General features: G+C 68.8%; 55 protein-coding genes (1 of these 55 running past the window's edge). 23 read left to right on the forward strand and 32 right to left on the reverse strand.

Features of this window, described 5'->3' with window-relative positions; translation table 11 throughout:
* The 4 genes from H0X90_RS29815 to H0X90_RS35865 all read right to left on the reverse strand — a co-directional run.
* Positions 1-326, reverse strand: a 326-nt coding sequence (locus tag H0X90_RS29815) for an aminotransferase class III-fold pyridoxal phosphate-dependent enzyme (protein WP_196438318.1), incomplete at its 3' end; no start/stop codon positions are given.
* Between the two features lie 34 nt (positions 327-360).
* Positions 361-1,698: a glutamine synthetase family protein gene (locus H0X90_RS29820; RefSeq protein WP_006485614.1), complete on the reverse strand. Its 1,338-nt coding sequence runs from the start codon at positions 1,696-1,698 to the stop codon at positions 361-363.
* Positions 1,699-1,726: 28 nt separating this feature from the next.
* Complete coding sequence (locus tag H0X90_RS29825) at positions 1,727-2,512, reverse strand: gamma-glutamyl-gamma-aminobutyrate hydrolase family protein (RefSeq protein WP_012492361.1); 786 nt, start codon at positions 2,510-2,512, stop codon at positions 1,727-1,729.
* 283 nt (positions 2,513-2,795) lie between these two features.
* A complete protein-coding gene (locus H0X90_RS35865; RefSeq protein WP_006488040.1) occupies positions 2,796-2,978 on the reverse strand; it encodes a hypothetical protein in 183 nt (60 codons plus the stop codon).
* Positions 2,979-3,433: 455 nt separating this feature from the next.
* Between H0X90_RS35865 and H0X90_RS29830 the strand changes: the two genes are divergently transcribed.
* Together H0X90_RS29830 and H0X90_RS29835 are read left to right on the forward strand one after the other, a co-directional pair.
* Entirely contained in the window at positions 3,434-3,985 is a 552-nt protein-coding gene (locus H0X90_RS29830; protein ID WP_077189602.1) for a cupin domain-containing protein, read from the forward strand.
* 88 nt (positions 3,986-4,073) lie between these two features.
* Positions 4,074-5,564 carry an aldehyde dehydrogenase gene (locus H0X90_RS29835; protein WP_006488053.1) on the forward strand — a complete coding sequence of 497 codons (1,491 nt, stop codon included), beginning with the start codon at positions 4,074-4,076 and terminating at the stop codon, positions 5,562-5,564.
* A gap of 58 nt (positions 5,565-5,622) precedes the next feature.
* Here the strand turns inward: H0X90_RS29835 and H0X90_RS29840 are convergent, their stop codons facing one another.
* Positions 5,623-5,823 carry a heavy-metal-associated domain-containing protein gene (locus H0X90_RS29840; RefSeq protein WP_006477591.1) on the reverse strand — a complete coding sequence of 67 codons (201 nt, stop codon included), beginning with the start codon at positions 5,821-5,823 and terminating at the stop codon, positions 5,623-5,625.
* A gap of 330 nt (positions 5,824-6,153) precedes the next feature.
* Here H0X90_RS29840 and H0X90_RS29845 point away from each other — a divergent pair, with 330 nt between their 5' ends.
* Positions 6,154-6,486, forward strand: coding sequence for a cupredoxin domain-containing protein (locus H0X90_RS29845; protein ID WP_048984829.1), 333 nt, complete (start codon positions 6,154-6,156; stop codon positions 6,484-6,486).
* 12 nt (positions 6,487-6,498) lie between these two features.
* A complete protein-coding gene (locus H0X90_RS29850; RefSeq protein WP_077189591.1) occupies positions 6,499-7,335 on the forward strand; it encodes an FTR1 family protein in 837 nt (278 codons plus the stop codon).
* A 125-nt stretch (positions 7,336-7,460) separates the two neighbouring features.
* Here the strand turns inward: H0X90_RS29850 and H0X90_RS29855 are convergent, their stop codons facing one another.
* The 9 genes from H0X90_RS29855 to H0X90_RS29895 form a co-directional block, all read right to left on the reverse strand.
* Positions 7,461-7,679, reverse strand: coding sequence for a hypothetical protein (locus H0X90_RS29855; RefSeq protein ID WP_006477594.1), 219 nt, complete (start codon positions 7,677-7,679; stop codon positions 7,461-7,463).
* The gene (locus H0X90_RS29860) at positions 7,679-8,179 is read right to left on the reverse strand and encodes a hypothetical protein (protein ID WP_077189590.1); all 501 of its coding nucleotides are present in this window, start codon (positions 8,177-8,179) and stop codon (positions 7,679-7,681) included. Before H0X90_RS29860 ends, H0X90_RS29855 begins: the two co-directional genes overlap by 1 nt.
* Before the next feature lie 70 nt (positions 8,180-8,249).
* Positions 8,250-8,570 (reverse strand): DNA-binding transcriptional regulator, encoded by a 321-nt coding sequence (locus H0X90_RS29865; RefSeq protein ID WP_006477596.1) that lies wholly within the window; start codon positions 8,568-8,570, stop codon positions 8,250-8,252.
* Positions 8,563-8,928: a type II toxin-antitoxin system RelE/ParE family toxin gene (locus tag H0X90_RS29870; RefSeq protein ID WP_077189589.1), complete on the reverse strand. Its 366-nt coding sequence runs from the start codon at positions 8,926-8,928 to the stop codon at positions 8,563-8,565. Before H0X90_RS29870 ends, H0X90_RS29865 begins: the two co-directional genes overlap by 8 nt.
* Positions 8,929-9,058: 130 nt before the next feature.
* Complete coding sequence (glmS, locus tag H0X90_RS29875; protein ID WP_059721724.1) at positions 9,059-10,876, reverse strand: glutamine--fructose-6-phosphate transaminase (isomerizing); 1,818 nt, start codon at positions 10,874-10,876, stop codon at positions 9,059-9,061.
* A gap of 53 nt (positions 10,877-10,929) precedes the next feature.
* Positions 10,930-12,291: a bifunctional UDP-N-acetylglucosamine diphosphorylase/glucosamine-1-phosphate N-acetyltransferase GlmU gene (glmU, locus tag H0X90_RS29880; RefSeq protein ID WP_048984835.1), complete on the reverse strand. Its 1,362-nt coding sequence runs from the start codon at positions 12,289-12,291 to the stop codon at positions 10,930-10,932.
* 135 nt (positions 12,292-12,426) lie between these two features.
* Positions 12,427-13,407 carry a tRNA 2-thiocytidine(32) synthetase TtcA gene (gene ttcA, locus H0X90_RS29885; RefSeq protein WP_077189588.1) on the reverse strand — a complete coding sequence of 327 codons (981 nt, stop codon included), beginning with the start codon at positions 13,405-13,407 and terminating at the stop codon, positions 12,427-12,429.
* Positions 13,404-13,808 carry a dihydroneopterin aldolase gene (locus H0X90_RS29890; protein WP_006488695.1) on the reverse strand — a complete coding sequence of 135 codons (405 nt, stop codon included), beginning with the start codon at positions 13,806-13,808 and terminating at the stop codon, positions 13,404-13,406. The genes ttcA and H0X90_RS29890 overlap by 4 nt, the downstream gene beginning before the upstream one ends.
* A gap of 75 nt (positions 13,809-13,883) precedes the next feature.
* Positions 13,884-14,627, reverse strand: coding sequence for an SDR family oxidoreductase (locus H0X90_RS29895; RefSeq protein ID WP_006495477.1), 744 nt, complete (start codon positions 14,625-14,627; stop codon positions 13,884-13,886).
* A gap of 13 nt (positions 14,628-14,640) precedes the next feature.
* Here H0X90_RS29895 and H0X90_RS29900 point away from each other — a divergent pair, with 13 nt between their 5' ends.
* On the forward strand, positions 14,641-15,831 hold the full coding sequence (locus H0X90_RS29900) for a class I SAM-dependent methyltransferase (protein WP_058901868.1): 1,191 nt from the start codon (positions 14,641-14,643) through the stop codon (positions 15,829-15,831).
* 13 nt (positions 15,832-15,844) lie between these two features.
* On the forward strand, positions 15,845-16,039 hold the full coding sequence (locus H0X90_RS29905; protein ID WP_069353162.1) for a DUF2905 domain-containing protein: 195 nt from the start codon (positions 15,845-15,847) through the stop codon (positions 16,037-16,039).
* Between the two features lie 54 nt (positions 16,040-16,093).
* Here the strand turns inward: H0X90_RS29905 and H0X90_RS29910 are convergent, their stop codons facing one another.
* The 6 genes from H0X90_RS29910 to H0X90_RS29935 all read right to left on the reverse strand — a co-directional run bounded on the left by H0X90_RS29910 (position 16,094) and on the right by H0X90_RS29935 (position 23,107).
* Complete coding sequence (locus H0X90_RS29910) at positions 16,094-16,315, reverse strand: hypothetical protein (protein WP_006484657.1); 222 nt, start codon at positions 16,313-16,315, stop codon at positions 16,094-16,096.
* 109 nt (positions 16,316-16,424) lie between these two features.
* Complete coding sequence (locus H0X90_RS29915) at positions 16,425-17,333, reverse strand: carbohydrate kinase (RefSeq protein ID WP_006495474.1); 909 nt, start codon at positions 17,331-17,333, stop codon at positions 16,425-16,427.
* On the reverse strand, positions 17,330-18,610 hold the full coding sequence (locus tag H0X90_RS29920) for an AGE family epimerase/isomerase (protein WP_034201266.1): 1,281 nt from the start codon (positions 18,608-18,610) through the stop codon (positions 17,330-17,332). The genes H0X90_RS29915 and H0X90_RS29920 overlap by 4 nt, the downstream gene beginning before the upstream one ends.
* Positions 18,607-19,626, reverse strand: a complete 1,020-nt coding sequence (locus H0X90_RS29925; RefSeq protein ID WP_006482178.1) for a LacI family DNA-binding transcriptional regulator — start codon at positions 19,624-19,626, stop codon at positions 18,607-18,609. Before H0X90_RS29925 ends, H0X90_RS29920 begins: the two co-directional genes overlap by 4 nt.
* A 382-nt stretch (positions 19,627-20,008) precedes the next feature.
* On the reverse strand, positions 20,009-21,853 hold the full coding sequence (locus tag H0X90_RS29930; RefSeq protein WP_077189587.1) for a phosphodiesterase: 1,845 nt from the start codon (positions 21,851-21,853) through the stop codon (positions 20,009-20,011).
* 222 nt (positions 21,854-22,075) lie between these two features.
* On the reverse strand, positions 22,076-23,107 hold the full coding sequence (locus tag H0X90_RS29935) for a bile acid:sodium symporter family protein (protein WP_077189586.1): 1,032 nt from the start codon (positions 23,105-23,107) through the stop codon (positions 22,076-22,078).
* Positions 23,108-23,462: 355 nt separating this feature from the next.
* Between H0X90_RS29935 and H0X90_RS29940 the strand changes: the two genes are divergently transcribed.
* From H0X90_RS29940 to H0X90_RS29950, 3 genes are all read left to right on the forward strand, one after another.
* Complete coding sequence (locus H0X90_RS29940; protein ID WP_034201267.1) at positions 23,463-23,945, forward strand: hypothetical protein; 483 nt, start codon at positions 23,463-23,465, stop codon at positions 23,943-23,945.
* Positions 23,946-24,290: 345 nt separating this feature from the next.
* Positions 24,291-25,364 carry a porin gene (locus H0X90_RS29945; RefSeq protein WP_077189585.1) on the forward strand — a complete coding sequence of 358 codons (1,074 nt, stop codon included), beginning with the start codon at positions 24,291-24,293 and terminating at the stop codon, positions 25,362-25,364.
* A 183-nt stretch (positions 25,365-25,547) separates the two neighbouring features.
* Positions 25,548-26,510 carry a LysR family transcriptional regulator gene (locus H0X90_RS29950; RefSeq protein ID WP_077189584.1) on the forward strand — a complete coding sequence of 321 codons (963 nt, stop codon included), beginning with the start codon at positions 25,548-25,550 and terminating at the stop codon, positions 26,508-26,510.
* Positions 26,511-26,625: 115 nt separating this feature from the next.
* On the opposite strand, the gene H0X90_RS29955 is transcribed toward H0X90_RS29950, so the two are convergent.
* A complete protein-coding gene (locus tag H0X90_RS29955) occupies positions 26,626-27,585 on the reverse strand; it encodes a nitronate monooxygenase family protein (RefSeq protein ID WP_006488640.1) in 960 nt (319 codons plus the stop codon).
* 239 nt (positions 27,586-27,824) lie between these two features.
* Here H0X90_RS29955 and H0X90_RS29960 point away from each other — a divergent pair, with 239 nt between their 5' ends.
* Positions 27,825-28,721: an alpha/beta fold hydrolase gene (locus H0X90_RS29960; protein ID WP_006495468.1), complete on the forward strand. Its 897-nt coding sequence runs from the start codon at positions 27,825-27,827 to the stop codon at positions 28,719-28,721.
* A gap of 61 nt (positions 28,722-28,782) precedes the next feature.
* Here the strand turns inward: H0X90_RS29960 and H0X90_RS29965 are convergent, their stop codons facing one another.
* A complete protein-coding gene (locus tag H0X90_RS29965) occupies positions 28,783-29,274 on the reverse strand; it encodes an Lrp/AsnC family transcriptional regulator (RefSeq protein WP_077189583.1) in 492 nt (163 codons plus the stop codon).
* Positions 29,275-29,386: 112 nt separating this feature from the next.
* Between H0X90_RS29965 and H0X90_RS29970 the strand changes: the two genes are divergently transcribed.
* The gene (locus tag H0X90_RS29970; protein WP_006488637.1) at positions 29,387-30,289 is read left to right on the forward strand and encodes a DMT family transporter; all 903 of its coding nucleotides are present in this window, start codon (positions 29,387-29,389) and stop codon (positions 30,287-30,289) included.
* Between the two features lie 252 nt (positions 30,290-30,541).
* Here the strand turns inward: H0X90_RS29970 and H0X90_RS29975 are convergent, their stop codons facing one another.
* The 4 genes from H0X90_RS29975 to H0X90_RS29990 are packed head-to-tail and all read right to left on the reverse strand — an operon-like array spanning position 30,542 to position 33,184.
* Positions 30,542-30,748, reverse strand: a complete 207-nt coding sequence (locus tag H0X90_RS29975; protein ID WP_006488644.1) for a DUF1289 domain-containing protein — start codon at positions 30,746-30,748, stop codon at positions 30,542-30,544.
* Positions 30,745-31,251, reverse strand: a complete 507-nt coding sequence (locus tag H0X90_RS29980) for a YbaK/EbsC family protein (RefSeq protein ID WP_006488642.1) — start codon at positions 31,249-31,251, stop codon at positions 30,745-30,747. Before H0X90_RS29980 ends, H0X90_RS29975 begins: the two co-directional genes overlap by 4 nt.
* A gap of 26 nt (positions 31,252-31,277) precedes the next feature.
* Positions 31,278-32,210, reverse strand: coding sequence for a hydroxymethylglutaryl-CoA lyase (locus H0X90_RS29985; protein WP_077189582.1), 933 nt, complete (start codon positions 32,208-32,210; stop codon positions 31,278-31,280).
* Between the two features lie 32 nt (positions 32,211-32,242).
* Positions 32,243-33,184, reverse strand: a complete 942-nt coding sequence (locus H0X90_RS29990) for a glyoxylate/hydroxypyruvate reductase A (RefSeq protein WP_006495464.1) — start codon at positions 33,182-33,184, stop codon at positions 32,243-32,245.
* A gap of 345 nt (positions 33,185-33,529) precedes the next feature.
* Here H0X90_RS29990 and H0X90_RS29995 point away from each other — a divergent pair, with 345 nt between their 5' ends.
* On the forward strand, positions 33,530-34,153 hold the full coding sequence (locus H0X90_RS29995; RefSeq protein WP_077189581.1) for an alpha/beta hydrolase: 624 nt from the start codon (positions 33,530-33,532) through the stop codon (positions 34,151-34,153).
* A gap of 248 nt (positions 34,154-34,401) precedes the next feature.
* Here H0X90_RS29995 and H0X90_RS30000 read toward each other — a convergent pair whose 3' ends face one another.
* Positions 34,402-34,686, reverse strand: a complete 285-nt coding sequence (locus H0X90_RS30000) for a hypothetical protein (RefSeq protein ID WP_006493376.1) — start codon at positions 34,684-34,686, stop codon at positions 34,402-34,404.
* 556 nt (positions 34,687-35,242) lie between these two features.
* On the opposite strand from H0X90_RS30000, the gene H0X90_RS30005 reads away from it, so the two are divergent.
* From H0X90_RS30005 to H0X90_RS30015, 3 genes are read left to right on the forward strand one after another with little or no spacing between them, the layout of a single operon-like run.
* Entirely contained in the window at positions 35,243-35,998 is a 756-nt protein-coding gene (locus H0X90_RS30005) for a (2Fe-2S)-binding protein (RefSeq protein ID WP_077189579.1), read from the forward strand.
* Positions 35,999-36,016: 18 nt separating this feature from the next.
* The gene (locus H0X90_RS30010; RefSeq protein WP_006495461.1) at positions 36,017-37,018 is read left to right on the forward strand and encodes a xanthine dehydrogenase family protein subunit M; all 1,002 of its coding nucleotides are present in this window, start codon (positions 36,017-36,019) and stop codon (positions 37,016-37,018) included.
* Entirely contained in the window at positions 37,015-39,240 is a 2,226-nt protein-coding gene (locus tag H0X90_RS30015) for a xanthine dehydrogenase family protein molybdopterin-binding subunit (protein WP_077189578.1), read from the forward strand. Before H0X90_RS30010 ends, H0X90_RS30015 begins: the two co-directional genes overlap by 4 nt.
* 9 nt (positions 39,241-39,249) lie before the next feature.
* On the opposite strand, the gene H0X90_RS30020 is transcribed toward H0X90_RS30015, so the two are convergent.
* Entirely contained in the window at positions 39,250-40,170 is a 921-nt protein-coding gene (locus H0X90_RS30020; RefSeq protein WP_058901861.1) for a LysR substrate-binding domain-containing protein, read from the reverse strand.
* Positions 40,171-40,282: 112 nt separating this feature from the next.
* On the opposite strand from H0X90_RS30020, the gene H0X90_RS30025 reads away from it, so the two are divergent.
* Positions 40,283-40,921, forward strand: coding sequence for a glutathione S-transferase family protein (locus H0X90_RS30025; protein ID WP_006493377.1), 639 nt, complete (start codon positions 40,283-40,285; stop codon positions 40,919-40,921).
* A 56-nt stretch (positions 40,922-40,977) separates the two neighbouring features.
* Here H0X90_RS30025 and H0X90_RS30030 read toward each other — a convergent pair whose 3' ends face one another.
* Positions 40,978-42,249 (reverse strand): MFS transporter, encoded by a 1,272-nt coding sequence (locus H0X90_RS30030; protein ID WP_077189577.1) that lies wholly within the window; start codon positions 42,247-42,249, stop codon positions 40,978-40,980.
* A gap of 106 nt (positions 42,250-42,355) precedes the next feature.
* On the opposite strand from H0X90_RS30030, the gene H0X90_RS30035 reads away from it, so the two are divergent.
* The 3 genes from H0X90_RS30035 (at position 42,356) to H0X90_RS30045 (ending at position 44,112) form a co-directional block, all read left to right on the forward strand.
* The gene (locus tag H0X90_RS30035) at positions 42,356-43,408 is read left to right on the forward strand and encodes a LysR substrate-binding domain-containing protein (RefSeq protein WP_077189576.1); all 1,053 of its coding nucleotides are present in this window, start codon (positions 42,356-42,358) and stop codon (positions 43,406-43,408) included.
* A gap of 114 nt (positions 43,409-43,522) precedes the next feature.
* A complete protein-coding gene (locus H0X90_RS30040) occupies positions 43,523-43,732 on the forward strand; it encodes a hypothetical protein (RefSeq protein WP_077189575.1) in 210 nt (69 codons plus the stop codon).
* The gene (locus H0X90_RS30045; protein ID WP_006484069.1) at positions 43,732-44,112 is read left to right on the forward strand and encodes a type II toxin-antitoxin system VapC family toxin; all 381 of its coding nucleotides are present in this window, start codon (positions 43,732-43,734) and stop codon (positions 44,110-44,112) included. The genes H0X90_RS30040 and H0X90_RS30045 overlap by 1 nt, the downstream gene beginning before the upstream one ends.
* 56 nt (positions 44,113-44,168) lie before the next feature.
* On the opposite strand, the gene dapA is transcribed toward H0X90_RS30045, so the two are convergent.
* Complete coding sequence (dapA, locus tag H0X90_RS30050) at positions 44,169-45,062, reverse strand: 4-hydroxy-tetrahydrodipicolinate synthase (protein ID WP_006495455.1); 894 nt, start codon at positions 45,060-45,062, stop codon at positions 44,169-44,171.
* Positions 45,063-45,513: 451 nt separating this feature from the next.
* Between dapA and H0X90_RS30055 the strand changes: the two genes are divergently transcribed.
* Both H0X90_RS30055 and H0X90_RS30060 read left to right on the forward strand, forming a co-directional pair.
* On the forward strand, positions 45,514-46,533 hold the full coding sequence (locus tag H0X90_RS30055; RefSeq protein ID WP_077189574.1) for a sulfate ABC transporter substrate-binding protein: 1,020 nt from the start codon (positions 45,514-45,516) through the stop codon (positions 46,531-46,533).
* A 165-nt stretch (positions 46,534-46,698) separates the two neighbouring features.
* Positions 46,699-47,667 (forward strand): ion channel, encoded by a 969-nt coding sequence (locus H0X90_RS30060; protein WP_077189573.1) that lies wholly within the window; start codon positions 46,699-46,701, stop codon positions 47,665-47,667.
* 32 nt (positions 47,668-47,699) lie between these two features.
* On the opposite strand, the gene H0X90_RS30065 is transcribed toward H0X90_RS30060, so the two are convergent.
* Positions 47,700-48,314: a glutathione S-transferase family protein gene (locus H0X90_RS30065; RefSeq protein WP_006484065.1), complete on the reverse strand. Its 615-nt coding sequence runs from the start codon at positions 48,312-48,314 to the stop codon at positions 47,700-47,702.
* Positions 48,315-48,675: 361 nt separating this feature from the next.
* Between H0X90_RS30065 and H0X90_RS30070 the strand changes: the two genes are divergently transcribed.
* A complete protein-coding gene (locus H0X90_RS30070; protein WP_077189572.1) occupies positions 48,676-49,233 on the forward strand; it encodes a DapH/DapD/GlmU-related protein in 558 nt (185 codons plus the stop codon).
* Positions 49,234-50,959: 1,726 nt separating this feature from the next.
* The gene (locus tag H0X90_RS30075; protein WP_077189571.1) at positions 50,960-54,532 is read left to right on the forward strand and encodes an indolepyruvate ferredoxin oxidoreductase family protein; all 3,573 of its coding nucleotides are present in this window, start codon (positions 50,960-50,962) and stop codon (positions 54,530-54,532) included.
* A gap of 92 nt (positions 54,533-54,624) precedes the next feature.
* Here the strand turns inward: H0X90_RS30075 and H0X90_RS30080 are convergent, their stop codons facing one another.
* Positions 54,625-54,632 carry the final stretch of a Na+/H+ antiporter gene (locus tag H0X90_RS30080; RefSeq protein ID WP_077189570.1) on the reverse strand. 1,660 nt of this gene lie beyond the right edge of the window, so 8 of the gene's 1,668 nt are visible here — the last part of the coding sequence; its start codon lies beyond the right edge, outside the window — the gene reads right to left on this strand; its stop codon occupies positions 54,625-54,627.

A 54,632-nucleotide genomic window follows, 5' to 3' on the forward strand; every position in this document is an offset into this window, starting at 1 on the left:
TTGTAGAACGGCAGTTCCTGGATCTGGCGATACGCGGCGTCGGCGAGTTCCTTGCGGCCGTAGCCGACGTTCACGCACCACAGGCCGGCCATCCCGTCGATCACCTTGTTGCCGTCCGAGTCCCACAAGTAGACGCCGTCGGCCTTCACGATCACGCGGCTGCCGGCACGATTGAGCGCGCCCATGTCCGAGAACGGATGGATGTGGTGCGCGGCGTCGAGCGCGCGGTATTCGGCGGTCGAGCGTGCCTGCGTCGCGCGCGGCGCGGCGGCCGTGGCGGTCGGTGCGGCCGGCTGGATCCAGGCAGATTCGTTGCGGTAAGTCATGTTTCCTCCGTGATTCCGTATGCGGTTGGCACGCTTACACGTGCAGCAGCAGATGGCGGCGTTCCCACGAGCTGATCACGCGGAAGAACGCTTCGTATTCGGTTTCCTTCAGCGCGAAATACGCCTTCAGGAACTTGTGCCCGAGGATCTCGCCGAGCGGCTCGCACGCGGCCATCAGCGTCAGCCCTTCCTCGAGGTTGCGCGGCAGCTGGTACGGCAGGCTGTAGCCGTCGCTCACCAGCGGCTCGGTCGGCTCCAGGCGCTGCGTCATGCCGAGATAGCCGGCCGCGAGCGTCGCCGCGAGCGCGAGGTACGGATTGCAGTCGACACCGGGGATGCGGTTTTCGATGCGGCGCGCGGCCGGACCCGAATGCGGAATGCGGAACCCCACCGTGCGGTTGTCGTAGCCCCACTGCACGTTGATCGGCGCGGCCATGAAGCGCGACAGGCGGCGGTACGAGTTGATGTACGGCGCGAAGATCGGCATCAGCGCCGGCGTGTACTTCTGCAGCCCCGCGAGGTAGTTGTAGAACATCGACGTCGCGCCGCCGGTTTCCTGCGACGTGAACAGGTTCTGGCCCGTTTCCTCGTCGACGATGCTCTGGTGCACGTGCATCGCCGAGCCCGGTTCGTCTTCCATCGGCTTGGCCATGAACGTCGCGTACATGTTGTGGCGCAGCGCGGCCTCGCGCACCGTGCGCTTGAACAGGAACACCTGGTCGGCCAGCGACAGCGCGTCGCCGTGCATGAAGTTGATCTCCATCTGCGCGGCGCCGACTTCGTGGATCAGCGTGTCGATGTCGAGGTTCTGCGATTCGCAGTACTCGTAGATGTCCTCGAACAGCGGATCGAACTCGTTGACGGCCTCGATCGAGTACGACTGGCGGCCCGTTTCGGGGCGGCCCGTGCGGCCGACCGGCGGACGCAGCGGCAGGTCGGGGTCCTTGTTCATGTCGACCAGGTAGAACTCGAGTTCCGGCGCGACGACCGGCTTCCAGCCCTTCGCCTTGTACAGGTCGAGCACGCGGCGCAGCACGTAGCGCGGCGAGATCTCGACCGGCGAGCCGTCGAAGTGCACGCAGTCGTGGATCACCTGCGCGGTCGGGTCGACGGCCCACGGAATCAGGCGGATCGTCGATGTGTCGGGCACGCACACCATGTCGGGGTCGGTCACGCCGGTCAGCGAGCCGTCTTCCGGATATTCGCCGGTGACGGTCTGCACCATCACGGCTTGCGGCAGGCGCATCGATTCGCCGGACGTGAACTTGTTGCGCGGCGTGATCTTGCCGCGCGCGATGCCGGCCATGTCGGGAATGATCGCTTCGATCTCGGTGATCCGATGCTGCTTCAGAAAGTCTTCGATGTCTTGCATGTCTGTTCTCGTTGTCTGGTGGGCGCGCTCAGGCGAGCGCGGCGGCGGCCGTGGCGCGCGTGCGGGCGGCGCGGCGCGCGCGGCACGCGTCGCCGAACGCGCGGAAGATCGCGCTCGACAGCGGGTCCTGCGCATGTCGCCATTCCGGATGCCACTGCACGGCGAGCGCGAACGCCGGTGCGTCGACGACGCTCACGGCCTCGATCAGGCCATCCGGCGCGACGGCCTCGACCGCGAGACCGGAGCCGAGTTGCGCGACGCCCTGCTTGTGCAGCGAGTTCACCTGCACTTCGTCGCGGCCGCCGGCGAGCGCATGCAGCTGGCCGCCGGGCGTCAGGCGCACGACGTGCGCGGGGCCGTATTGCGTATCCATCGGCGCGTCGTCGTCCTCGCGGTGGTCGGCGAAGCCGGGCACGTCGTGCACGCGCTGATGCAGCGTGCCGCCGCACACGACGTTCAGCTCCTGGAAGCCGCGGCACACGGCGAGCACGGGCACGCCCGCGACGATGGCCGCGCGCAGCAGCGGCAGCGTCGTCGCGTCGCGCGCCGGGTCGTGCTTCGTGCCCGGTGCGCTCGGTTCGCCGCCATACAGATGCGGCTCGACGTTCGAGTAGCTGCCGGTAAACAGCAGCCCGTCGACCGCGTCGAGCACGTCGGCGGTCGACTGGCGCTCGCCGAGGGCGGGCAGCACCATCGCGAGCGCCTGCGCGCCGTCGACGATCGCGGCGACGTATTTGTCGCCGACCGTATGCGACGCGTGGGCGCCGATCTGGGTGAGGTCGGCGGTGATGCCGACGAGAGGTTTCCTTTCCATGACGTCAATCAGTAATCCGTAGGGACGTGACGTGCATCGAGCCGGATGCGGCAAAACGCAGGCGCGACACGACCCCGCAGCCGGGCGCGAGGCGCACGGCCGCTGGTGAATGGGCGCAACGGGATGGCGTGGCGATCCGCGCTGCGCGCGACGATCAGGCCGTCGTTCGTTTCCTCGCGATACGCGACGCGGCAACGTATGCGCGAACGCGTTCCGTCACCGCACGGAAGATGCGGTTGGCGAATCGGCACATGAAACGAACGACGTGAAGAAAGGAGAGGCGCTACGGCAGCAGCGACGCCACTTCGTCGGTATCGACGGCGACGAATGCGCGTGCGGAAACGGCGTTGTGACGCCGAACGGAACGACGGGACAGGATGGTGTAGATCGACAGGTGAAGCAGGCGAGGACTATGCCAGCCGCAACTGCCGTCGGAAGCGGGAACGGCGCTGCGCAAACTTCGCACATCGCCTCGATCCCACCTCACCAGAGGGCCACGGACTCTCACGATTACACTCGACTGGTTTGTTGAAAGTATTGAACACCTGATCGTTTCGACGCACGGGGCGTTTAAAATAATCGAGGCGCCGGTCCTGCGTCATTTACATTGACGGGCATCAATTGTTGCGTTGCGATAACGCTTTTCGATGCCTATGAAAGCCTGATGACGCCGACCTGAGAGCCAGCATATACGAGCCAATAACGGCGTCAAATGTTTTTTAATGGTCCTGCATCAGGGCTTTCCCGAGCAGTGCGAACAAAAGATTCGCAAAAGGAATAATCGGCATGCCGTTCATTATTTCGAACGGCTTTCAGGGTTTTCCCCGCTGATGTGCGGCATAAAGTGATTAGAATATTCAACGGCTGTCCCATGCGTCGTTTCACTTTGTCATCGCACTTATCGTGTCCGAAACCGAATCGATGTCCACCGAAGTCGCCGAGCGCCTGCGTTTCGTGCGCAACAAGCATGGCCTGTCGCAGCGCGAGCTCGCGAAACGCGCCGGCGTCACCAACGGCACGATCTCGCTGATCGAACAGGGCCGCGTGAGCCCGTCGGTCGGCTCGCTGAAGAAACTGCTCGAATGCATCCCGATGAGTCTCGCGGCGTTCTTCACGTTCGAGCTCGTCGAATCGCGCGCGGTCGTGTCGCGCCGCGACGAGATGCCGAACCTCGGCAACGAGTCGCTCGCGTTTCAGCTCGTCGGCGCGAACGTGAAGGATCGCAACATGTGCATCCTGCGCGAGACCTACCAGCCGCTGGCCGACACGGGGCCCGAGATGCTGGTGCACGCGGGACACGAGGGCGGCGTCGTCGTGTCGGGCCGGCTCGAGTTGACCGTCGACGGCGCGACGTGGCTGCTCGACCCCGGAGACGGCTACTACTTCGAAAGCCGTTTGCCGCATCGTTTTCGCAATCCCAGCGCGGAACTGATCTGCGAGGTCGTGTCGGCCAATTCGCCGGCGACCTTCTGACCGCGCGTCACCGCATTCGCTGCAGGCCGGCCGCATGCCTCGCGCGCGGCGCGCCGCATCGCGAATGCCACAACATTGAGGCATCCTGATGAACAAGTTGACTTTGGCTGACTGGCAACACAAGGCGGCGTCGCTCGAGATCGAAGGGCGCGCATTCATCGATGGCGCGTCGCGCGACGCACATGGCGGCAGGACGTTCGACTGCGTGAGCCCAATCGACGGCCGCGTGCTGGCGAAGGTCGCCGATTGCGGCGAAGCGGACGTGAACGCGGCCGTCGCGGCAGCCCGCCGCGCATTCGACGCAGGCGTATGGGCCGGCCTGAACCCGCGCGCACGCAAGGCCGTGCTGCTGCGCTGGGCCGCGCTGATGCGCGAGCATCTCGACGAACTGTCGCTGCTCGAGACGCTCGACGCGGGCAAGCCGATCGGCGACACGACGACGGTCGACGTGCCGGGCGCCGCGTACTGCGTCGAATGGTTCGCCGAGGCGATCGACAAGGTCGGCGGCGAGGTCGCGCCGGCCGATCATCATCTCGTCGGCCTCGTCACGCGCGAGCCGGTCGGCGTGGTGGCCGCCGTCGTGCCGTGGAACTTCCCGATCCTGATGGCCGCATGGAAATTCGGCCCCGCGCTCGCGGCCGGCAACAGCGTCGTGCTGAAACCGTCGGAGAAGTCGCCGCTGACCGCGATCCGCGTCGCGCAGCTCGCGTTCGAAGCCGGCATCCCGGCCGGCGTATTCAACGTCGTGCCGGGCGCGGGCGAACCGGGCAAGCTGCTCGCGTTGCATCGCGACGTCGACTGCATCGCGTTCACGGGCTCGACGGCGGTCGGCAAGCTGATCATGCAGTATGCGGCGCAGTCGAACCTGAAGCGCGCGTGGCTCGAACTCGGCGGCAAGTCACCGAACATCGTGCTGCCCGACTGTCCCGATCTCGACCGCGCGGCGCAGACGGCGGCCGGCGCGATCTTCTACAACATGGGCGAGATGTGCACGGCCGGCTCGCGGCTGCTCGTGCATCGCGACATCAAGGACGCGTTCATCGAGAAGCTCGTCGCGGCCGCCCGCGCATACGTGCCCGGCAATCCGCTCGATCCGTCGGTGTCGATGGGCGCGATCGTCGACGGCATCCAGCTCGAACGCGTGCTCGGCTATATCGAAGCGGGGCGCGGCGAGGGCAGGCTCGTCACGGGCGGTGCGCGCGTGAACGCGGAAACGGGCGGCTTCTATGTCGAGCCGACGGTGTTCGAGGTGAAGCCCGACGCGAAGATCGCGCGCGAGGAAATCTTCGGGCCCGTGCTGTCGGTGATCGTGTTCGACGACGTCGACGAGGCCGTGCGGATCGCGAACGACACCGAATACGGGCTGGCCGCGGCCGTGTGGACGTCGAACCTGACGACCGCGCACGACGTGTCGCGCCGGCTGCGGGCGGGCACCGTGTGGGTGAACTGCTATGACGAGGGCGGCGACATGAACTTCCCGTTCGGCGGCTACAAGCAGTCGGGCAACGGCCGCGACAAGTCGCTGCACGCGCTCGAGAAGTACACCGAACTGAAGTCGACGCTGATCCGGCTGCGCTGACGCGCGGCCGGGCGCGGGCGTGTCGCCGTCCGGCGACGCGCCCAGCCTTCGGTGCGCGTTACGCGGTGCGCAGCGCGGGATGGAAGCCGGCGGCTTCGATGATCGACTGCACGCGCTCGGCGCCTTGCGCCGAGTCGACCTTGACGATCTTCGCCGCGACGTCGATGTCGAGCTTCGCGGCGGGGTCGGCGGCCGTCACCGCGCGCGTGATTGCGTTGGCGCAGCCGCCGCAGGTCATGTCCTGGACTTCGAATTCCATCGTGTTCTCCCGGATGGATGGTTGACGAATACGTGCAGCATGAAGCTTGCCATGGTGGGAAGGTCAAGCGCCGCACGCAACGAGGTGTACGGCATCAGCCATTTGTAATGCTGAAGTCTGACGAATCGCGATTCGTGTGCGCGCGTCAGTCCGAATTTTTCCCGATTGACGGCCATCCATTGTCGACGAAATCTGGCGGAGCCTTGCGCGGCAACGGGCGTGTCACGTCGATCGCGTACGATCTCCATGTTCGGAGTAAGGGTACTCCGAGGTGAAAATGCGAATCGATCTTAGTATCGATTCCCTTCGATATTTCCGTTCATTACGCACATGACCCGTTTCGCTATCGGTTTCGCACTGGCCCTGCTGGGCGCCTTGGCCACGTCCGCCTTCGCGGCCGACGACGTCGTCAACCTGACGCTGAAGGACCACAAGTTTTCGCCCGATGGCGTGACGATCCCCGCCGGCAAGAAAGTGAAATTCGTCGTGAAGAACCTCGACGCGACGCCGGCGGAATTCGAGAGCGACGACTTCAAGGCGGAGAAGGTCGTGCCGGCCGGCAAGTCGGTCGAGATCCTGGTCGGGCCGCTGAAGGCCGGGACCTACGAGTTCCACGACGAGTATCACGAAGCGCAGTCGAAGACGCACCTGACCGTCAAGTAAGCCGATACCGACATGCTGTCTACTGCCCTGATCGTCTTTCGTGAAGTGCTCGAGGCCGCGCTGGTGGTCTCGATCGTGATGGCTGCCACGAAGGGCGTGCCGCGGCGCGGCTGGTGGGTGGGCGGCGGGCTGGTCGGCGGCGTGGTCGGCGCCGGCCTGATCGCGGCGTTCGCCGACGTGATCTCGCAATGGGCGTCCGGCATGGGCCAGGAAGTCTTCAACGCGGGCGTGATGTTCGTCGCGACGCTGATGCTCGCGTGGCACTGCATCTGGATGAGCCGGCACGGTCGCGAAATGGCGCTGCACATGGGCGAGGTCGGCCGCGCGGTCGCGGCCGGCAGCCGGCCGCTGACGGGGCTCGCGATCGTGGTCGGCGTCGCGGTGCTGCGCGAGGGCTCCGAGGCCGTGCTGTTCCTGTACGGGATCGCCGCGGGCGATCCGGGCCAGACGCCGCAGATGATCGCCGGCGGGCTGCTCGGCGTGCTCGGCGGTGCGGGGCTCGGCTATGCGATATACGCGGGCCTGCTGCAGATTCCGTTGAAGCGCCTGTTCTCCGTCACCAACGGGCTGATCGTGCTGCTCGCCGCGGGCATGGCGAGCCAGTGCGTCGGCTTCCTGCTGGCGGCCGGGCTCGTGCCGTCGTGGGGCGATGCGGTCTGGGACACGTCGTGGCTGCTCAAGGAAACGAGCATCGTCGGCAAGGCGCTGCATACGCTGATCGGCTATACCGCGCGCCCGGCGGGGATCCAGATCGCCGCGTACGTCGCGACGCTGGTGGCGATCCTCGTGCTGGCACGGTTCGTCGGCCGGCCGCAGGAGACGGTGAGGCCGCCGCGCGCCGCGGCGTGAGTGTTTCCGGGTTTCCCGGTTCGAATGAAACAAGGGGCGTCATGGACGCCCCTTGTTCATGTGCGGTGCGCGATGCACCTGCGCGGCCTTGCTGACGGCGGCCGCGGATGCGCGCGTTGCGTGCGTCAGCTGTGGTTGTCGATCCACGCGCGCGCCCATTCGAGCCCGGCATCGCGCGCATCGTCTTCGGTGTCGAACACGCCGAGCACGCCCGACGCCTCGACGAGCCGATTGTTCTGCGTGATCGTGCCGCTTGCCGCGAAGCGCTCGGGCTGCATGATCTCGTCCTGCTGCAGGATCGCGTGGCCCCAGATCTGGTAGCCGTGGTAGGTCTGCGCTTCCATTATCGAGTCACCTCCGCCGCGCGGCCGTGCGTGCCGACCTGCAGCACGTTGCCGTCCGGCGTGTATTGACGCGGGATGTTGGAGAAGGTGGGCGCGTGCGTCGCATCCGGTGCGGCGGGCTGCATCACCGTGAGACGCCCGGGTGCCGGCTGCGCAACCGGGCGCGGCGCGGCCGGCGTGTCGGTCGCGGCGGCGGCCGGGCGGTGCGGGCCGGCCTTCACGGCCTGCGCGACGCGGCGCTTGTGCGGTTTCGCCGCGGCTTTCGGCGTGGCGGCGCTCGCGTGCTTCTCCGCGCTCTTGCCGGTGCGTGCGTCGGCGCTTGTGTGGGCGGCCGGCATACGGGCATCCGGCATACGGGCATCCGGCGTACGGGCATCCGGCGTACGGGCAGCAGGCTGCCGCGCCTCGGGCGGGTTCCAGACCTCGACATAGTGCTCGGCGGCCCAGCCCGTCGACGCGAACGTCAGCGCCAGCAATCCGCATCCAAACAGTCTTACCATTGTCTCTCCGTCATATTCGTTGCGGCGCGCGTCCGGCCGGGGCCGTGCCTCTGCACTCGGGGAAGCCGGCTCAGGAGAACACCTCGAGCCCGTGTTTCTCGACGATCTGGAGCATGCGCGCGGCGATGCCGCTGGGCCGCTTGTCGCCCTGTTCCCATTGGCGGATCGTCGAGGTCGTCGTGTTCAGGTAGAGCGCGAACACGCTCTGGCTGACGTTGACGGACTTGCGAATGCGGGCGATCGCTTCCGGATCGAACTGCGGGGCGGCTTCGATGCAGAGATCGTCGTATTCCCGCATCGTCTTCTTGTCGATCAGTTGCGCACGATAAAGGCCGGACGCGGCGCTGTGGATCGCCTCCGTTGCGTCGCTCTTGAATCGACTCTTAGCCATTGCACATCTCCACCCACTCTTTCAGGGTAACCAGCGTCGTGATGTCGCTGTCGGTGTGTCGGCCGACATCCGCGGCGAGCTTTCTGAAGGCGCGCAGTTCGCGTGCGTCGATGTTCTCGCGGTCGCATTTCGCGAACAGGAACACGAACACCCACGTGTGCCCGACCTTGCCCAGCACGATCCCGCGCTGCCGATTGCCGCCGAGGCGCTTCTTCCACACGTTGCCGCCGAGATCGACGCCCTGGCCGCGGGCCAGATCCCGCACCGCGCGGCAGAGTTCGTCATCGGCGATTCCCGCTTTCCCGGCTGCCGTGTGAAACCACTTCGTCTTGAACACGCGTCGTACGGAGGCAGACATGTCGAGCCGGTCGAGTTAGCACAGGATTATATACCACTACGTGGTACATATTTCGACCTGGCCGAATGGCCGACCTCGCATCCGCATACGGTCGGGACGGCCCGGCGAGGGGCCATCCCGACGTCCGGCCTTACTCCACCGTCACCGATTTCGCGAGGTTGCGCGGCTTGTCGACGTCGGTGCCGCGTGCACACGCGGTGTGATACGCGAGCAGCTGCAGCGGCACGACGTGCAGGATCGGCGACAGTTGGCCGTAGTGCTCCGGCATCCGGATCACGTGCAGGCCGTCGTCGTTGACGATCTGCGTATCGGCATCGGCGAACACGTACAGCTCGCCGCCGCGCGCGCGCACTTCCTGCATGTTCGACTTCAGCTTCTCGAGCAGCGTGTCGTTCGGCGCAACCGTGACGACCGGCATCGCTTCCGTGACGAGCGCGAGCGGCCCATGCTTCAGTTCACCGGCCGGATAGGCCTCGGCGTGGATGTACGAGATTTCCTTCAGCTTCAGCGCGCCTTCGAGCGCGATCGGGTAGTGCAGCCCGCGGCCGAGGAACAGCGCGTTTTCCTTGCGTGCGAATTCCTCCGACCACGCGATGATCTGCGGCTCGAGCACGAGCACGCTGTTCAGCGCGGCCGGCAGGTGGCGCAGCTCCTTCAGGAATTGCGCTTCCTGCGCGGCGTCGACGTGCCCGCGCAGCTTGCCGAGCGTCGCGGCCAGCACGAACAGCGCGACGAGCTGCGTCGTGAACGCCTTCGTCGACGCGACGCCGATCTCGGTGCCCGCGTGCGTGAGGAACTGCATTTCGGTCAGGCGCACCATCGCGCTCGTCGCGACGTTGCACACCGCGAGCGTATGCGTGTGGCCGAGCGACTGCGCATGCTTGAGCGCCGCGAGCGTATCGGCCGTCTCGCCCGACTGCGAGATCACGAGCACGAGCTGGCGCGGGTTCGGCACCGACTCGCGGTAGCGGTATTCGCTGGCGATCTCGACCTGGGTCGGGATCTTCGCGATCGATTCGAGCCAGTATTTCGCGGTGAGGCCCGAGTAGTAGCTCGTGCCGCACGCGAGGATCAGCAGGCTGTCGATCTCCGCGAACGCGGCGGGGGCCGCATCGCCGAACAGCGTCGCGTCGAAGGCGTCCGTCTGCGGCACGGTGTCGCCGATCGCGCGCGGCTGCTCGAAGATTTCCTTCTGCATGAAGTGGCGATAGGGTCCAAGCTCGACCGCGCCGCCGTACGCGCTGACGACGCGGATTTCGCGCTGCACGGTGGCGCCGTGACGGTCGACGATCGTCACGCCGTCGAGCGACAGCTCGCACACGTCGCCTTCCTCGAGGAACGTGAAGCGGTCGGTGCTGCCGGCGAGCGCGAGCGCATCGGATGCGAGGAAGTTCTCGCCGTCGCCGTGACCGACGACGAGCGGCGAACCCTGGCGCGCGCCGACGACGGTGTGCGGCTGGTCCTTGTGGATCACGGCGATCGCGTAGGCACCGTGCAGCTGCTGCACGGCCTCGCGCACCGCGTCGAACAGGTTGCCGCGATACAGGCTGTGCACGAGGTGCGCGATCACTTCGGTGTCGGTCTGCGACACGAATTCGTAGCCCTTCGCGCGCAGCGTTTCGCGCAGCGGCTCGAAGTTCTCGATGATGCCGTTGTGCACGAGCGCGAGCGCGTTCGACGAGAAGATCGGGTGCGCGTTGTGCGTGACGGGCGCGCCGTGCGTGGCCCAGCGCGTGTGCGCGACTCCCGTCGTGCCTTCGAGGTGCGTCTCGCGCACCTGCGTGTCGAGATCGGCGACGCGTGCGACGCTGCGCGCGCGCTTCGGGGCGCCCGGCTCGAGCACGGCGACGCCGCACGAGTCGTAGCCGCGGTATTCGAGGCGCCGCAGACCTTCGATCAGCACCGGAACGATATTACGTTGCGCAACTGCGCCGACAATGCCGCACATGAATGGTCAATCCTGTAAGTCGACGCGGGCGCCGCGGGGCGCCCGCAAAAGGTTCAGCTCTTCTTCTTGACCGGCCGGACGTAGCCGCTCTTCGCGGTCTGCGTCTTCTCGTTCAACGCGAGGACGCCTTCGGCCACGTCCTTCCAGATCGTCGTGCCGGCGGCGATCGTCACGCCGCGGCCGACCCGCACGGGGGCAACCAGCTGCGTGTCGGAGCCGACGAACACGTCGTCCTCGATCACGGTGCGGAACTTGTTCGCGCCGTCGTAGTTGCAGGTGATCGTGCCAGCGCCGATGTTCACGCGCGCGCCGATGTCGGCGTCGCCGATGTACGTGAGGTGGTTCGCTTTCGAACCGTGACCGATCACCGCGTTCTTCACCTCGACGAAGTTGCCGACGTGCGCTTCGTCCGCGAGCTGCGCGCCGGGGCGCAGCCGCGCGTACGGGCCGATCACGGTGTTCGCGCCGAGCGCGGCGCCGTCGATGTGCGTGAACGCGTCGATGCGCGTGCCGGCGCCGACCGACGCATTGCGGATCACGCAGTTCGCGCCGATCGTCACGTTGTCATCGAGCGTCACGTTGCCTTCGAACACGCAGTTCACGTCGATCGACACGTCGCGCCCGCAGCGCAGCGTGCCGCGCACGTCGATGCGCGCCGGATCGGCGAGCGTGACGCCGTCGACGAGCAGCGCGTCCGCCACGTTGCGCTGGTGAATGCGTTCGAGCTCCGCGAGTTGCGCCTTGCTGTTCACGCCGAGCGTTTCCCATTCCTCGTCGGGCTGCGACGTGACGACCTCGAAGCCGGCCTCGATCGCGAGTTCGACGACGTCGGTCAGGTAGTACTCGCCCTGCGCGTTTTCGTTCTTCAGCGCGCCGAGCCACATCGACAGCTGCGCCGTCGGCGTGACGATGATGCCGGTGTTGATCTCGGCGATCTTCAGCTCTTCCGGCGACGCATCCTTCTGCTCGACGATGCGCGTGACGAAGCCGGACGCGTCGCGCACGATGCGGCCGTAGCCGGTCGGGTCGTCGAGCGTGACGGTCAGGATCCCGTAGCGGCCCTCGCGTGCGGCATCGACGAGACGCTGCAGCGTCGACGCGCGCGTGAGCGGCACGTCGCCGTACAGCACGAGCGTCGGTTGCGCGGGATCGAGCAGCGGCAGCGCCTGGCGGACCGCATGGCCGGTGCCGAGCTGCTCGGCCTGCACCGCGAACTGGACGTCGGGCGCGGCGACCGCGGCCTGGACCTGCTCGGCGCCGTGGCCGACGACGACGACGAGCCGGGACGGCTGCAGTGTGCGCGCGGTGTCGATGACGTGGGAGAGGAGCGGCCTGCCGGCCAGGGGGTGAAGCACTTTCGGCAGCGCGGAACGCATGCGCTTGCCGGTGCCTGCCGCCAAAATCACGATATTCATGGCGCCAGCTTGTCAGAGGAGTTCGAAGCCGTCCATTTTAGCATGCGGCCCCTGCCGTTCCGGGGCTGCCGCGGCGGGCGCGCGACGCCGGAAAGGGCGGCCGGCGCCCGGTTCCGGCGGGTGTTCCGGCCCTGCTTACAGGTCGTCGAACTGGACGATCGAGATCGGTTTGGACGCGCCCGGCGTCGCGGTGTCGTCGCCCGATGCGCACGGTTCCTCGTCGAACGCGATGTCGCCCTGCGGGTCGGCTTCGCCCGTCGCGCGCAGCGACTGGAACGGGTACAGCGTCGTGTCCATCAGGTGCGACGGCACGACCTTCGCGAGCGCGTTGAACATGTTGTCGACGCGGCCCGGGAAGCGCTTGTCCCAGTCGCGGATCAGCGCCTTCATTTCCGCGCGCTTCAGGTTCGGCTGGCTGCCGCACAGGTTGCACGGGATGATCGGGAATTCGCGCAGCTCCGCGTATTTCTCGAGATCGGTTTCCTTCACGTACGCGAGCGGGCGGATCACGATGTTCTTGCCGTCGTCCGACTGCAGCTTCGGCGGCATTCCCTTCAGCTTGCCGCCGTAGAACATGTTCAGCAGCAGCGTCTGCACGATGTCGTCGCGGTGATGGCCGAGCGCGATCTTGGTCGCGCCGAGCTCGCCGGCCACGCGGTACAGGATCCCGCGGCGCAGCCGCGAGCACAGCGAGCAGGTCGTCTTGCCTTCGGGGACGAGCCGCTTGACGATGCTGTAGGTGTCCTGGTTCTCGATGTGGAACGGCACGCCGACCTGCTCCAGGTATTCGGGCAGCACGTGCTCGGGGAAGCCCGGCTGCTTCTGGTCGAGGTTCACCGCGACGATGTCGAAGTCGATCGGCGCGCGTTCGCGCAGGCGCAGCAGCACGTCGAGCATCGCGTAGCTGTCCTTGCCGCCCGACAGGCACACCATCACCTTGTCGCCCTGCTCGATCATGTTGTAGTCGCCGATCGCCTGGCCGACCTGGCGCACGATCCGCTTGAACAGCTTGTTGTTCTCGTACGCTTCCTTCTGCTCGCGGCGCGTCAGCGCGGGGCGGCCGGTTTCGGCGGTCGTGGCGTCGGCCGCCGTGTCGTTCATGTGGGGGGCGTTCATGCGCGCTCCTCGTCCTTGATGCGAAAGACTTCGACGCCGACGGCGTCGCAGTCCGGATAGGCGTCCGGTTTCTCGGTACGGACGCGTACCGCGCGCACGGCATCGTGCGCCAGCAGGTGCGCGGCGATCGAGTCGCACAGCGTCTCCTGCAGGTGGATGTGGCCGCGCGCCACGCATTGCGCGACGCTCTGCTTCATCAGATCGTAGTCGACGACTTCGTGCAGCCGGTCGTCGACCGGGGTGGACAGCGCGAGCGGCACGAACAGGTCGACGTTGATGACGACGCGCTGCTCGCCGCGCTTCTCGTGTTCGAAGGCCCCGATGTTGATGTGCACCTCGTAGTCGCGCAGGTAGAGCCTGCGGCAATCCGCGAGGCGGGGGTGCAGGAGAGCGGAAAACATGGTCGTCCCAGTCAAATTGGCGTGCGCGCACGCAAAGCGGCGCGGGCGGCGGCGGTCAGGCCGCGCCCGCGCGGTTCATTCATTCGGGCCGGCGGCCGGCGGCACCAGGTGCTCGCCGCCGTCGACGGTCAGCGTCGCGCCCGTGACGCCGGGCGCGCTCGCGAGATAGCACGCGGCCGCCGCGATGTCGTCCGCGTGCGGCGCGTGGCCGCGCACGAGCGCCGCGACCCGCACCTTCGGTGCGAGCGCCAGCGCGAGCGCCGACGTCGCGCGGTTCAACGCGGCCTGCATCAGCGCGTGCGACAGCTGCGCCGGTGCGGGGTGAAACAGCGCCTGATCCAGTACGTGGATCGCGCACGCGCGCAGCGCTTCGTGCTCGCGCGCGGCGTCGGGCGTCGCATCGGCGAGTGCGCGGGCCAGCGCGAGCGGCGCGGTCACGTTGCGCGCGAGCGCGGCGGCGAGCGACGCGCCGTCCACCGTGTGCGCGTCGTCGGCGCCTGCGCTGGCGCTGACGAACACCGCGCATGCGGGCCGGCCGAGCGCTTCGCCGCACGCGGCGACGAGGGCCGCGGCATTGGCCTCCAGGGCCAGATCGGCGTCGAGCACGGCCGCGCGGCGGCCGTGCGCCGCGACTTCGGCGACGAGCGCGTCGGCGGCCGCGCGCGGCGCGCCGTGGCTGCGCTGCAGCGCGACGTCCCAGCCGCGGCGGGCGAAGCCCGTCGCGAGCGCACGGCCGATCGACGCGGCGTCGGCCGCGCTGCCCAGGGCGCCCGTGACGAGCACCACGCGTGGGGTCGACGTATCGGCTGAAACGGTCATTTACAATGCCGGGATGAACCCGAAAGCTCACGAACCCGCTAGTTTACCTGCTCCCGGCCCTGACGCGCTCGCGCAGTCCGAAACCCTTGCCGCGCAACTGCGCGACGCGATCGCGGCGGCCGGCGGCTGGCTGCCGTTCGACCGTTTCATGGAGCGCGCGCTGTATGCGCCGGGCCTCGGTTACTACAGCGGCGGCGCGCGCAAGTTCGGGCGCCGCGCCGACGACGGCAGCGACTTCGTCACCGCCCCCGAACTGTCGCCGCTGTTCGCGCAGACGCTCGCGCAACCGGTGGCCGAGGCGCTCGCGGCGAGCGGCACGCGCCGCGTGATGGAATTCGGCGCCGGCACGGGCAAGCTCGCGGCCGGGCTGCTCGCGGCGCTCGACGCGCCGGGCGTCGAGCTCGACGAATACCTGATCGTCGACCTGTCCGGCGAGCTGCGCGAACGGCAGCGCGACACGATCGAAGCCGCGGTGCCGGCGCTGGCCGCCAAGGTGCGCTGGCTCGACGCGCTGCCCGAGCGGTTCGACGGCGTCGTGGTCGGCAACGAGGTGCTCGATGCGATGCCGGTGCGGCTGTTCGCGAAGGCGGATGGCGCATGGCGCGAGCGCGGCGTCGCGCTCGACGCGCGGCACGCGTTCGTGTTCGACGACCGGCCGGTCGGCGCGGCCGGCCTGCCGGCGGTGCTCGCGGCGCTCGACGTCGGCGACGGCTACGTGACCGAAACGCACGAGGCGGCGCTCGCGTTCACGCGCACCGTCTGCACGATGCTCGGCCGCGGCGCGGTGCTGCTGGTCGACTACGGTTTCCCCGCGCACGAGTACTACCACCCGCAGCGCGACCGCGGCACGCTGATGTGCCACTACCGCCATCACGCGCACGACGACCCGTTCGTGTACCCGGGCCTGCAGGACATCACCGCGCACGTCGAATTCACCGGCATCTACGAGGCCGCGATCGCCACCGGCGCCGAGCTGCTCGGCTATACGTCTCAGGCGCGCTTCCTGTTGAACGCGGGCATCACCGACGCGCTGGCCGCGATCGATCCGTCCGACATCCACGCCTTCCTGCCGGCCGCGAACGCGGTGCAGAAGCTGATCTCGGAAGCCGAGATGGGCGAGTTGTTCAAGGTGATCGCGTTTTCGCGCGGGATCGACGGCACGCTCGACGCGTTCGCGCGCGGCGACCGCTCGCACGCGCTCTGACGAGGCATCCCTCATGTTGCGCTGGCTGATGGCGTCGTTTGTCGCGGTGATGATCCTGATGCGCTGCTGGCCGTGGCTCGGCAAGCTCGGCATCGGCCGGATGCCGGGCGACGTCACGCTGACGCTCGGCGGGCGGCGCTACCCGTTCCCGTTCATGTCGACGCTGGTGCTGACGATGCTGGTATCGATGGTGGCGCGGCTGCTCTGAGCCGCAGGCGGCGCGTCGCGGCCGGGCCGCGACGCGCGCATGACGGCTCGCGCCTTACAGTTCGATTTCGCCGAGAATCCGGTGCGCGAGCGCCTTCGCTTCCTCGAACGCTTCTTCCTCGCTCGAACTCGTCGTGTGAACGTCGTAGCGCATGTTCTCCGTCTCGTCGCCGTCGTCCCGCGCGAGGATCACGTAGCCCTGAAACTCGCCGTTGTCCGCGCGGTGCGTATGCGCCTTGGCCGTATAGATGCCTTTGGTGAACGTGTTCGTGTCCATCGTGCCTCTCCCGCAATAGGACGCTTCATCGTAGCACTGCGGCGCAGCATGGTGAGTGCGGTTTATCAGTGACCGATCAGCGACCGGTCACCGTTCCTTCAACGTCCCTTCAACCTTCGAGCAGCGCGACGACCTCGTCGAGCGTCGGCGCGTGCGCGCCCGTGTGCCGGCACGCGGCGGCGCCGGCCGCCAGTGCGAACGCGAGATGCTCGCGCCAGCCGCGCTGCGGCGCGGCCATCAGGCTGAACAGCAGCCCGCCGATCGACGCGTCGCCCGCGCCGACCGTGTCGGCCACCTCGACGCGCGGCGGGCTGGCTTCGTGCACGTCGCCGTCCGCGTAGAGCGTCGCCGCCTGCGCGCCGCGCGTGACCAGCACGGCCGCCCGCGGATTCAGCGCGCGCACCGCCGCGATCGCGTCGGGGCCGTCGCCGCCGAACAGGTGCCGCAGGTCCTCGTCGGACACCTTGATCAGGTCGGCGAGGGCGGCCATCTTCTCGAGCGTCGGCCGGTACGCGGCCGTCATCAGGTTCCGGCAGTTCGGATCGAAGCTGATCTTCACGCCGCGCGCGTGCAGGTCGGCCGCGAGCGCGGCCAGCGTGCCCGCGAGCGGTTCGCGCACGAGGCTGATGCAGCCGAAATGCGCCCATTTCACGTGTTCGGTCCAGCCGGCCGGCAGCCGGGCGGGATCGAATGCGAGGTCGGCGCTCGCTTCGCCGATGAAGAAGTACGCGGGCGGGCGCGTCTCGTGGACGATCGCGAGCAGCGGCGGCCGCGCGACGCGCTGCAGGAAGCGCAGGTCGAGCCCGGCCGCTTCGCTCGTGTGCCACAGCACGTCGGAGAAGCAGTCTTCGCCGATCGCGCCGGCGAGCGCGCTCGGCACGCCGAGCCGCGCGACCGCGCGCGCGACGTTCCAGCCGGCGCCGCCCGGCACCGACGTCCACTGCGCATCGCCCGCGCGCACCATGTCGGTCAGGATGTCGCCCGCCGACACGAAAGCCGGAAACGTGCCGCCGCTCATTGCGTCGGCTCGCTGCGTTGCGCGCGCGCGAGGGTCGCGAGCACGTCGTAGCAGGCGCCCATCGTGTGATAGTCGGTCTTGCCGGCCGGGCTTTTCTCGTCGCTGTACTTGCGGTTGTCGCAGGTGAGGATTCGATACCACGCGCCGTAGCGGTGATCGACGAAATGCGCCCAGCTGTAGCGCCAGATCTCGTCGTACCAGTCCCAGAAGCGCTCGCTGCCGGTGCGCGCGCCGAGCATCGCGGCCGCCGCGAAGGTTTCCGCCTGCACCCAGAAATACTTGTTGTGGTCGCAGATCGTGAAGTCGGGGCCGAAGCCGTAGTACAGGCCGCCGTGATCGGCGTCCCACGCGTGCGTGAGCGCCGCGTCGAACAGCTCGGCCGCGCGCGGCGCGAGCCAGTCGAGCGGGCGGTGCCGCTCGAGGATCAGCAGCAGCTTCGCCCATTCGGTCTGGTGTCCGGGCTGGAAGCCCCACGGACGGAAGATGTTCGAGCTGTCTTCCTTGTTGTAGTCCCAGTCGATCGACCAGTCCGCATGGTAGTGCTCCCACACGAGGCCGCCCGACAGCGCGGCCTGGCGCTGCGTGATGTGGGTGGCGAGCTTTTCCGCGCGATCGAGGTACGTGAGGTGGCCGGTCGCCTCGTACGCGGCGAGCAGCGCTTCCGTCATGTGCATGTTCGCGTTCTGGCCGCGATACGACGACACGTTCCAGTTCGCCGTCGCGTCGTCCGCATACAGGCCCGCGGCCGCATCCCAGAAGCGGTGCTCGGCGAGTTCGTAGGTGGCGGCGATCAGCGGGCGCGCTTCGTCGATGCCGGCCATCGTCGCGTGCGCGGCCGCGAGCAGCACGAACGCGAGCCCGTAGCAGTGGCGCGTGCCGTCGAGCGTCGCGCGCTTCGCGCCGTCGCGCCAGTCGAGTTCCCAGTCGTAGCCCTGCAGCGTGTCGTCCCAGTGCGCGTCGCGCAGGAAGCGCAGCCCGTGGCGCGCGTAGTCGAGGTGACGCGGATCACCGAAATGGCGGTACGCCATCGCGTAGTTGAAGACGAACCGGCAACTGCTGACGAGGTGGCGCGACGTGCGGTTGTAGATGCTGCCGTCGTCGCGGAAGTAATGGTAGAAGCCGCCCGTCGGGTCGAAGGCGTGGGTCGCGTAGAAGCGCAGCGTGTCTTCGATGTGCGACAGCAGGAACGACGGATCGCGAAAGCTCGCGACGAACGGTGCGGCTTGCGTGTGGGCGGCCGGCGCGGCCGTGCAGGGTTGGACCGGAGGCATGTTCATGATTCGGTGGCCGTTACGGTATCGAGTGCCGGGGAGCCGGCGGGCTGGCTGCTGGCCCGCACGATCAGCTCGACGGGCAGGGAAATCTCGGTGCGCTCGGGCGCTTCGGCGAGCAGCAGCTCGACGCCGCGGCGGCCGAGCGCTTCCTTGTCGACCGCGAGCGTCGTGAGCGGCGGGCTCGCGTGCGCGGCGGCCGGGATGTTGTCGAAGCCGACGATCGCGATGTCGTCCGGAATCCGCAGGCCGCGCGCGGTGCACACGCGCTGCGCGGCCAGCGCGGCCGCGTCGTTGTACGCGAACACGGCTTCGGGGCGCGGGCCCGGCGCGTCGAGCAGTTGCTCCATCGCGCGCGCGGCGCCCGTGTCCGGGTCGAGCCCCGCGTCGATCGTCACTTCGTAGGCGGGATCGAACAGCCGCCCGGCTTCGAAGAACGCGCGCCGGTAGCCGATCGCGCGCTGCGCGATGCTGTAGTGCGCGGGCGAGCCGCCGATGAAGGCGATCCGCGAGCGGCCGGTGGCGAGCAGGTGGCGCATCGCGAGCGCCGCGCCCGTCGCGTTGTCGATGTTGACCGAGCGCAACCCGGGCGCCCACAGGTCGATCAGCACGAGCGGCCGGCCCGTGGCGGCGAGCGCCTCGATCGTCTCGGGCTCGATGAAGCCGGCCACCGCGATCGCGTCGGGCGCGTGCGGACGCATCTGGCGCAGCACGTCGTCGTTCGGGCCGACCGTGAGCAGCGTCGGCACGATGCCGCGCTCGCGGCAGGCGTCCTCGACGCCGTGCAGCACGTGCGAGAAGAACGGGCTGGCCGGAAAGCGGTTGTGCTGGCGGTGCAGCAGGAAGGTGAGCCGGCGGATGCGCGGCCGCAACTGCGCGGGATCGTAGCCGAGCTGCTGCGCGATCTCGACGATGCGCGCACGCGTCGCTTCGGACAGGCCCGGCTGGTTTTTCAGCGCGCGGGAGACGGTGCCGATCGAGACCTCTGCCGCCCGCGCCACATCGCGAATGGTCGTACCCATCGTTCGGGGTCCGGTTTGTTTAGGGTGAAAGCGATTGTATAGTAAAACGCATCGCCGAATTCGGGCCGGATAACCGGGGAATACCCGAAAATAGCGGGTTTTTAAGCGCTAATCTGCGAAAACTCCGTTACTAAAAATACTAAACAAAACGCGAAAAAGGCAAGGTGCGTGTGAGGGCGTCGGGCGGCATCGACGGTGCCGCGGGAAACAGCTTAAGGAGCGCGAGCCGGCGGCGCGCATGAAGGCGTGCTGCCCCGTGGACTTCGCGCGCGACGATGAGGGCCGGCGGCGCAACCGCCGAACCTTGCGTCGCACCGGCATCGGTTTCTTCGCACGGTGCGCAGGCGTCTAGCTGTTCCGTGCGTCCGCGGCGGCGCGCGGTTCAGCCTGCCGCCCCCGCCACGGCCGGCGGTTCGCCGCGATGGCGCAGCGCGGCGCGGCCGGCATCGAGATCGACGACCGCGAGCCCGTCCGGCTGCTGCTTCGCCCGCCGCTTCGCGAGCGCCGCGACCGACGCGATCTCGTCGCTGCCGTAGCGTTTGGCGCCGTGCGCGCCGGCCGGCACGCCGACCGCGCCGATCGCCATCGTCACGAAGCCGAAGAACGCCGGGTTGCCGTGGCGATCCTCGCCGCGCAGCCCGCCCGCCTGCCGGTCGGCCTGCGTGTAGAAGAGCTGCGCGCCGTCGTTGAAGCGCGCGATCGCGTCGGCGGCCCGCTCGCGCCAGTCGTCGCGCTGGAACAGCACGAGGAAATCGTCGCCGCCGACGTGGCCGAGAAAGTCGCGCTGCGGGTCGCACACGCCGGCCAGCACCGTCGCGGCGAATTTCAGCACTTCGTCGCCCTGCCAGTAGCCGTACTGGTCGTTGAACGGCTTGAACTGGTTCAGGTCGACGTAGCACGCATGAAAGCCGGCGTCGCGTTGGAGCAGGCGGTCGATGTGCGCGCTGATCGGGATGTTGCCGGGCAGGAACGTCAGCGGATTCGCGTAGCGCGCGGCCTCGATGCGCATCTCGGTCACCGCGCGCACGAGGCTCTCGCCGGTGCCGAGCCCGACATAGCGGCCGTGGTCGGTGATCACGAAGCCGTCCGCGAGATAGCGCTGGTCGTGGCTCGCGAGCAGCAGCGCGAGCTGCTCGAAGGTCGTCGCGACGTCGATCATCAGCGGCGCATCGTTCGCGAACTGCAGGCACGGTTTCTTGCCGAACACCTCGCGGTGATACGGCAGCGCGAAACGGTCGATGAAGCCGCGGCGATTCACGAGCGCGACGGGCCGCCCGCGCTCGACGAGCGCGACCGCGTGCAGGTCGGGCATCCGGTTGAACAGCTCGAGCACGTCGTTGCTGGTCGCGTCGCGCGGCAGCGCCGGGGCGGGTACGAGCATCTTCCCGGCGATCGTGCCGGCCGGCCGCACCGCGCGCGTCACGCCGGGAAACACCGCGATGTGCGGCGCGCGGATCGCGTCGCGCGCGGCCGGCGCGACCACCCGCGACGGCTGCGCGTTCGGCCGGCCGAGCAGGAAGCCCTGCACGCAGCAGATGCCCATGTCGCGCACGACGATCAGGTCGCATTCGTTCTCGATGCCTTCCGCGATCAGCTGCGCGCCGCTCGCCAGCGCGAAGTGCTGCATCGCCTTCACCGCTTCGAACTTGAGCGGGTCGCGCGCGATGTCGTGGATGAAGAAACGGTCGATCTTCACGACGTCCGGATGCAGGCGCAGCCACAGGTTCATGCTCGCGTTCGCGGTGCCGTAGTCGTCGAGCGCGAACTGGATGCCGGCGTCGCGCAGCGACGCGACCGCCGGCCCGATGTGCGCGACGTCGGGAATCGCGTTCTGCTCGGTGAGCTCGATCACGATGCGCTCGGCGCCGACGCGCGCACGGCCGAGAAACTGGCGGGTGCGCTCGCGTTCGCTGGCGAGCGTGAGGATCGTGCCCGCGCTGAAATTGAGGAACAGCTTGCCGTCGCAGCCGAGCGCCGCGAACGCGTCGAGGCAGGTGAGTGCGGCGGCCCGTTCGAGCGCGATGGTTTCGCCTTCGCGCGCGGCCTGCGCGAACAGCGCGGCGGGTGGTTCGAGGTCGGTGCCGCGCGGGCCGCGGATCAGCCCCTCGTAACCGACGACCGTCCCCGACCCGAGGTCGACGATCGGCTGGAACACGGCGGCGAGCGCGCGATCCGCGATCAGGCGCGTGGTGCGGGCGACAGCGGAATCGGAGGGAAGCGCGGGCATGGGCGAGGGCAGCCGAATCGACGGGACGCCCGACTTAACGGCACCGCTCGCGGAGAATTGAATGAAGATTTCGTGACACGAGGGGGCGTTGCCGGTGCACCGCGCCGGGCCCGCGCGGGCGCGTGGTGCGAAGGGGGCGGACGGGAGGGTGCGTGCGAAAGGTGGAGGGCCGGGTGCGGAAGGCGGAAGGCCGCCACCGGCGGCCATCGCGCCCCCGACGCGTCAGCGCTTGCCCGTGCTCAGCGCCCCCGACGCGGCAGCCGCATCGCCCTCGTCGTGCTCGCCGCTCGTGTCGCGTGCGCCCCAGCGCTGCGCGAGCGCCGCGCACGCCATCAGCTGGATCTGGTGGAACAGCATCAGCGGCAGCACGATCGCGCCGACCGCGTTCGCCGAGAAGATCACCTTCGCCATCGGCACACCGGCCGCGAGGCTCTTCTTCGAGCCGCAGAAGATGATCGTGATCTGGTCCGCGCGGTTGAAGCCGAGCCGCTTGCTGACGAACGCGGTCAGCAGCAGCGCGATCGCGAGCAGCACGAGGTTGACGACGAGCAGGCCGCCGAGCGCGTGCGGCGGAATCTGGTGCCACAACCCTTCGTTGACGGCCTCGCTGAACGCGACGTAGACGACCAGCAGGATCGAGCCCTGGTCGACGAAGCGCAGCACGCCGCGATTGCGGTCGATCCAGCCGCCGATTACCGGCCGCAGCAACTGGCCGGCGATGAACGGCACGAGCAGCTGCATCACGATGCTGCCGACGGTGCTCCACGGCGACGCCGCGGCGGCCGACTGCGACGTGATCATCAGCCCGACGAGCGCCGGCGTGACGAAGATCCCGAGCAGGCTCGACGCGGATGCCGCGCACACGGCGGCCGGCACGTTGCCCTTCGCGATCGACGTGAACGCGATCGACGACTGGACCGTCGACGGCAGCGTGCACAGGAACAGCACGCCCGCATACAGCGTCGGCGTGACGAGCGGCTGCAGCACGGGCTTCAGCGCGAGGCCGAGCAGCGGGAACAGCGCGAACGTGCTGAGCAGCACGACCGCGTGCAGCCGCCAGTGGGTCGCGCCGGCGACGACGGCTTCGCGCGACAGTTTCGCGCCGTGCAGGAAAAACAGCAGGCCGACCGCGATGTTGGTCGCCCAGTTGAACGCATGGGCGGCCGGGCCGCGGCAGGGCAGCAGGCTCGCGAGCACGACGGTGCCGACCAGCGCGAGCGTGAAGTTGTCGGGAAGAAAACGGGGACGGGCCATCGGGAACTCGATTCGGAAACAGCACGGGCGGCAAAGGCGCGCGTCGCGCGCGCGGATGGCGTCATTGTCGCGGTTGGCGATTCACTACACAAATTCATTGTGAGAATCGATTGATGAATCTGTTGCATGCAATGGCGTCCGCCACACCTGTCCGGCCTCACGCAAAACAGCAGAAGAATGTTCTGTCGCGATCGCGCCCCGAAGTGAAAAAACCTAGCAGTAACATGGTGTTACACCGATGCCGGCGACATAACACTTTTTGGCTCGACACACTTTCCGCCCGCTCATAAATTACTGCTGAAAGCCTTGGGTCGGCCGAAAGGAGCCGACGGCGGGCGTCGATGGGCACGGAACGATGACGGAACGGGTGAAACGGAAGATCGGACGATGGGTGGCAGGCGTGCTCGGCACGCTGCTGATGCCGCTCGCGCTCGCCCAGCCGCCCCATGGCGGTCACGGGTTCGGCGGCCACGGCTTCGGTGGCGGCGACATGCGCGCGTACGGTCAGGCGGCCGCCGGCGGTCCCGTCTGGCGCCGCGCCGCGCCGCCTGCCGGCGTACGTCCCGGCGGCGTCAGCGGCTCCGGCTCCCGCTGGGGGCTGCGCCCGACGCCGTCGTACGGCCATTACGCCGCGCAAAGCCCGTATCGGCCGATCAGCGCCGAGGTCCGCCAGATGCCGCGCCCACCGGGCGGCGGCAACGTCCCGCTGCGCGCCGGTTCGATCCGCGCCGACGTCGCCCGCTACAACGAGGAGCGCGGCGGTCGTCCGATGCCGCCGCCCCGCTCGCAGGAAGAGCCTGCGCACTCGCCGTTTTTCTCCCCGTTCTACCGAAACTGAGCGCCCCGGCGCGCGTCCCCCCGCCGGCTGATGCGAATTCGCCACAGTCGCGCGCAGATTTCCGCTGATTTTCCCGCCGCATTGCGCTATCTTTCGCGCCCGGCACGCGCATGCCACGCCGCCGCCCGCCCGTGCGACCGCGTTCGCGCCGGGCCGCCGCCGTGCATCCGGCCATGGATACGTTCCGCGAAGTTAAGGCTGGCGCTATACCAGCAATAAGTGTGCGCAATTTTGACCGGACGAATGATCCGTAAAGATGGCTGCGCCCCATACGACGCAAGCACTCGGCTCCAAAAAACAACGCTCGCGCCACTTATCGACTATTCGACAAAACCTGGAGATCCCATGAAAGCATTCGCTCGCCGTGCGTCGCGCACGTCCGTCAAGCTGATCGCCGCAGCCGCCTGCGTGGCGGCCGCCCCCGTCCATGCGCAGTCGAGCGTCTCGCTCTACGGTCAGGTCGACGAATGGGTCGGCGCCACCAAGTTCCCGGGCGGCAATCGTGCGTGGAACGTGTCGGGCGGCGGCATGTCGACGTCGTACTGGGGCCTGCACGGCGCGGAGGACCTCGGCGGCGGCTACAAGGCGATCTTCACGATGGAGAGCTTCTTCCGCGCGCAGAACGGCCAGTACGGCCGCTTCCAGGGCGACACGTTCTTCGCGCGCAACGCGTACGTCGGCATCAGCTCGCCGTACGGCACGGTGACGGCAGGCCGCCTGACGACGCACCTGTTCCTGTCGACGATCCTGTTCAACCCGTTCTACGACTCGTACACCTTCTCGCCGATGGTGTACCACGTGTTCCTCGGCCTCGGCACGTTCCCGACCTATCCGAGCGACCAGGGCGCGGTCGGCGATTCGGGCTGGAACAACGCGCTGTCGTACACGTCGCCTTCGTTCGGTGGCCTGAATTTCGGCGCGATGTACGCACTCGGCAACCAGGCCGGCGACAACCGTTCGAAGAAGTGGAGCGCGCAGTTCAACTATGCGAACGGCCCGTTCGCGGCGACCGCCGTCTATCAGTACGTGAACTTCAACAACGGCCCGCAGGATCTGAGCGCGCTCGTGACCGGCATGAAGAGCCAGGGCATCGCGCTGGTCGGCGCGACCTACGACCTGAAGCTCGTGAAGCTGTTCGGCCAGTACATGTACACGAAGAACGACCAGGTCGCGGGCAGCTGGCACGTGAACACCGCGCAGGGCGGCGTGTCGGTGCCGCTCGGCGTGGGCAACGCGATGGCGTCGTATGCGTACTCGCGCGACGCGGGCGGCCTCGACCAGACGCGCCAGACCTGGGCCGTCGGCTACGACTATCCGCTGTCCAAGCGCACCGACGTCTACGCGGCCTACATGAACGACCACATCAGCGGCCTGTCGACCGGCAACACGTTCGGCGCAGGCATCCGCGCGAAGTTCTGACGCGCACGCGCGATCGGCGCGCCGGCCGCGCGCGTCAATCGCGCGTTTTGGCTGCATGTTTTCCCGCCCGAAACGGCGCCGCCACCCGCGGCGCCGTTTTGCCTTTCTTGACCTTTCTGTTTCCTCGCCTTTGTTACCCTATCTCGTAATTGGTTGATTCCCCCGGGATTGCGAGCTAGTTCGATGGATACCCTCGTCAGCATGAATGTGTTTCGCTACGTCGTCGAAGTGGGCAGCTTCGTCGGCGCGGCGGAGCGCATGCAGATGTCGGCGGCGATGGCGAGCAAGCACGTGATGCACCTCGAGCAGCAGCTCGGCGCGCGGCTGCTGCATCGCACGACACGACGCGTCGCGCCCACCGAGGCCGGACGTGAATACTATGAGCGCCTCGTGCAGGCGCTGTCCGAACTCGACGAAGCCGGTCAGGCCGTCGGCGCCGCGAGCGTGGTGCCGCAGGGCCGGCTGCGCGTGACGTCGCTGTCCGCGTTCGGGCTGCGGCACGTGATGCAGGCCGTCACCGATTACGCGGGTCGGTTCCCGGACGTGACGGTCGACATGACGCTCTCCGATCGCGTGGTCGACCTGATCGAGGAAGGCTACGACGTCGCGGTGCGCGCGGCGCCGAACGGCCTGAAATCGTCGTCGCTGGTCGCGCGCCAGATCGCGACCGCGCACATCCTGCTGGTCGCGTCGCCCGAGTATCTCGAGAAGCGTGGCACGCCGCAGACGATCGCCGATCTCGCGAACCACAACTACCTGCGGCGCGATTCGAATTCGACGATGCTCGATTCGCTGGTGATCGACGCGGCCGCCGCGTCGCGCGTGAGCCTGAACGGCAACCTGATCGTGAACCATCTCGAAGGGCTGCGCGCGGCCGTGCTCGCCGGCGCGGGCATCGCGCTGCTCGGCACCGAAGTGGTCGGCGACGACATCGAGTCGGGCCGGCTCGTGCCGGTGCTGCTCGATTCGGTGCCGCCGCACGAGGCGCCGATCTACGCGGTGTACGCGAGCCGTCGTCACGTGTCCGCGAAGGTGCGCTCGTTCGTCGACTTCCTGGCTGCGCGCTTCGAAGGGCAGTCGTTGTGCCCGTCCATCGAAGCGCGTCTGCGCGTGCTGCCGATCACGCGGATGAAGCACGCGGTCTGACCCGCATCGTCCGCCGCGGCGGGGCAATAAAAAAAGCGCGAACCGCTGCGGTTCGCGCTTTTTGCTTGGCTCGACGATTTCGCGTCGATGGCGGCCGCGATGGCCGCCGCCTCCGTCAGCGCGGGATGCCGAGCCGCGCCTTCGCGTCGTCGTATTCGCGCTTGAGCCGCTCGACGAGCGCACCCACGCTCGGCAGGTCGTCCATCAGGCCGACGCCCTGGCCCGCACCCCAGATGTCCTTCCACGCCTTCGTTTTGTCGCTGCCGAAATTCATCTTGGTCTTGTCGGATTCCGGCAGCGCGTCCGGATCGAGGCCGGCCTTCTCGATGCTCTCGCGGATGTAGTTGCCGTGCACGCCCGTGAAGAGGTTCGTGTAGATGATGTCCGACGATTTCGCGTTCAGGATCGCGTGCTTGTAGTCGTCGATCGCGTGCGCTTCCTGCGTCGCGATGAAACGCGTGCCCATGTACGCGAAGTCGGCGCCCATCGCTTGCGCGGCGAGGATCGAGCCGCCGTTCGCGATCGAGCCGGACAGCACGATCGGACCGTCGAAGATCTTGCGGACTTCGCCGACCAGCGCGAACGGCGACGTCGTGCCCGCGTGGCCGCCGGCGCCGGCCGCGACGAGGATCAGCCCGTCGACGCCCGCTTCGAGCGCCTTCTGCGCGTGGCGCAGGTTGATCACGTCGTGCAGCACGATGCCGCCGTAGCTGTGCACCGCATCGACGATCTCGCGCGCCGGTGCGCGCAGGCTCGTGATGAAGATCGGCACCTTGTGCTCGACGCACACGCGCACGTCGTGTTCGAGCCGCGCGTTCGACTGGTGGACGATCTGGTTGACCGCGATCGGGCCGATCACCGCATCGGGATGTTTCGCCTTGTGGTCGGCGAGTTCCGACTGGATCTGCGTGAGCCACTCGTCGAGCAGTTCGGCCGGGCGCGCGTTGAGCGCGGGGAACGAGCCGACGATGCCCGCCTTGCATTGCGCGAGCACGAGTTCGGGGTAGCTGACGATGAACATCGGCGACGCGATGACGGGGAGCGTCAGGTTCTGCAGGACGGTGGGCAATGCCATGTGATGTCTCCAGTCTCCGGGGGCGTTGCGGTCGGACGGTGATTCGAGTGTAGCTGTGGAATGCGTTCGTTCATATTAATACGAACGGTCGTGCGATTCTACGCGAGCTTAACAAACTGCGCGGTGTGCCGGCAATCGAGTGAGTGTTCTCTTTCTATGGTTTCGGGTGCTTACCCCGCTGTGAAGACGCGCCGGCGCTCCTAAAATAGCCGCCATAACAAACCAACGAGAAACAAACCATGTCGTTTGAGGCGTTTGCACCGTTTCGCGTGACGGTGCAGGACACCGACATTTTCGGTGTCAAAGGAGGCACGGGGCCGCCGCTGCTGTTGCTGCACGGCCATCCGCAGACCCACATGATCTGGCATCGCGTTGCCGCGACGCTCGCGAATCACTTCACGGTGATCGCCACCGACCTGCGCGGCTACGGCGCATCGGGCCGGCCGCCGAGCGACGCGCGGCACACGCCGTATTCGAAACGCGCGATGGCGGCGGACCAGGTCGCCGTGATGCGGCATTTCGGCTTCGAGCATTTCCACGTATGCGCGCACGATCGCGGCGCGCGGGTCGCGCACCGGCTCGCGCTCGATCACGCGGATGCCGTCGAGCGGATGATGCTGCTCGACATCGCGCCGACGCTCGCGATGTACGAGAAAACCGATCGCGCGTTCGCGACCGCGTATTTCCACTGGTTCTTCCTGATCCAGCCGGCGCCGCTGCCCGAGACGCTGGTCGGCGCGCACACCGATGCGTACATCGAGCGCGTGATGGGCAACCGGTCGGCCGGGCTGGCGCCGTTCGCGCCGGAGGCGCTCGACGCGTACCGGGCGGCGCTCGCGCAGCCGGGCGCCGTGCACGCGATGTGCGAGGACTACCGCGCGTCGGCGACGATCGATCTCGAGCACGACCGTGCGGATCTCGAACGCGGCAACAAGGTCGCGTGCCCGCTGCGCGTGCTGTGGGGCGAGCACGGGATCGTCGGCCGCTGCTTCGATCCGCTCGACGAATGGCGGCGCGTCGCGCGCGACGTCAGCGGCCGTGCGCTCGACTGCGGGCACTACATTCCCGAAGAGGCGCCGGCCGCGCTGATCGACGAACTGCTCGCGTTCTTCGACGCGCGCGACGCGGCTGCGTGACAGTGCGTGCAGGCGGCCGGCGCGGGTCGCCCGCGCCTCGGCGGGGCGTGCCGCTCGCGGCTCAGCGGTGCGCGTGCTCGTCTTCGACGAGCGGCGGCAGGCGGCGCGGGACGGGCGTCGATTTCACGATCGCGGTGCTCGTCTCCGCGCGCTCCGTCACCTTCGACAGGATGTCGTCGAGATGCTCGATCGTGCGCAGGTAGAGCCGGCAGATGAAGCAGTCGTCGCCGGTGACCTTGTCGCATTCGACGAATTCGGGAATCCGCCGCAGCAACTCCTCGACCAGATGCAACTGGCCCGGCAGCGGCTTCACGCGGACGATCGCCTGCAGCGTGTAGCCGAGCGCGCGCGGGTCGAGCTCGACGGTGAACGCGGCGATCACGCCTTGCGCCTCGAGCCGCCGCACGCGGTCGGCGATCGCGGGCGCCGACAACCCGATCTGCCGGGCGAGTTCGCTGGTCGCGATGCGGGCGTCGTCGGCCAGCGCGGCGACGATCGCGCGGTCGGTCGCGTCGAGCGACGCGACGGCAGGCGGGGAAAGGCGTTTCGGCATGATTGCTTTGCTTTCGAAGGTGAATCTGCTGATTCACTTCAGTTTAGCCGTGGTTGCGGCGAAAGCAAGTTTCTAGAATCGAAGTCATCCACTCTCTTCAACGGAGTTCCTGATGGCCACGAATGAAATTCGCCGCGGCGCCGCCGAGATGATCGTCGCGATGCTGATGTCCGGCACGATCGGCTGGCTCGTGATGTCGTCGCAGCAGCCGCTGACCAATGTCGTGTTCTTCCGCTGCGTATTCGGCACCGCGACGCTCGCGATCGTCTGTGCGGCGTTCGGTTTCCTGCGCCGCTCGCTGTTCTCGCCGCGGATGCTCGTGCTCACGATGTTCGGCAGCCTCGCGATCGTCGCGAACTGGCTGCTGCTCTTCGCCGCCTATTCGCGCGCGTCGATCTCGATGGCGACTGCTGTCTACAACACCCAGCCGTTCATGCTCGTCGCGCTCGGCGCCATCGTGTTCCGCGAGCGGATCACCGCGTCGACGGTCGCGTGGCTCGTGCTCGCGTTCGCGGGGCTGGTGTTCGTGGTGCGCGTGGAGCCGGCCGTGCTCGCGGTGCCCGGCGAATACCTGGAAGGGGTCGCGCTGTCGCTCGGTGCGGCGTTCCTGTATGCGATCTCGTCGATCATCACGAAGCACCTGAAGGGCACGCCGCCGCATCTGCTCGCACTGCTGCAGGTCGGCCTCGGCGTCCTGCTGCTTGCGCCGTTCGCACACTTCGACACCTTGCCGGCGACGGTCGGGCAATGGGCCGACCTGATCGTGCTGGGCATCGTCAACACCGGGCTGATGTACGTGTTGCTGTACGGCGCGGTCCAGAAGCTGCCGACCGCGATGACGGGCGCGCTGTCGTTCGTCTATCCGGTCGTTGCGATCGTCGTCGATCGTGTCGCGTTCGGGCAGACGCTCGCGTGGACGCAGGTGGTCGGCGCGCTCTTGATCCTGCTCGCGGCGGCCGGCGTGAACCTCGGCTGGCGCATCGTGCCGGCGCGTCGCACGGCGGTCGGCAACTGATACGGTCAGACGATTCGGCGCCGTGGCGGGCTCATGCAGCGGCCGTCGAAGGGGCGAGTCGGGAACGGAGATTGCGCTTGAAACGACGCCCAGCGGACGCCGCGCGCACTCGGAAAAGCGCTGTAAGAAGTTGTAGGGAAACACCCGATGCGATGCGGCCGCGTCGCTCGTATGATGCGGGCTGTGACGTTGATCACGTTCACAGGATTCCGATCTCGATGCCGTTCGCCCGTGAGGCTGAACGGCTTTTTTTTATGTCTCGCTGCCTGCGATCAGGCGCCGCCGTGCGTCGAGCCGCGCGAGCAGCGCGCGCCGCGCGTCGTCGTCCGACGTACGCCATCCCTTGATCTCGCCGCGCGTGCGCAGGCAGCCCGCGCACCAGTCGGTGCGCGGATCGATCCGGCAGACGTCGGTGCACGGCGACGCGACCGTGGCGACCGGCATCGTCACGTCGCTCATGCGGACTCCCGCAACGCGACGTCCGCGACCGGCGCGCCGGTGAGCGACACGAGTTCGTGCGGCGACAGGTTGAACACCGCGTGCGGATGGCCGGCGGCGGCCCACAGGCTGTCGAGTGCGAGCAGATCGGCGTCGATCAGCGTGACGGGTTCGACCAGATGGCCGATCGGGCAGACGCCGCCGATCGCATAGCCGGTGTTGTCGCGCACGAACTTCGCGTCCGCGCGGCCGACCGGGCCGACCTGTTCGGCGACCTTCCTTTCGTCCACGCGGTTGACGCCGCTCGCAATCACCAGCACGGGCGCGCCGTCGGCCTGCCGGCGAAACAGGATCGACTTCGCGATCTGCGCGACCGAGCAGCCGAGCCCGGCCGCGGCCTCGGCCGACGTCTTGCCGGTTTCGGCGAGCATCACGATGCCTTTCGCATGGCCGCGCTCGCGCAGCAGTAGCGCGACGCGTCGCGCGGAATCGGGGAGGGAATCGAATGAAGCGGGTGTCGTCATGTTGATGAATCCGTGGAGTGGCGCGATCAGACGCAGTTCGCGGCGTCGGCCGCGCTCCGTGCTTTCGCGAGCAGTGCACGACCGGCGCGCGACACGTTCGCGCGGCCGATCGCGTTCGAGATGAAATCGCCGGCGGCGACGACCTGTGCGAGGTCGATGCCGGTTTCGATGCCGAGGCCCTGCATCAGGTACAGCACGTCCTCGGTCGCGACGTTGCCGGTCGCGCCCTTCGCGTACGGGCAGCCGCCGAGGCCCGCGACCGATGCGTGAAAGATCTCGATCCCTTCGAACAGCGCCGCGTAGATGTTCGCGAGCGCCTGGCCGTAGGTGTCGTGGAAGTGACCCGACAGCCGTTCACGCGGGAACACGCGCGTGACGGCCGCGAGCACTTCGCGCGTGCGCTTCGGCGTGCCGGCGCCGATCGTGTCGGCGATGTCGATCTCGTCGCAGCCGAGCGCGGCGAACCGTTCGACGACGTCGACCACCGACGCGACCGGCACCTCGCCCTGGTACGGGCAGCCGAGCGTGCACGACACGCTGCCGCGCAGCCGCAGGCCCGCATCCTTCGCGGCTTTCGCGACGGGCTCGAAGCGCGCGATGCTCTCGGCGATGCTGCAGTTGATGTTCCGCTGCGAGAACGCCTCGCTCGCCGCGCCGAAGATCACGACTTCGTCGGCCCGTGCCGCAACCGCATTCTCGAAGCCCTTCAGGTTCGGCGTGAGCACCGAGTACACGGTGCCCGGGCGACGCTCGATGCCGGCCATCACGTCGGCGCCGTCGGCCATCTGCGGCACCCATTTCGGCGACACGAACGACGCGGCCTCGACGTTGCGGAAGCCGGCGCGCGACAGCCGGTCGACGAGCGCGATCTTCACGTCGGTCGGCACGAAGGTCTTCTCGTTCTGCAGCCCGTCGCGCGGGCCGACTTCGACGATCTTGACGGCGGTGGGGAACGTCATGGTTGTCTCCTGGTTTCTCTTTGTGGCGGAATTCAGTAGCCGCGCGCGTAGTCGACGATGCCGCTGACGGGCGCGCCGCGCTCGAACGCGCGGATCTTGCCGGCGATCTGCTCGACGGCTTCCGCGCGCAGCGTCTCGGCCGAGCTGTGCGGCGTGATCGTGATGCGCGGCGTACGCCAGAACGGATGGTCGTCCGGCAGCGGTTCGTGCTGGAACACGTCGAGCGTGGCCGCGGCGACCTGGCCGCTCGCGAGCGCGTCGAGCAGGTCGGCTTCGACGAGATGCGCGCCGCGCGCGACGTTGACGACGTACGCGCCGGGCGCGAGTCGCGCGAATGCGCGCGACGACAGGATGCCGTCGGTGTCGCGCGTGCTCGGCAGCAGGTTGACGAGCACCTTCGCGCCGTCGATGCACGCGTCGAACGCGCCGTCGCCGGCGAAGGTCGTAACGCCGTCGAGCTGCTTCGCGCTGCGGCTGTAGCCGCGCACCGGCACGCCGAGGGCGGCGAGCGCGCGGGCGACCTCGGCGCCGAGCACGCCGAGCCCGAGGACCGCGACGGTGAAGTTCGCGCGTGCATGCGGCTCGAGCGGCTGCCAGCGGCGCTCGCGCTGCTGCAGGTCGTATTCGTCGAAACGGCGCAGGTAGCGCAGCACCGCGTGCGTCACGTATTCGACCATCTGCTGCGCCATGCCCGAATCCTCGAGCCGCACCAGCGGCACGTGCGCGGGCAGCGTGCCCGGATGCGCGCGGTCGAGCGCGAGCAGCGCATCGACACCCGCGCCGAGGTTGAAGATCGCGCGCAGGCCGTCGCGCGGCGCGAACAACTCGCGCGGCGGGCGCCACACGAGCGCGTAGTCGGCGGCAGCCGTATCGCCCGGCTGCCACGCGCGCAGTTCGGCTTCCGGCAGCGCACGCGCGATCTCGTCGCGCCATGCGCCGGCTTCCTGATGCGGCGAGTAGAACAGGATCTTCATTGCGTGAGGGCGCGCGCGCCGGCAAGGCGCGCCGCGGGAACGGCAAGCGAAGCCGGGTGCAGCGCACCGGCGGACGTAGCGGACATCGGGCGTCTCCTGACGAGCGGTCCGGCGCGTCGGCGCGGGGACCGGTTCCGTGTGAAGCTGACGGGAAGCCCACATTCTACGGTTTCGCGGCACATCGCGCCGTCGTGCGGGACGGGCGGCCGGTGCGGGCCGCCGTCACGCGGCCACCGGCCGCCACCGCGGCACCGGTCGTGCAAAAGCAAAGCACAAAATATTGGTTCGGTCGCCGCGTACCCGGCGCCACAATCGAACCTCGTCTTCAAGCAAGCGAGGGCAATCATGCGCGCATGCAGCAAATCGGCGTGGCCGCCGCGGCTCGTCACCGTTCCGGGCCTGCACGGCAGCGAAGGCGCCCACTGGCAGAGCTGGCTCGAGCGGCAGTTCCCGCGCTCGTTGCGCGTCGAGCAGCACGACTGGGATGCGCCCGATCTCGCGGGCTGGGCGCAATCGGTGCGCGCGCTGCTCGATCGCGAGCGCGGCCCGTTCGTGCTCGCCGCGCACAGCTTCGGCTGCCTCGCGGCCGCGCATGCGCTCGCGCAGTGGCCGCACGTGGGCGATGTCGCGGGCGTGCTGTTCGTCGCGCCGGCCAGCCCGAAGAAGTTCACGTTTGCCGGGCCGTTCGACGCGCGCCGGCTCGCGGTGCCGTCGATCGTGATCGGCAGCGAGACCGATCCGTGGATGCCGCTCGCCGATGCGCGCACGCTCGCGCAGCGTTTGGGCAGCGCGTTCGTGAACCTCGGCGACGCCGGGCACATCAACACCGCGGCCGGCTTCGGGCCGTGGCCGCGCGCGAAATACTTCATCGACACGCTGGTGCATTGCGCGGCGCCGCTGCGCTTTCGCGACGCCGACGACGGCTTCGAGGCCGCGCTCGTCGATCGCGCGCTCGCGCACGCGGTCTGACGGGCTGGCCGCGCGGCGCAGGCTGCGCGGCGGCTGCCGCGGCATGTCGCGCCGATGACGCGCCGGCCTGAAGCCGGCCGGCGCTGAATCGCTCGGCCGGCCGTTCTCGATGTGGCTCGCGAAGCGGCGCGCGAACGTGCCGTTTGCGCCGCCGTCCACCCAACCGTCACGTCATACCCGTCACGCCTCCGCACGAGCGCCTGCTGCTCTGCGCGAGCGGTGCCGACTCCTGTCAGGTTACGAAGGAATCAACCCGGCGACGAGGCGGCGGCGCTCGATGCGGCCGCGTTCGTGGCGGGCTTCGCATCGTCGTCGTCATCGGGCGGGTAGTGCACGACGGGCGGCGCGAGCGGCGCGGCATCGGATGCGGCGGCGTTCGCGGGCGCGTCGCTGTTGAACGCGCTGGCGGCGCCGCTCGATGCGCCGGCCTGCGGCGCGGCGTCGGTCGCGTGAGCGTCGGGCGGTGCGTCGTCGCTGCAGGCGGCAACGAATACGGCGGCACACAGAACGACGGCGACGGAAACGCGACGCATGACTTCTCTCTCCTGGCAGGCTGATCGGGAAACGTTTTCGAGTATGCCGCCGCGATGCGACGTTTCGGTGAATCATTGGCGATCGGGGCGCGATCGCGACATGTTTTCGTCAGGCCGACCGCGCGCCTTCGCGGCGATCCGCCTGCACGCGTGGCGGAATTTTCCAGCAGACGCGGATGCTGCGCGCATTTACACGGCGCGCAACTTCCCAATCCGGCCACCGCGAAGCGGCCGCCATGCGCGCCATTGGTGATGCGACCGGCAACTTGCGATCGACGGGTGGCCGGTTTCGCCCGAAAACCGGGCGTTATTGCCGCTTCGTCAGTGAACTGCCAGCCGCGCGCCAGCGTGGCGTCATGAACGCGCGATCTCGGGCGCCCGAGCCTGGCGGTCGCATGTGCGCGCCGCGGCCCGGCGCGGGCACGCTGCAGGGGCGCGGCTTCCCGCGGTGTCGCGGCACCGGAATTGCTCGTTTGCCGATCCGCGTGCCGACTGCGCTGCCATCCGGGCACGAGCGGCACATCCGCGTCCCTCCACCATGGAGCGAGCACAAGCCATGTCCAGCGATCGATCCGATTCTCCGTCCGCCGAACCGGCGCGCGATGCTGCCCCGTCGCCGCTCGGGCCCGGCCATCCCGTGGCGCCGCCGTTGCCGCACGATACGCCGTCCAGCGCCGCGCGGCGCCGCTTCCTGCAATCCGCGGCGGCTGCCGCGACCGTCAGCGCCGCATCGCACGTTCATTCGCAGCCGCCGCACGCGGCAGCGCAGCCGGCCGCGCCGCGCCGCGATACGGCGCCGGCGCAGCCCGTGCGTCTCGACATCAACGGGCGCGCGTACACGCTGCAGCTCGAACCGCGCGTGACGCTGCTCGACGCGCTGCGCGAATACGCCGGCCTCACGGGCACGAAGAAGGGCTGCGATCGCGGGCAGTGCGGCGCGTGCACGGTGCTCATCGACGGGCGGCGCATCAACGCATGCCTGACGCTCGCGGTGATGCACGAAGGCGAGCGGATCACGACCGTCGAAGGGCTGGCGTGCGACGGCGTGCTGAGCCCGGTGCAGCGCGCGTTCGTCGAATACGATGCGTTCCAGTGCGGCTACTGCACGTCCGGCCAGCTCTGCTCCGCGACCGCGCTGCTCGACGAGTTCGCGGCCGGCGCCGGGAGCGCCGCCACCGACGACGTGCGGCGCCGCCCCGCGCGCCTGTCCGACGACGAGATCCGCGAGCGCATGAGCGGCAACCTGTGCCGGTGCGGCGCGTACCCGAACATCGTCGCCGCCGTGCGCGCCGCGCATGCGGCGCACGGCTAGCCGACGGAGGGCACCGCAATGGAAGCGATCTCCTACGAGCGCGCGACCGACGTCGCCGGCGCCGTGCGCGCGGCGCAGCGGCCCGGCACGGCCTTCATCGGCGGCGGCACGAACCTGCTCGACCTGATGAAGGGCGGCGTCGCGCGGCCCGTCACGCTCATCGACATCACGCGGATCGCGGGCCTCGATACGGTCGATGCGTTGCCCGGCGGCGGTATGCGCATCGGTGCGCTCGTGCGCAACAGCGATGCGGCCGATCATCCGCGCCTGCGCGCCGGCTATCCGCTGCTGTCGCAGGCGTTGCTCGCCGGGGCGTCCGCGCAATTGCGCAACATGGCGACCGTCGGCGGCAACCTGATGCAGCGCACCCGCTGCCCGTATTTCTACGATCCCGCGTTCGCGCAGTGCAACAAGCGCGAGCCGGGCAGCGGCTGCGCGGCGATCGGCGGCCACAACCGGATGCACGCGATCCTCGGCGCCAGTCCGCACTGCGTGGCGGTGAACCCGTCGGACATGAGCGTCGCGCTCGCCGCGCTCGACGCCGTCGTGCAGGTGAGCGGACCGCGCGGCGCACGGCAGATTCCGATCGCGTCGTTTCACCGCTTGCCGGGCGATCGTCCCGATCTCGACACGACGCTCGAACCGGGCGAGCTGATCACCGCGGTGGACTTGCCGCCGCCGCGCTTCGCCGACCATGCGCACTATCTGAAAGTGCGGGATCGCGCGAGCTACGCGTTCGCGCTGGTGTCGGTCGCGGCCGCCTTGCGGATGGACGGCCCGCACGTTGCCGACGCGCGGATCGCGCTGGGCGGCGTCGCCCACAAGCCGTTGCGGGCACTGGAGGCGGAAGCGCATCTCGCGGGCCGCACGCCGACCGACGCGACGCTGCGCGAGGCGGCCGCGCTGGCGTTGCGCGATGCGCGGCCGCTCGACGGCAATGGATTCAAGGTCGCGCTCGCGCAGCGGGCGATCGTCCGTGCGGTCGCAACGGCAGCCGCCACGACGGGAGGTGTCGCATGAACACGTTGACGGGACAGCCGCTCGACCGTGTCGACGGCGTACTCAAGGTGACGGGCGGCGCGCACTACGCGGCCGAGTTTGCCGATGCGCGGCTCGCGCACGCGGTGCTCGTGACGAGCACGATCGCATCCGGGCGCATCGAATCGATCGATGCGGCGCGGGCCCGCGCGATGCCGGGTGTGCTGATCGTGATCACGCACGAGAACGCGATGCGGCTGCCCGACGGCGGCCGGCCGCCGCTGTCGCCGCCCGCCGGGCGCCGGCTCACGTTGTTGCAGGACGACACGGTGCGCTACAGCAACGAGCCCGTCGCGGTCGTCGTCGCCGAGACGCTCGAGCAGGCGACCGACGCCGCGAACGCCGTGCAGGTGCGCTATCGCGCGAGCGAGGCCGTGCTCGATTTCGCGCAGGCGAAGCACGGCGCGCGCGTGCCGCCGAAACAGCAGGGGCGTGCGATGGACACGCAGCGCGGCGACCTCGATGCCGGCCTGCGCGAAGGCGCGGTGCGCATCGACGCAACCTATACGACGCCGATGCAGCACCACAACCCGATCGAGCCGCACGCGACGATGGCGCGCTGGGACGGCCCGATGCTCACGCTGCACGATGCGACGCAGGGCGTGTCGGGCACGAGCGCGGCGGTGGCCGCGGTCTTCGGCATCGCACCGGAGCAGGTGCGCGTGATTTCGCCGTTCCTCGGCGGCGGCTTCGGCTGCAAGGGTTCGTCGTGGTCGCACGTGTCGTTGTGCGCGATGGCGGCGAAGCAGGTCGGGCGCCCGGTTCGGCTCGCGCTGACGCGGCCGCAGATGTTCGGCCCGGTCGGCGGGCGGCCGTTCACCGAGCAGCGCATCGTGCTGGCCGCGCGCCAGGACGGGACGTTGACGGCGATGCGCCACGACACGATCGCCACCACGTCGACGTTCGAGGACTGGATGGAGACCTGCGGGATGCCGTCGCGCATCCTGTACGCGGTGCCGAACCACGCGACCACGCACCGGATCGTGTCGCTGAACGTCGGCACGCCGACGTTCATGCGCGCGCCCGGCGAGGCGTCCGGCTCGTTCGCGCTGGAATCGGCGATGGACGAGCTTGCGTGGCGGCTCGGCATGGATCCGGTCGCGCTGCGGCTCGCGAATTACGCGGAAGTCGATCCGCAGGACGGCAAGCCATGGTCGAGCAACGCGCTGCGCGAATGCTACCGCGTCGGCGCGCAGCGCTTCGGTTGGTCGCGCCGTGCCGGCGCGCCGCGCACGATGCGCGACGGCGACACGCTGATCGGCCTCGGGATGGCGGCCGCCACGTATCCGGCGAACCGCAGCGAGGCGTCGGCGCGTGCGCGGATCTTGCCGGACGGCACGGCCGAAGTCGCGTCGGGCACGCAGGACATCGGCACCGGCACCTACACCGTGATGACCCAGGTCGCGGCCGATGCGCTCGGTTTCGCGCCGCGGAACGTGCGCTTCGTGCTCGGCGATTCCAGCCTGCCGCGCGCGCCGGTATCGGGCGGCTCGCAGTCGGCGGCGAGCGTGGCGCCGGCCGTGCGCGAGGCCGCGTGGCAGGCGCGCGCGAAGCTGATCGCGCTGGCGATCGCCGATCCGGGGTCGCCGCTGCACGGCGCCGCGGCCGATGACGTGACGGTCGACAACGGCTGGATCGTGCATCGCGGCGCGCCGTCGCGGCGCGATCCGGCCGCGGCGGTGCTCGCGCGCGCGGGCGGTCGACCGATCGACGCGCAGGCGACGACGAAGCCGGGCGACGAGAAGTCGCGCTACGCGTCTCACTCGTTCGGCGCGGTGTTCGCGGAAGTGCGCGTGGACGCGGAGCTCGGCACGATCCGCGTCCCGCGCATCGTCGGCGTGTACAGCGTCGGGCGTCTGCTCAACGCGAAGACCGCGCGCAGCCAGTTGATCGGCGGAATGGTATGGGGACTGGGTACCGCGCTCGAGGAGGGTTCGCATCTCGACGTGCGCCACGGCCGCTTCACGAACTCGAATCTTGCCGAATATCACGTGCCCGTGAACGCGGACATCGGCGCGCTCGACGTGAGTTTCGTCGACGAAAGCGACACGCATTTCAATCCGCTCGGCATTCGCGGCATCGGCGAGATCGGCATCACCGGCGTGCCGGCCGCGATCGCCAATGCGGTTTATCACGCAACCGGCGTGCGGGTGCGCGACTTGCCGATCACGCTCGACAGGGTGGCGATGCCGACGCGTGCGTGAGCCGCGACGTCAGCGCCGCGGCGTCCTGCGCCGCACTTCGCTGCGCAGCCAGTCGAGCCAGGTGCGGATCGCCGCCTCGTGCGGATGGCCGGGGCGCCATACGACGTAGTGCGCATACACGTCGGCGATGCGCACCGTCGACACGCGCACGAGCGTGCCGTCCGCGAGTTCGGGCTCGATCAGCGAGCGGCGCGCGAGCGCGACGCCGCGGCCTTGCCGCGCCGCGTCGATCAGCGCGTTCGTATCGGTGAAACGGGGCGCGCGCGCGGATTCGGTGAGGTCGAGCCGCGCGGCCTGGAACCACGGTTCCCACGGTTGCGCGGGATGGCGCAGCAGCGTCGCGCGGACGAGGTCGGCCGGCGTGCGCGGGGCGACGCCGTCGCGATTGCGGTAGGCGGGGCTCGCGACCGGAAAGATCGTCTCGTTCATCAGCTTCTCGGCGACGACGCCGGGCCAGGTGCCAGGCCCGTAGCGCAGCGCGACGTCGATGCGGTCGCGCTTGCGCAGCGGCGCGAGCGCCACGTCCGGATGGAGCACGATCGAGATGTGCGGATGCGCGGCGGAGAAGCGCGGCAGGCGCGGCGCGAGCCAGCGCTCGGCGACGCTCGGCAGCACGCTCACGTTCAGCGTCACGTCGCAGGTGCGCGGGCGGCGGCGCACCGCCAGCGCGGGTTCGAACGCGCGTTCGAGCACGCTCAGGCCCTGGCGAACCTGCAGTGCGAGGGCATGCGCGGCGTGCGTCGGCGTCGCACCGTTGCGCTCGCGCGTGAACAGCGGATAGCCGAGCTGCGCCTCGAGCGCGCGGATGTGCTGGCTGACCGCGCCTTGCGTGAGCGCGAGTTCGTCGGCCGCACGCGTGAAGCTCTGCAGCCGCACGGCGGTTTCGAACGCGCGCAGCGTCTGCAGCGGAGGGAGGTGGATGCGTCGCATACGGGTATTAGTAACACTAATGTCCGAGCACGACAATTCATCGTTTGCCGCGTATCGGTACGCGTTCCTACACTCGGTTCCGTCTTCCACAGCCCCATCGGGCCACACCGCCATGAACGCCTATCGTCTCTACCTTTCGCCGGGCGCCTGCTCGCTTGCCGCCCACATCGCGCTGGAGGAAACCGGCGCGCCGTTCGACGTCGAAATCGTGTCCGTGCGCGAACAGCAGAACCTCGAAGCGCGCTATCTCGCGATCAACCCGAAGGCGCGCGTGCCCGTGCTCGCGATTCCGGGCGAGCCGCGCGTGCTGACCGAAACGCCGGCGATCCTCACGTATCTCGCGCGCCGCTATCCGGACGCGCAACTGCTGCCGCTCGACGATCCGCTGCGCGAGGCGCGCTGCCACGAATGGCTCGCGTGGCTGGTCGGCTGGGTGCATGGCGTCGGGTATGGCGCGCTGTGGCGGCCGGGGCGCTTCATCGACGATCCGGCGCTGCACGGCGCGATCAGCGCGCATGGGCGCGGCACGATCGAGGCCGCGAACGCGTCGATCGAAGCCCTGCTGGCCGACGGGCGCACGTGGGCCGAGCCGGGCGCGCATTCGATCGTCGATCCGTTCCTGCTCGTGCTGTATCGGTGGGGCGTCGCGATCGGGCTCGACATGACGCGGCATCCCGCATGGACCGCTCATGCGCAGCGCGAGGCCGAACGGCCGGCCGCGCGGCGCGCGCTGGCGCGCGAGGCGGCCTGACGGGGGAGCCGGCGTCGCGGGTCCTTGCCGCGACGTCCGAGTGAAACGGGCGGTGGTTATTTCGCCGCGAACAGCGGATAGGTCGCGCCCGCGACCAGCGCGGCCGCGAGCCACACCACGCTCCACGAACTCGCGGCGAGCAGCGGCGGAATCGCGAGCGGCGTCGCGAACAGCCCGAGGTAGACGATCGTGTTCGCCATCCCGAGCGCGGTGCCCGCGTGGTTCGCGCCCGCGAGCGTCGCGAGCTCCGTGTACGCGACGCCATGCCACGCCGACACGCAGATGCCGGCGAACACGAGAATCGCGACGATCGCGGCGAGCGGCACATGCGGGCTGCCGGCCGTCGCCGCCGCGAGCAGCGTGAACGACCCGGCCGCGACGAACACGGAGCCGCGCAGGTACGCGCGGCGATTGCCGTGCCGGTCGGTATGGCGGCCGCTCCACACCCGCATCACCATCGCGCCGAGCTGCAGCGCGACCATCGCCGCGCTGATGCCGGCCAGGCCGAGCCGGCCGAAGTCGTGCAGGAACACCGTCGCGAACGTGAGCACCGCGAATTGCGGCGCGCACAGCAGGCCGATGCCGAGCACGATGCGCCACACGGGGCCGCTCGCGAGCGGGTTGCGCGCGTGGCCGGCGGTCGGTGGCCGTTGGGCGATGCGGCGCGTCGCGACGGGCGCCGCGGCCGGCTCGGCAGGCGGTTCGTGCAGCCAGCGCCAGGTGAGTGCGGCCGATCCCGCGCACAGCAGCATCAGCGCCCCGAACACCGCGGCGAAGCCGGCATGCGACGCGAGCGACGGCAGCAGCGCCGCGCCGAGACCGCCGCCGAGCGGCACGGCCGTCTGGCGGATGCTCATCGCGAGCCCGCGTTCACGCTCGCCGAACCAGCGCATCACCGCGCGTCCGCTCGAGCCGTTGACGCTGCCGCCGAGCAGGCCGACGCAGCACATGGCCGCGACGACCCGCATCAGCGGCGGCGCCGCGTGCGCGGTCGGGACGACCGTGCCCACCATCAGCGCGAGCATCGCGGCCGTCGCGACGAGCCCGGTCAGCAGCACGCGGCGGTCGCCGAAGCGGTCGGCGGCGATGCCCCACGGCAGCTCGGACAGCGCGACGCCGAAGCCGAGCGCGCCGAGCACGACGCCGAGCGCGCCGTTGTCGAGGTGATAGGCCGAGCGCATCCACACGGCCGTGGTCGGAATGCCGGCCGCGGCGGCCGAAAAGCTCATGTTCGCGGCGACGCCGGCGGCCAGCACGCGCCAGCGATGGGCCGGCCCGCGCACGTCGCGGGCTGGCGAAGCAGGAGAAACGATGCACGAAGTGTCCATGACGGCAGGCCCGGTTCGAAGTTGACGTCCACAGTCTGGCGGCCTACATTCATCCTGAAAATCGGAAAGTTTTTGATGAATCGTTCGATGAAACAGGATGGTTGAAATGCCTGGACAAGACCTGCCGCGCGACGGCGGCGAGCCGCTCGCGGGGGCCGATGCCGCGCTGGCGCGGCCCAACTTCGATGTCGCGGCGCTGCGCAGCCTCGTCGCGGGCGTGGATCTCGGCAGTTTCGCGAAGGCGGCCGACCGCGTCGCGCGCTCGTCGTCGGCGGTGAGCGCGCAGATCCGCAAGCTCGAGGAGCAGGCCGGCACGCCGTTGTTCGTGAAGGCCGGACGCGGGCTCGCGCTGACCGACGCCGGCAACGCGATGCTGCATTACGCGCGGCGGATGATCGAGCTGAACGACGAAGCGGCCGCGGCCGTGCGTGGCGTGAATCTCGACGGCTGGGTGCGCGTCGGGTTGCAGGAGGATTTCGGCGAAGCGATCCTGCCCGACGTGCTCGGGCGGTTCGCGCGTGCGCATCCGAAAGTGAAGATCGAGGCGCGCGTGGCGCGCAACGCCGATCTGCTCGACCGGCTCGACGCGAACCAGCTCGATCTGGCGCTCGTGTGGGGCGATCCGGCGTCGGCGGCGCTCGTGTCGCGGGCGGGGATCGACAGCGACGCGATCGCGCAGGTGCCGATGCAATGGATCGGCGCGGCGGCGGGTGGTGGTGCCGGTGTGCCGGATGGCGGCGGGGATGCCGGCGTGACGGGCCGTGTCGACGAAACCGGCGGTCGCGCCGTGCACGCGACGGGCGAGCCGTTGCCGCTCGTCGTGTTCGACCGGCCGTGCCGGTTCTTCGGCGCGGCGACCGATGCGCTCGACCGCGCGGGGGTGCCGTGGCGCGTCGCGTTCACGACGCCGAGCCTGGCCGGGCTATGGGCGGCCGCGGCGGCCGGCCTCGGGCTGACGGTGCGCTCGCATTACGGGCTGCCCGCGTCGGTGCGCGTGCTCGATGCGGCGTCGTGCGGGCTGCCGGCGCTGCCTGGCCTGCCGCTGATCCTGCTGCGGCGCACGTCGTCGGCGACGCCGACGGTCGACCGGCTTGCGCGGATCGTGACGCAGGCGGTGCGGGGGGCGACGGGGGCGGAAGGCGCGGCGTTGGCGGCCTGACGACACGTTCGCGATGGTCACTGCCGGTTATCCGACAGCCCCTCTGCCGATTGGCCGAATGGATCGATCGGGCGAACCTGACTACAGTGATGATCATCTGAAACGGAGGTCATCATGCAAAAAGCGAATGTTGCCGGTGCCGGCGCGATCGATCCTGCGCATCGGACGGATGGTTCGATCCGCAGTGACGGGGAACCCGCCGATCAGTCCGCGCCTGCCTCGCTACCCGTTCGGTTCGGGGTCCTGCAGGGACAGGTCCGGATCGCGGACGACTTCGATGCGCCGCTGCCCGATTATCTGCTGGATGCTTTCGAAGGACGGTGATGCGCCTGTTGCTCGATACGCACATCTTCCTGTGGATCGCGACCAACGATCCGAGGCTCAGCACGCGTGCGCGCAGACTGATCTCGGCTGCTGACGAACGCTTCGTCAGCAGCGCGAGCATCTGGGAGGCCGCCATCAAGGCCGGCCTTGGGAAGCTCGACATCGACGTTGGCGAGCTGATCCGCGCAATCAGCGCAAGCGGGATTCGCGAGTTACCGGTTCGCGCCGTACATGGAGCCGCGGTGCGCGATTTGCCTCATCACCATCGCGATCCTTTCGATCGATTGCTGGTCGCGCAGGCGCGACATGAACCCCTTCGGCTTGTGACGGCCGACGCGCATCTGGCTCGGTATGACCGGTCCCTGGTTTTGACAGTTTGAAATAATCCGTCGGGGCGGGATTCATCTGCCGCCAGCGCCATGCGTGGCTTAGCGGCCTATGCCGTGGCGACGTCCGGCTCGATTGCTTCGAGCGCCGCGCAAAGCGCGTCCAACCGCGCTCGCAACCCTTCGCTCGCCGGCACGAACGGCAGCCGCAATCCGTCCTCGCACCACCCTTGCGCGGCGAGCACGGCCTTCACCGGCGCCGGGTTCGGTTCCGCGAACAGCGCCGCGACGAGCGGCTGCAGCGCGACCGACAGGCGCCGCGCATCGGCGAGCCGCCCGTCGCGCAGCCATGCGTGAATCCGCACATGCCAGTCGGGCAGCACGTGCGCGCTGCTCGCGATCGCGCCGTGCGCGCCCGCGCACATCGCCGCGAAGTTCTGGTTGTCGTCGCCGGACAGGATCGCGAGCGGCGTGTCGTGCACCAGCCGGCTCATCCGGTCGAGCGTGCCGCCGCATTCCTTGATGCCCGCGACGCGCGGATCGCGGGCGAGCGCCTGCAGCGTGTCCAGTTCGACGTTCACGCCGGTGCGGTACGGGATGTTGTAGACGAGCACCGGCAGGTCGGCCGCGTCGACGATCGCCTCGACATGGCGGCGGATGCCGTCCTGGGTCGGCCGCACGTAGACGGGCGGCGTGACGAGCAGCCCGTCCGGGCGCAGCGCCGCGAGTTCCCGTGCGCGGGCGGCCGCGAAATGCGTCGCGCTCGCGGTCAGCCCGACGACGATCGGCAGCCCGGGCGCCGCGTCGCGCAGCGTCGCGAACACCGCGTCCTGTTCGCGCGCGTCGAGCAGCACGCCTTCGCCGGTCGTCGCACCCGCGACGAAACCCGCGATGCCCGCGGCCGCATAGTGGCGCGCAAGCCGCGCGAGCGCCGCATGGTCGACCTCGCCGTGGTGGAACGGCGTGATGATCGGCAGCCAGATACCTTCGAAACGTGTGTTCATGCAAAACCTCAGGGTGGAAACGGAGTGGGAAGGAACCGTTCCGCCGGCGGTGTGCCGGAGCGAGGCGTGCGTGCAAGGAGAATGAAACGACCTGCGGGCATCCCGTCCGGCATTCGCCTGACGGGACGCGACGCCCCCGTCAGTCGAGGAGTCGTTTTTTCAGTTTCAGCCCGGCCGCGCGCGCACCTGCCGCGACGGCGGCGAGGATCGAGGGCGAGCGCAGGGTAGCGGACATGGATGAACCGTGAATGGGCTGAGCGGCGATCTTAACACCGGAGCGGCGGCGCGCGCGAGCCCCGGCCGCCGCTTAGCAGGATTCGAGATTTGCTTTCCACGACTGATTGGAAAGCGCGCCGCGCCCGGCCGCTAGAATGCCCGCTTACGTTTCGATGACAGCGCGTACGCGTGCGGTCACGCACATTCACCACCACTGGAAACGGGGCATATCACGATGGCAAGCATCAAGGGGATCGGCCGCTGGCTGCACACGGGCGCGGCGGCGGCGCTGGTCGTGGCGGCGACGGCCGCGCACGCGGACACGTCGATCCTGAACGTGTCGTACGACGTGACGCGCGAGCTGTACAAGGACATCAACGCGAGCTTTGTCGCCGCCTACAAGCAGAAGACCGGCGAGACGGTCACGATCAAGCAGTCGCACGGCGCATCGAGCGCACAGGCGCTGTCGGTGCTGCAGGGGCTGCAGGCCGACGTCGTGACGATGAACCAGCCGAACGACATCGACCTGCTCGCCGAGCGCGGCCAGTTGCTGCCGAAGGACTGGCGCGCACGCTTCCCGGACAACAGCTCGCCGTACTCGACGACGATGGTGTTCCTCGTGCGCAAGGGCAACCCGAAGGCGATCAAGGACTGGAGCGATCTCGCGAAGCCGGGCGTCCAGGTGATCATCGCGAACCCGAAGACGTCGGGCAACGGCCGCTATGCGTATCTCGCCGCATGGGGCTTCCAGAAGCAGAAGGGTGCGACCGACCAGCAGGCGCTCGACTTCGAGAAGGCGATCTTCCGCAACGTGCCGGTGCTCGATTCGGGCGGCCGCGGCGCGACGACGACGTTCACGCAGCGCGGCATCGGCGACGTGCTCGTCACGTTCGAGAACGAGGTCGCGCTGATGGACACGGGCGCATCGGGCGCGCAATTCGACGCGGTGTATCCGTCGGCGAGCATCCTCGCGGAGCCGCCCGTCGCCGTCGTCGACAAGGTGGTCGACAAGAAAGGCACGCGCAAGGTCGCGCAGGCGTATCTGGATTACCTGTACACGCCGGAAGCGCAGGAGATCATCGCGCAGCACCATCTGCGCCCGCGCGACGCGGCCGTGCTGAAGAAGCATGCGGCCGAGTTCAAGGCGCTGAAGACGTTCAGCGTCGAGCAGGTCTTCGGCAGCTGGGCGAACGCGCAGAAGACCCATTTCGCCGACGGCGGCACGTTCGACCAGGTGATCGTCGACCGGAAGTGAGCGCGGCGCGCACGACGCGCGCCCTCGCATGACGACGCAGCCGGCCGCTCCCGCGGCCGGCCTTTTTTGTGCCTGCGCGGCGGATTTCCGTTCCGAGCCGGCCCGCATTCCCGGCCGCCGCCGCGCGTGCTACGCTCATCGCCTCCCTGCAACCGGCGCCGCGCGATGAACGTCGATTCGTCCTCCCCAGCCTCCCGCGGCCGTGGCCGCAAGATCTGGTCGGGCACCCGCCCGGTGATCGCGTACGGGATGCCGCCGCTCGGCTGGCGCGACTTCTACCATCGCGCGCTGACGGTGAGCTGGCCGGTGTTCTTCCTGTCGCTTGCGGTGCTGTTCCTGCTGCTCAACGGCGGCTTCGCGACGCTCTATCTGCTCGGCCATGCGCCGATCGCGAACCAGTCGCCGACGGGCTTCGGCGGCGCGTTCTTCTTCAGCGTCGAGACGCTCGCGACCGTCGGCTACGGCGACATGCATCCGCAGACGGTCTATGCGCACGTCGTCGCGACGTTCGAGATCTTCGTCGGGATGTCGGGCATCGCGCTGGCCACCGGGCTCGTGTTCGCGCGGTTTTCGCGGCCGCAGGCGAAGATCCTGTTCGCGCGCTACGCGATCGTGCGGCCGCTGAACGGCCGGATGACGCTGATGGTGCGCGCCGCGAATGCCCGCCAGAACGTGATTGCCGAGGCGCAGGCGAAATTGCGGCTGATGCGCGTCGAAGGCACGCACGAGGGCTACTCGCTGCGCAAGATTCACGACCTGCCGCTCGTGCGCAGCGAGCATCCGATCTTCCTGCTCGGCTGGAACCTGATGCACGTGATCGACGAGTCGAGCGCGCTGTTCGGCGAGACACCCGAATCGCTTGCCGCGCGCGACGCGCAATTGCTGATCACGATCGAGGGCTCGGACGAGACTACCGCGCAGGTCATGCAGGCGCGTCATGCGTGGGCGCATGGCGAGATCCGCTGGCGCCACCGCTATGTCGACCTGATGCACGACGAGGACGGCATCACGCACATCGATTACACGCATTTTCACGAAGTCGTGCCGATCGACGTCGACACGGACGAGCGTGGTTCGCCGGGCGTGGTGATCGACGCGGACGCGTCGTCGCCGGGGCCGGCCGCGCAGGCGTGATCGAGGGCGGCGGGGCGCCGCCCGTTCGGGCGTCACGCGTGCAGCAGACGCGCCGCTTCGCGCTGTTCGATCGCGACCGCGCGGCGGAACGCGTCGCGGTCCTCGGCGCGCGCGACGTAGTCGCCGAGCACGCCTTCGTGCGGCAGCAGATGTGCGTCGAACGCGATCTTCAGCGTGCTGGCCAGCAGCAGGTCGGCCGCGGTGAAGCGGTCGCCGACGAGCCAGCGGCTGTGGGCGAGCGCTTGCGCGAGCGCGCGCTGCACGCGCGCGATGTTGCCCCAGCCGAACGCGACCGGATTGCCCGACGCGCCGGTGAATTTCTCGGCCATCGCCGGTTCGAGACAGGTCGGTGTGAAGAACATCCACTGAAGGAAACGGCCGCGCAGCGGATCGTCGGGCGCGACGCCGAGCCCGGCGCCCGGGCAACGGTCGGCGAGATAGAGCAGCACGGCGCCCGATTCGGCGAACGGCGCGCTGCCGTCGTCGAGCGCGGGCAGCTTGGCCATCGGGTTGACCTGCACGAACGCATCGCTGCCCTGCTCGTGCGAGCGCAGGTCGATCGGCACGAGTTCGTACACCACACCGAGTTCCTCGAGCATCCACAGCGCCCGGAATGCCCGGGTCTTCGGCCAGTAGTAGAGCTTCATCGCGCCTCCGCGTTTGGGTGCTGCTGTCGATCCGGTGGATGCTCAAGCGTACCCGAGCGCGGGAGGTTCGGACAGAGGAACCCGGCCATGGGCGCCGGTCGGTTGCGTGTGCCTGATTCGGTGCGCGGGAGCACGGGTGAACCGGGCGAAATGCCTCGTGAAGCCTTCGGCAACGGGAGTTCAATGAATGACTAGTTATTTATAAACTAGTTATAAAAATCGAGAGGTTTCAACGCAAATCCGCATCGTTACGATGCGCCCGGCCGCATTCCGCCGTATCCGCGCATACTGCAACGCGATCGTCCGGCTGCGACCGGAAATGCGCCACGTACCGCCGCAACAACGAGGAGACACATCACGCATGACAAACGACGATCGCACCACGTTCGTTCCGCGCAGAACGCCCGAATCGGCGGCCATGGTGGCCGAGGTCAGACGGGCGATGGCGATCACCGCGCGGCTCAACCGCCTGACGTTCGACGATGCGGCCGACGTGCGCACATTGTTCGGTGAACTGATCGGCACGCAGATCGACGACGGCTTCGTGCTGATCCCGCCGTTCCATGCGACCGGCGGCACCGGCATGAAGCTCGGGCGCAACGTGTTCGTCAACCAGAACTGCACGTTCTACGATCTGGGCGGACTCGAGATCGGCGACGACGTGATGATCGGCCCGAACGTCAGCCTGATCACGTCCGGTCATCCGGTCGAACCTTCGCGGCGGCGCGATGGCGTGGTCGCGAAGCCGATCGTGATCGAACGCAACGTGTGGATCGGCGCGGGCGCGACGATCATCGGCGGCGTGACGATCGGCGAGAACACGGTCGTCGCGGCCGCGGCCGTCGTCACCCGGGACGTGCCGCCGAATACGCTGGTCGGCGGCAATCCGGCGAAGGTCATCCGGTCGATTGCCGAATAACGTCGTCCGGGCGCGCGTGCCGGTGCGGTGAGGCGTCGTCGAACGGATGTGGACAACCCGTCGCCCCAGCCACTCGAAACGCTGTGCACCTGAACGGTGAGCGAGCCGCCGAGGCCGCCCGGACAAGCCCTCCGGGCTTTCCGCTGCTTTCGTCCAACCACGCATCCGCCGAACGGCGGATGAAAATCCGGTCGCGTGCCGGGTTGTGGATATCCGCGCCGCGAAACGACTCGGCGCGCTGTGGTTTTCACAGGTGAGGGTGACCGGATGCGGCGCGATAGATGACGCAGGTTGTGGACAACTCGCGGCAAGACGAAGCGAAACGCTGTGAAATTCGATGGTGAGTGTCGCGCCCGATCACGCGGGGCGCCTGCACCGGCGCGGGTTTCGCGCCGTTTGCCGCGGTTCGGCGCGCCGCGCATTCTAGCCGACTGTCGCGAGCGCGTGACTGCCGCATACGTGCCCGGGGACGTATGCATCCGGCTCCGGCCCCAATCGAAGGGCTGTGCATTCTAACGGTGAGCGCCGGCGCGTGGTTCGCAACATGCGGGTTTCGGTGCGCGTCTTCGCCTGTTCGCGGGACTCGACGCATCGTGTAACCCAATGGTGAATCTGGGCTCGTGATCTGCGCGCAGCGCGCGAAGAAGCGGCAGCTCGACCGATGAAGCCACGCGAAGCACCGTCCGTGTCACGCCTGGACGCGAGGTTGCGAGCGAGGCGTCTACGCATTCCCGTGTGGATATCCGGCCGCCGAAACGACTCTCGCCACTGTGACTTTCGACGGTGAGCATCGGCGCTTCGTCGGGCGCGGTGCCGCTTCCGGTACGGATTGCCGGTCGCCGATGGGTTTCGACGCGTGCATCCTCCGTCGATCCAGGCACATTCGTCCATGTGGATATCCGGTTCCCGGGACCACTCGAAGCGCTGTGTTTTTCGACGGTGAGGGTGCGCGCCAGGCCGGCGGGCAACGCTGGTCCGGGCGTGGAAAACTGTCGCGGCAACCACTCGAAGTCCTGTGTATTTCAACGGTGAGGGTGAAGCGATAGTCCCTCGACCGGCGTATTCCGGCGGGACCGTCCGCCGGACGGACGTACTCGCGCGCCTGTGTATCCGACCGGTGAGGGCGAGCAGCCGAGCGACGAAATGCGCAGGCTCCAATGTGGATATCCGTCCACAAACCGACTCGCCGCGCTGTGAATTTCAACGGTGAGCGTCGGCCTCCGAGCGCTCTGCATGCCGATTCCGGAGGTGGACATCCCGCCCCCGACGCCACTCGAAACGCTGTGCAATCGAACGGTGAGCGCGCTTGCCCGACCGGCCGAAGGACGCGGCGTTGTGGACATCCGCCGCCACCGACCAATCGGAACGCTGTGCATTTCGACGGTGAGCGTGACGTCCCGATGCCGCCGAAACCCTTGCCGCTCGGGGTTCGAGCGCCCTCCACCCGGCTGGCGGCGAGCGTTGCGGCACGCACCGGCTTTTCTGCCGAACCACTCGACCGCCCTGACGCGCCGCCCGTCACGCTCCCGCCACCCGCGCGAAAACTCTCTCAAATCACGGCAAAAAGCTGCGCAGTTTTTCTCGCCACGGGCCGGTCCGCGCAAGATGAGAAAAAACATTCTCGCCGGCGCGCGAAAAAATAGAGCCATTCGCTGCCGGCACCCGCGCGTCATCCGACGCTCCGCCGCGCACGGCCCAGAACAGCACAATCCGGAGACATCCCCTCATGACCGCCCGCCTGCCCGTCGACGGCACGCCTGCCCTGTCCGACTACCGCCTGACCGACAACCTGACCGCGACGCGCGGCCGGATCTTCCTGACCGGCACGCAGGCGCTGATTCGCCTGCTGCTGATGCAGCGCACGGTCGACACCGAACAGGGGCTCAACACGGCCGGTTTCGTCAGCGGCTATCGCGGCTCGCCGCTCGGCATGGTCGACCAGCAGCTGTGGAAGGCGAAGAAACTGCTCGACACCAGCGGCGTGCGCTTCCTGCCGGCGATCAACGAGGAACTCGGCGGCACGGCCGTGCTCGGCACGCAGCGGGTCGAGGCCGACCCCGAGCGCACGGTCGAGGGCGTGTATGCGATGTGGTACGGCAAGGGCCCGGGCGTCGATCGCGCGGGCGACGCGCTGAAGCACGGCAACGCGTACGGTTCGTCGCCGCACGGCGGCGTGCTGGTCGTCGCGGGCGACGACCATGGCTGCGTGTCGTCGTCGATGCCGCACCAGAGCGACTTCGCGATGATGGCGTGGCACATGCCGGTCGTGAACCCGTCGAACATCGCCGACATGCTCGAATTCGGCCTGTACGGCTGGGCGCTGTCGCGCTACTCGGGCGCGTGGGTCGGCTTCAAGGCGATCTCGGAAACGGTCGAGTCGGGCTCCACCGTCGACCTCGATGCGTTGCAGACGCGCTGGCCGGCGCCGGCCGGCTTCACGCCGCCGGCGGGCGGCCTGCACAACCGCTGGCCCGACCTGCCGAGCCTCACGATCGAGGCGCGCCTCGCCGCGAAGCTCGACGCGGTCCGCCATTTCGCGCGCGCCAACAGCATCGACAAATGGATCGCGCCGAGCACCCACGCGAACGTCGGCATCGTCACCTGCGGCAAGGCGCACCTCGACCTGATGGAGGCGCTGCGCCGCCTCGACCTGACGGTCGCCGATCTCGACGCGGCCGGCGTGCGGATCTACAAGGTCGGCCTGTCGTATCCGCTCGAAATGACGCGGCTCGAGACCTTCGTCGACGGGCTGGCCGAAGTGCTGGTGATCGAGGAGAAGGGTCCGGTCATCGAGCAGCAGATCAAGGACTACCTGTACAACCGCACCGAAGGCGCGCGCCCGCGCGTGCTCGGCAAGCACGACGCGGCCGGCGGGTGCCTGCTGTCGGAGCTGGGCGAGCTGCGCCCGTCGCGCATCCTGCCGGTGTTCGCCGACTGGCTCGCGCGGCACAAGCCGGCGCTCGACCGGCGCGAACGCGTCGTCGATCTCGTCGCGCCGCAGATCCTGTCGAACGAGGCCGATGCGGTGAAGCGCACGCCGTACTTTTGCTCGGGCTGCCCGCACAACACGTCGACGAAGGTGCCCGAAGGCTCGATCGCGCAGGCCGGCATCGGCTGCCACTTCATGGCGTCGTGGATGGAGCGCGACACGACGGGCCTGATCCAGATGGGCGGCGAGGGCGTCGACTGGGCCGCACACGCGATGTTCACGAACACGAAGCACGTGTTCCAGAACCTCGGCGACGGCACCTACTTCCACTCGGGCATCCTCGCGATCCGCCAGGCGGTCGCCGCGAAAGCGAACATCACGTACAAGATCCTCTACAACGACGCGGTCGCGATGACGGGCGGCCAGCCGGTCGACGGCAGCATCTCGGTGCCGCAGATCGCGCGGCAGGTCGAGGCGGAAGGCGTGTCGCGCTTCGTCGTGGTGTCCGACGAACCGGAGAAGTACGACGGCCATCACGGGCAGTTCCCGACGGGCACGACGTTCCATCACCGCAGCGAACTCGATGCGGTGCAGCGCGAATTGCGCGAGACGCCGGGCGTCACCGTGCTGATCTACGACCAGACCTGCGCGGCCGAGAAGCGCCGCCGCCGCAAGAAAGGCGAATTCCCCGACCCGGACAAGCGCCTGTTCATCAACGACGCGGTCTGCGAAGGCTGCGGCGACTGCGGCGTGCAGTCGAACTGCCTGTCGGTCGAGCCGCTCGAGACGCCGCTCGGCCGCAAGCGCCGCATCGACCAGTCGTCGTGCAACAAGGACTATTCGTGCGTGAACGGCTTCTGCCCGAGCTTCGTGACGGTCGAAGGCGCGGCGCTGAAGAAGGCCGCCGGCGCCGCGTTCGACGAAGCGGCGCTCGCCGCGCGCGTCGACGCGCTGCCGGTGCCGGCGACGCATCTGGATGCCGCGCCGTTCGACATGCTCGTGACGGGCGTGGGCGGCACCGGCGTCGTGACGGTCGGCGCGCTGATCAGCATGGCCGCGCATCTCGAAGGCAAGAGCGCGTCGGTGCTCGACTTCATGGGCTTCGCGCAGAAGGGCGGCTCGGTGCTGTCGTTCGTGCGGATCGCGTCGAGCGACCGCTGGCTGAACCAGGTGCGCATCGACACGCAGCAGGCCGACGTGCTGCTCGCATGCGACATGGTCGTCGGCGCGAGCGCCGAGGCGCTGCAGACGGTGCGTCACGAGCGTTCGCGGATCGTCGTCAACACGCACCGGATCCCGAACGCGTCGTTCGTGCAGAACCCCGACGCGAACCTGCATGCGGACGCACTGCTCGAGAAGATGCGCCACGCGGCCGGCGACGGCTACCTGTCGAGCTGCGACGCGCAGGCGCTCGCCGCGAAGTTCCTCGGCGATTCGATCGGCGCGAACATCCTGATGCTCGGCTACGCGTGGCAGCTCGGCCTCGTGCCGGTGTCGCTCGCCGCGATGATGCGCGCGATCGAGCTGAACAACGTCGCGGTGCCGATGAACAAGCTCGCGTTCTCGATCGGCCGGATGGCGGCCGGCGACGCGGCGGGCCTCGATGCGTTGTGGAACGCGCGCCATGCGGTGGCCGTCCATGCCGCGCCGGAGACGCTCGCCGAGCTGATCGCCGATCGCGAGGCGCGCCTCGACGCCTACGGCGGCGCGCGCTACGTCGAGCGCTACCGGGCGCTGGTGAGTGCGGCGCGCGCGAAGGGCGACGACACGCTGACGCGCGCGGTCGCGACGACGTTCTACCGGCTGCTCGCGGTGAAGGACGAATACGAAGTCGCGCGGCTGTACACGGACGACGCGTTCCGCACCGCGCTCGAAGCGCAGTTCGAAGGCGTGCCGGGGCAGGCGTACCGCGTGAAGTTCAACCTCGCGCCGCCGACGGTCGCGAAGGCCGGCAGCGACGGCAGCACGCCGAAGAAGCGCGTGTTCGGCCAGTGGATGTGGCCGGTGCTCGGCCTACTGGCGCGCGTGCGCAGCCTGCGCGGCACGTGGCTCGATCCGTTCGGCCGCACCGTCGAGCGCAAGATGGAGCGCGCGCTGGCCGACGACTACGAGACCACGCTCACGCGCGCGTTCGCCGCGATGACCCCCGGCAATGCGACGCAGGTCGCGCAACTGGCCGACCTGCACGCCCGCGTGCGCGGCTTCGGTCACGTGAAGGTGCGCAACCTGGCCGGCGTGAAGCGCGCGGAACGCGAGCTCGCGTTGCAGCTCGGCATCGACGCGGCGACGAGCGCGGCCGTGCAGCACGCGCTCGACGAGATGAAGGGCGCGGGGATGCTGAAGGGGATTCCGGTCGTCGTCGCAAAGTAACGCGAACGCGAGTGGACGCGAAAACGGCGACGCGGGTGCGTCGCCGTTTTTTCATGCATGCCGGTTGCCGCGCGCAGGCCGTTGCAGGCCCGTCAAAGAA

It is taken from the genome of Burkholderia sp. 9775_39 (genome assembly GCF_015712225.1).
Taxonomy (GTDB): Bacteria; Pseudomonadota; Gammaproteobacteria; order Burkholderiales; family Burkholderiaceae; genus Burkholderia; species Burkholderia cenocepacia.

Excerpts from the sequence above, each read along its gene's own strand:
- H0X90_RS29820 (WP_006485614.1), bottom strand. The coding sequence starts at position 1,698 with ATGCAAGACATCGAAGACTTTCTGAAGCAGCATCGGATCACCGAGATC.
- H0X90_RS29825 (WP_012492361.1), bottom strand. The coding sequence starts at position 2,512 with ATGGAAAGGAAACCTCTCGTCGGCATCACCGCCGACCTCACCCAGATC.
- H0X90_RS29830 (WP_077189602.1), top strand. The coding sequence starts at position 3,434 with ATGTCCACCGAAGTCGCCGAGCGCCTGCGTTTCGTGCGCAACAAGCAT.
- H0X90_RS29835 (WP_006488053.1), top strand. The coding sequence starts at position 4,074 with ATGAACAAGTTGACTTTGGCTGACTGGCAACACAAGGCGGCGTCGCTC.
- H0X90_RS29840 (WP_006477591.1), bottom strand. The coding sequence starts at position 5,823 with ATGGAATTCGAAGTCCAGGACATGACCTGCGGCGGCTGCGCCAACGCA.
- H0X90_RS29845 (WP_048984829.1), top strand. The coding sequence starts at position 6,154 with ATGACCCGTTTCGCTATCGGTTTCGCACTGGCCCTGCTGGGCGCCTTG.
- H0X90_RS29850 (WP_077189591.1), top strand. The coding sequence starts at position 6,499 with ATGCTGTCTACTGCCCTGATCGTCTTTCGTGAAGTGCTCGAGGCCGCG.
- H0X90_RS29855 (WP_006477594.1), bottom strand. The coding sequence starts at position 7,679 with ATGGAAGCGCAGACCTACCACGGCTACCAGATCTGGGGCCACGCGATC.
- H0X90_RS29860 (WP_077189590.1), bottom strand. The coding sequence starts at position 8,179 with ATGGTAAGACTGTTTGGATGCGGATTGCTGGCGCTGACGTTCGCGTCG.
- H0X90_RS29865 (WP_006477596.1), bottom strand. The coding sequence starts at position 8,570 with ATGGCTAAGAGTCGATTCAAGAGCGACGCAACGGAGGCGATCCACAGC.
- H0X90_RS29870 (WP_077189589.1), bottom strand. The coding sequence starts at position 8,928 with ATGTCTGCCTCCGTACGACGCGTGTTCAAGACGAAGTGGTTTCACACG.
- glmS (WP_059721724.1), bottom strand. The coding sequence starts at position 10,876 with ATGTGCGGCATTGTCGGCGCAGTTGCGCAACGTAATATCGTTCCGGTG.
- glmU (WP_048984835.1), bottom strand. The coding sequence starts at position 12,291 with ATGAATATCGTGATTTTGGCGGCAGGCACCGGCAAGCGCATGCGTTCC.
- ttcA (WP_077189588.1), bottom strand. The coding sequence starts at position 13,407 with ATGAACGCCCCCCACATGAACGACACGGCGGCCGACGCCACGACCGCC.
- H0X90_RS29890 (WP_006488695.1), bottom strand. The coding sequence starts at position 13,808 with ATGTTTTCCGCTCTCCTGCACCCCCGCCTCGCGGATTGCCGCAGGCTC.
- H0X90_RS29895 (WP_006495477.1), bottom strand. The coding sequence starts at position 14,627 with ATGACCGTTTCAGCCGATACGTCGACCCCACGCGTGGTGCTCGTCACG.
- H0X90_RS29900 (WP_058901868.1), top strand. The coding sequence starts at position 14,641 with ATGAACCCGAAAGCTCACGAACCCGCTAGTTTACCTGCTCCCGGCCCT.
- H0X90_RS29905 (WP_069353162.1), top strand. The coding sequence starts at position 15,845 with ATGTTGCGCTGGCTGATGGCGTCGTTTGTCGCGGTGATGATCCTGATG.
- H0X90_RS29910 (WP_006484657.1), bottom strand. The coding sequence starts at position 16,315 with ATGGACACGAACACGTTCACCAAAGGCATCTATACGGCCAAGGCGCAT.
- H0X90_RS29915 (WP_006495474.1), bottom strand. The coding sequence starts at position 17,333 with ATGAGCGGCGGCACGTTTCCGGCTTTCGTGTCGGCGGGCGACATCCTG.
- H0X90_RS29920 (WP_034201266.1), bottom strand. The coding sequence starts at position 18,610 with ATGAACATGCCTCCGGTCCAACCCTGCACGGCCGCGCCGGCCGCCCAC.
- H0X90_RS29925 (WP_006482178.1), bottom strand. The coding sequence starts at position 19,626 with ATGGGTACGACCATTCGCGATGTGGCGCGGGCGGCAGAGGTCTCGATC.
- H0X90_RS29930 (WP_077189587.1), bottom strand. The coding sequence starts at position 21,853 with ATGCCCGCGCTTCCCTCCGATTCCGCTGTCGCCCGCACCACGCGCCTG.
- H0X90_RS29935 (WP_077189586.1), bottom strand. The coding sequence starts at position 23,107 with ATGGCCCGTCCCCGTTTTCTTCCCGACAACTTCACGCTCGCGCTGGTC.
- H0X90_RS29940 (WP_034201267.1), top strand. The coding sequence starts at position 23,463 with ATGACGGAACGGGTGAAACGGAAGATCGGACGATGGGTGGCAGGCGTG.
- H0X90_RS29945 (WP_077189585.1), top strand. The coding sequence starts at position 24,291 with ATGAAAGCATTCGCTCGCCGTGCGTCGCGCACGTCCGTCAAGCTGATC.
- H0X90_RS29950 (WP_077189584.1), top strand. The coding sequence starts at position 25,548 with ATGGATACCCTCGTCAGCATGAATGTGTTTCGCTACGTCGTCGAAGTG.
- H0X90_RS29955 (WP_006488640.1), bottom strand. The coding sequence starts at position 27,585 with ATGGCATTGCCCACCGTCCTGCAGAACCTGACGCTCCCCGTCATCGCG.
- H0X90_RS29960 (WP_006495468.1), top strand. The coding sequence starts at position 27,825 with ATGTCGTTTGAGGCGTTTGCACCGTTTCGCGTGACGGTGCAGGACACC.
- H0X90_RS29965 (WP_077189583.1), bottom strand. The coding sequence starts at position 29,274 with ATGCCGAAACGCCTTTCCCCGCCTGCCGTCGCGTCGCTCGACGCGACC.
- H0X90_RS29970 (WP_006488637.1), top strand. The coding sequence starts at position 29,387 with ATGGCCACGAATGAAATTCGCCGCGGCGCCGCCGAGATGATCGTCGCG.
- H0X90_RS29975 (WP_006488644.1), bottom strand. The coding sequence starts at position 30,748 with ATGAGCGACGTGACGATGCCGGTCGCCACGGTCGCGTCGCCGTGCACC.
- H0X90_RS29980 (WP_006488642.1), bottom strand. The coding sequence starts at position 31,251 with ATGACGACACCCGCTTCATTCGATTCCCTCCCCGATTCCGCGCGACGC.
- H0X90_RS29985 (WP_077189582.1), bottom strand. The coding sequence starts at position 32,210 with ATGACGTTCCCCACCGCCGTCAAGATCGTCGAAGTCGGCCCGCGCGAC.
- H0X90_RS29990 (WP_006495464.1), bottom strand. The coding sequence starts at position 33,184 with ATGAAGATCCTGTTCTACTCGCCGCATCAGGAAGCCGGCGCATGGCGC.
- H0X90_RS29995 (WP_077189581.1), top strand. The coding sequence starts at position 33,530 with ATGCGCGCATGCAGCAAATCGGCGTGGCCGCCGCGGCTCGTCACCGTT.
- H0X90_RS30000 (WP_006493376.1), bottom strand. The coding sequence starts at position 34,686 with ATGCGTCGCGTTTCCGTCGCCGTCGTTCTGTGTGCCGCCGTATTCGTT.
- H0X90_RS30005 (WP_077189579.1), top strand. The coding sequence starts at position 35,243 with ATGTCCAGCGATCGATCCGATTCTCCGTCCGCCGAACCGGCGCGCGAT.
- H0X90_RS30010 (WP_006495461.1), top strand. The coding sequence starts at position 36,017 with ATGGAAGCGATCTCCTACGAGCGCGCGACCGACGTCGCCGGCGCCGTG.
- H0X90_RS30015 (WP_077189578.1), top strand. The coding sequence starts at position 37,015 with ATGAACACGTTGACGGGACAGCCGCTCGACCGTGTCGACGGCGTACTC.
- H0X90_RS30020 (WP_058901861.1), bottom strand. The coding sequence starts at position 40,170 with ATGCGACGCATCCACCTCCCTCCGCTGCAGACGCTGCGCGCGTTCGAA.
- H0X90_RS30025 (WP_006493377.1), top strand. The coding sequence starts at position 40,283 with ATGAACGCCTATCGTCTCTACCTTTCGCCGGGCGCCTGCTCGCTTGCC.
- H0X90_RS30030 (WP_077189577.1), bottom strand. The coding sequence starts at position 42,249 with ATGGACACTTCGTGCATCGTTTCTCCTGCTTCGCCAGCCCGCGACGTG.
- H0X90_RS30035 (WP_077189576.1), top strand. The coding sequence starts at position 42,356 with ATGCCTGGACAAGACCTGCCGCGCGACGGCGGCGAGCCGCTCGCGGGG.
- H0X90_RS30040 (WP_077189575.1), top strand. The coding sequence starts at position 43,523 with ATGCAAAAAGCGAATGTTGCCGGTGCCGGCGCGATCGATCCTGCGCAT.
- H0X90_RS30045 (WP_006484069.1), top strand. The coding sequence starts at position 43,732 with ATGCGCCTGTTGCTCGATACGCACATCTTCCTGTGGATCGCGACCAAC.
- dapA (WP_006495455.1), bottom strand. The coding sequence starts at position 45,062 with ATGAACACACGTTTCGAAGGTATCTGGCTGCCGATCATCACGCCGTTC.
- H0X90_RS30055 (WP_077189574.1), top strand. The coding sequence starts at position 45,514 with ATGGCAAGCATCAAGGGGATCGGCCGCTGGCTGCACACGGGCGCGGCG.
- H0X90_RS30060 (WP_077189573.1), top strand. The coding sequence starts at position 46,699 with ATGAACGTCGATTCGTCCTCCCCAGCCTCCCGCGGCCGTGGCCGCAAG.
- H0X90_RS30065 (WP_006484065.1), bottom strand. The coding sequence starts at position 48,314 with ATGAAGCTCTACTACTGGCCGAAGACCCGGGCATTCCGGGCGCTGTGG.
- H0X90_RS30070 (WP_077189572.1), top strand. The coding sequence starts at position 48,676 with ATGACAAACGACGATCGCACCACGTTCGTTCCGCGCAGAACGCCCGAA.
- H0X90_RS30075 (WP_077189571.1), top strand. The coding sequence starts at position 50,960 with ATGACCGCCCGCCTGCCCGTCGACGGCACGCCTGCCCTGTCCGACTAC.